The following is a 57,671-nucleotide window of genomic DNA, read 5'->3' as shown; positions in this document are numbered from 1 at the left end:
AAGGCGCGTAAAACTGCTTTATTATGGAATTATGATAATTTATGGAGCATGGGGCGTCAGGGGCAAACAAGTCAGTGGAATACCCAGCAATTTTTTCAAAAATATTTAGAAATAGTAAAATCGTTTGGAGCCCCTGTAAATATAACTTATGAGGAGGATGACTTAGACCAATATGCTGTTGTCATTGCCCCGGCTTTTGAATTGGTTGATAACAAACTTATTACGAAATGGACTAATTATGTAAAAAAAGGTGGAAATTTGGTGTTAACTGTGCGCACAGGGGTTAAAGATCGAAATGGTCATTTATTTGTTGGAGGCTGGGGACAATCTATTTATCCTTTAATTGATGCCAGTATTGATGACTTTGATCATTTATTGCCCTATGCCAAAGGAACTATAAAAGGTTTTAATAAAGATTATAATTGGAACAATTGGGCAGATTTGATTACTGCTAACAAGTCCGAAAATGTATTGGCAACCTATACCAATCAATTTTATGCGGGGAAAGCTGCAGTTGTTACTAATAAAATAGAAAAAGGAACCGTCACTTATATTGGTGTTGATACAGACGATACCCAACTTGAGAAAGATGTCCTGAGAAAAATATATGATCAGGCAAATATAACAACCGAAAATTATCCTGAAGGTGTGTATGTGAAATGGCATGATGGTTTTTGGGTGGCAGTAAATTATTCTTCTGATAATTACGAACTAAAAAACATATCTGCTAAAGCAAAAATATTAATAGGAACTAAAACTGTACAACCCGGAGGAGTAACAGTGTGGCAAGAATTGGATTAGAAATTAATAAAAAAGCTCTTTTTGCAGTTAAAATAAAAGTTGAATAACGAAAAAAAATTATTTTTAATCTAAAATTAAGAATATTGCGAAGCTAAAACGCCCCTTCATGCATATTATAAACTTATTATAAGATGAAAAAATATAAAATACAGTTATATATTCTTGTATTTATTTGGATTACTTCATTCCAAAATAGTATTGCGCAGTCAAATTATATTTTTCATCATTTAAACACGAATGAAGGGCTTCCCAGCACCAATGTAAAGGCAGTACTAAGAGACAACTACGGATTTCTTTGGATTGGAACTGAAGGGGGGTTAAACAGATACGACGGATATGGATTCAAAGTTTATACAATGAATCCAGGAAAGCCTAATACATTGGTATCAAACAATATTTATGGATTACAGGAAGATGGTCTGGGAAATATTTGGGTAGACCTCGGATATACTTACATGGTATATTGGAGAGATAAAGATTGTTTTATTTCAGACATAAGATTATTTTTAAAAAAATTACACATACAGACTGATCAAAAATATAAGATTTATGTTGACAAAAAACGAAATTTATGGGTTATAAACAATAAAAAAATATTTCTCTACAATGTTAAGAAACACCACACATCCGTTTTCAATGTAAAGGATCTCATAGAGGACCCCGCTTCAATTAATATTACCGATAATGGCGAATCTTTGTATTATATTCAACAGTCTGGTAAATGCTGGCAATTAAACAGTAAGTCTGGCAACTTTACTTTAATAAAATTACCCGATTTAATTAATAAAAATACAGCTTACTATCCAGGCAAAATTTTTATTGATAGTGACAACGAATTATGGGTTTATTCAAGTAATTCAGATCAGATTTCGTATAAGAATAAGCAAACTCAGCAATGGAAAACACTGGCGTTAAAATCTCAGGTAAACATTGAGAGCAATATTGTTACAAGTATTGTTGAAAATAGTCCCGGAGAGATTTGGATTGGTACAGACCATAACGGACTGTTCATTTATGACAAAACCAGAAATTTAATGACAAATGTTGTTTATGATTCATGGAAAGATAATTCGTTATTTTCCGATAACATAAACTGTTTGTATCGTGATAGCAATGAAACTATTTGGATTGGCCACAGTAAAAAAGGACTTTCATTTTATAATGAAAGTTTTAGGAATTTCATGAATTTTAAATATCCCGAATGTTCCGATATTAGTGCAATAATGGAAGATGACAGGGAAAATCTTTGGCTTGGAACTGATGGGAAAGGATTGTTTTTGAAAGAAAAGCAATCAGGAAACATCATAAAACTTCCAATTTCAAATACTTCAATAATGTCTATAATAGAAGACCGTAAAGGCCGTATTTGGATAGGAACCTTTAAGAAAGGTTTGTTTTGTTATCAAAAAGGCAAAATGATTCAATATACAAAAGAAAATAGTAAATTAAGCAATAACAATATTTGGAGCTTAGTAGATGACAGGTATGGGAATATATGGATTGGAACGCTAGGAGGGAAAATTCAATTATTACCTGCTGAAGCCACAAATTTTGATTTTTTACTATCCCCTTTTAAAGAAGATGTATATGTCCTGGATATGTTTTATGATGGAGGAGACGAAATCTTTGTCGGGACGGGCTATGGACTTTCTGTAATTGATATTACAAATAATAAAAATGTAATGCATTATGGAAATAAGAAGGGAAATCAAAAACTTAAGCAACTTCAAATATCAAGTGTATATAAAGATAAACACGATATATTATGGCTCGCACATGGTAACGGCCTGGACATATGGGACCAAAAGAAAGACACTATTTACTCCTTTAACAAGTCAAATGGCTTATGTGATAATTCTACCAAAGGCATTCTGGAAGATGATTGGAATAACATTTGGGTGACGACAAGTAATGGACTCTCCATATTAACTGTTAAACGTGATGTAAACGACAAACTTGCCATAACAAGTAAAAATTACTCTACTAAAGATGGTTTTATGGATAATTATTTTAATAGACATTCTATAATTAAGTTAAAAAATGGAGATATTTTACTTGGAAATATAGATGGATATACAATTCTTAATCCGAATAAATTAGTTAAAAAGAATCGACCAATAACAAAAATTGTTTTTGCCGGATTAAGCGTCGGTAATCAAAACATCGAAGTCGATTCAATTTATAATGGTCATAAAATTCTTGAACATTCAACGGAATTAACTTCGGGACTAACCTTCAGACATGATGATAAACTCATCACCTTAAAATTTACAACAGCCGATTTACTTAATGCTGATAAGGTGAAATACATTTATAAAATTGAAGGATTTAATACAGAATGGGTTCCAATTCAGGAAAATAAAATAATATTATCTGCCCTCCCTCCCGGCGATTACAAACTTTTAATAAAAGCATCTAATAGTGATGGTGTATGGAGAAATAATACCAAAGTACTGTCTATAAGTGTAACACCTCCTTTTTATTTATCTGTTTGGGCATTTAGTATTTATGGAATAATAAGTATTGTTATCCTCTTATATCTTAGCCATAAATCAAAAGTTCGTAATCTGCTAAAAATAGAAGAGCATCGAATAAAAATGGATCGTGAGAAAGAATGGCAAATAAATGAGATGAAACTGAAGTTCTTTACAAATATAAGTCATGATTTACGTACCCCATTAACACTAATTATTACACCGCTTCAGGTTTTGCTAAGTGGCGCAATAGAAGAAAACATGAGAAAAAAGCTGAGTATCATGTATAAAAATGCCAATCAATTGCTTTCATTAATAAATTCGGTGCTGGATTTTCGCAAATTGGATGTTGGGACAGATACATTAAATTTAAAACCAGGAAATTTTATAAATTTCATCAGGGATATTTATGCGTCTTTTAGTGTTTATGCAGATGAACGTAGTATTAACTTATCTTTAAGCAGTGAATTAGAAAACTTATTAATGCAGTTTGATAAAGATAAAATACAGAAAACACTTATCAACCTGCTTTCTAATGCGTTTAAATTTACACCTGATGGGGGAAATATTAGCATACACATAAGTAAAGAGGAAGGTGATATTTGTGTAAGTGTTTCAGATACAGGTTCAGGGATAAATGATGAAGATAAAGCACATGTTTTTGAACGATTTTATCAAGCTCCGCAAAGACAAGATGAAACCGGCAGCGGAATTGGCCTGCATATTGCAAATGAATATGTAAATCTGCATGGCGGGACTATTACAATAAAGGATAATATACCAAATGGATGCATATTTACTTTTAAAATTCCGATTAGGGAAACAGATAAAGCAGAGAGGAGTCTTACAGATATACAATCCAGTTACGAAAATGTAGAAAATAATAAAAGAAAAGAAATTATTCCTAGTAAGCCAGTATTACTATTTGTAGATGATAATAAAGATTTTTGTGATTTCATGGCTGATAACCTTGAGGATGAATATTCTGTACTAACAGCTAATAATGGACAGGAAGCAATAGAACAATTAAACGAGCATGATGTAACAATCATCGTAAGCGATGTAATGATGCCGGTTATGGACGGAATTGAGCTTTGCAAACAAGTAAAAACAAATATTCATTGGTCTCATATCCCGGTTATTTTATTAACTGCACGTACGGCAGAAGAACATCAGATAGAAGGATTAGAATTAGGTGCAGATGATTACATTACTAAACCATTTCACTTTAATCTTCTTAGGCTGCGCATTCAGAAATTTATTGAATGGACAAAAAAGAGCCATAGTGTATTTAGTCAAAAAATCGATGTTAATCCTAGTGAAATTACCATTACATCTTTAGATGAAAAGTTTATAAAAAAAGCAATAAAGATAGTAGAAGATAATATTAGCGACCTTCAATTTTCAGTTGAAATCCTAGGAGATGTTTTAGGTCTAAGCCGAGGACATTTATATAAAAAATTAATAATAATTACAGGTAAAGGACCGGCTGAATTTATTCGTACAATCCGATTAAAGCGAGCACGCCAGCTTCTTGAAAAAAGTCAATTACAGATTTCTCAAATATCACATCAAGTAGGTTTCAATTCTCCGAAAATATTTTCAAAACACTTTCGGGAAGAGTTTGGAATATCACCATCTGAATACTCAAAAGCTTACAAAAAACTCTAACTAAATCCTAAAAATTATAGATATCTATTACTGAAGAAGGGGCTTTTTGTACTATTCAAAATTAATTTGAGATACAAAAATCACCCCCTCTTTTTGGATGGCACTGAAAAAGTCCTTCAAATGAGTAAAATGAAAAAAAACAAAAAAGAGCAAAAACGCAGTGTTTTCGCTCTTTTTTAATTATTATCCGCCCCTTGCAGTCGCAGAAAATTAAATTTGACTAAAAAAGAATTTCAAAAAAATTAAAGCCTTATTTAATCGCTTTTTTAAGGTTTTTTCGAAAAGGGAGACTTTTTCAGTGCCCTCTCTTTTTGGGCTATTACTCTAAGCGTTTAAAGTACTATTACCTTTAAATCTAAAAAAGTTAAAATCATATTTCAGCTTTCTTATAGCATTTAGAAATATAAAACAGTTTTTTGTTTTCCTCACCCCAGCCCTCTCCAAAGGTTAGGGAGTTAAAAATCGGATTATTTTATATTTCTAAATGGTATTAATGACTATATAAATCATTTTTCTACCAAAATATTGAATACAAAGCGACTAACACTCCTATTATAATAAGGCTACCTGCTAAAAAGCCATTATCGACTTTAAACATTTTTGTATCGACCTCTAACCCCTTTACACTGACTTGTCTCTTAGCGTCAAATAAGCTAATTGCAATCATCAACAAAACACATATTACAAATACAAATCCCATTCGGTCTAAAAAAGGAATTTCATAAACCAATGTCATATCTTTTTGTTCTACCAATGTGGCAAATCCTGTACTGCTCAGGAATTCTAAATTCATAAAATTTGGAAGGAATTTGAATATTACTGATAAAACAAAACCTCCAATTGTAGCAAACATGGCTGCATTAGAACTTGTTTTTTTCCAGAAGAAACCTAAAATAAACATGGCAAAAATTCCAGGACTTACAAATCCGGTATACTCCTGAATAAATTCAAAACCTCCTTTTTTATCAATACCTAAGAAAGGGGCAATTATCACGGCAATAAACATAGAAACGACAACTGTCATTTTACCCACTTGCACCATTTTCTTTTCGGTGGCTTCTGGCTGAATTTTTTTCTTAAAAATATCAAGCGTAAAAATAGTAGAGATACTATTTACTTTCCCTGCCAATGATGCAACCACAGCGGCTGTCAAGGCTGCAAATGACAAACCTTTTAATCCCGTTGGCAGTAAGTTCAATAATACAGGATAGGCCCTATCAGGATTTAATACTCCGTCAGTTCCAAGCATTTCGGTTTGCAAACCACCTTTCATGTGAATGACAAAAGCAGCAATTCCTGGTAATACCACAATCACAGGCATCAATAGTTTTAAGAAAGCAGCAAACAAGATTCCGCTTCGGGCTGTTTTTAAATCAGCTCCTAAAGCTCTTTGAGTAATGTATTGGTTACACCCCCAATAATTTAGGTTTACAATCCACATTCCTCCCAATAAAACCGTTAATCCTGGTAAACTGGGAAAATTGGCATTATCCTTCTTGAAAATCATATGAAAATGATCCCCGGATTGATTCATCATATAGTTGAACCCCTGAACTATCCCATGCTGTCCATTTAAGTCAGCAACCTTATCTAAAGCTAAATAAGTAGTTACTAAACCACCAAATATTAAGAAAACAACCTGAATAACATCGGTGTATCCAATAACTTTCATTCCTCCTAAGGCAATGATAATAGCAAAAATAGCTAAAGCATACATACATAAATCGACATTGATTCCTGAAATTCCATTTATGGCCAATGCACCTAAATAAAGTATAGAAGTCAAATTAACAATTACATAAAGCAACAACCAAAATACAGCCATAATCATGGCAACATTTCCATTATAGCGCTCACTTAAAAATTGTGGCATCGTATAAATCTTGTTTTTTAAATAAACAGGAATAAAAAAGACAGCTACGATAATTAATGTCAAGGCAGCCATCCATTCATATGTGGCAATTGCTAATCCCATTTTGAAACCGTTTCCGGACATCGCTATAAACTGTTCCGAAGAAATGTTTGAAGCTATTAATGATGTTCCAATTGCCCACCATGTTAAAGAACCTTCTGCCAGAAAATAATCGTGAGAAGCCGAAATACTTGCTTTTTTCTTTCGATTATGAATATAAAATCCATAACCCGCAACCAGGAAAAAATAGAATAAAAAAACCAGGTAATCATATAATTGTAATGAATTCATGTTATTTGTTTTTTAGTTATTAGTTAGTTATTGGTGTGTATTTGAAATTTTTAAATTTGACTGAACCTTCTCCCATAGAACAAAGTCCGATACGAACCCCCAGAAAACCTCCAAAAGCATTGTGATGAAAGCCTGATATTTCTAATGAGTTTTCAATTTTGAGCCAGTCCTTACCATTTAGGCTATAATACAGGTCAACATTATTATTTATATTTTTCATCTTCAAAAATACATGTCCTTTTAGTACATTGCTTTGGGTTTGAAACTGCCATCCATGGATATTGGCTATAAGATTATTTTGATCGGCAAGAAATGCTGAAGAAGCTGATTTATTATAAAAAAGAGTAAACCCTCCTGTTGCATTTCCTTCAATAAATAGTTCTACTTCTGCTGTATAAGAATGATCAGTTAGTGTGTAAAGCAATGGAGAACAACTCCCTATTGAGTTTCCTTTAGCTTTTATCGTCACGCTATTATCTGCTACTTTAAATCTATCGGTGTCGTATTCGTCATAAAAACGCCATAGAAGATTTAGTTTATTGCCTTCAAAGTTATCTGCAAAAGTATTCTCTTTAGTAATATTGTTTAAACCAGGCATTTTAATGGGCTTGGTTTCAGATACTCCTTCTGGTATTTTATACCACCCGTTTTTTGTCCATTCCAGTGGCAGAAGCAAAATCTGACGCCCTAAATTGTAAAACCCTTTTTCGTAACTATGGAACATCATCCACCAATTCCCTTTGGCATCTTCAAAAGGGGTTCCATGTCCTTTAGACAACCATCTTTCGTTGCTGTCTTTTGTTCTGAGAATAGGATTGTAAGGGGAATTTTCCCATGGTCCTAAAGGCGATTTAGAACGAGCCGAAATAACCATATGTCCTGTGGCAGGCCCTGCAGTCCCTCCTTCGGCAACAGTCAAATAATAATATTCTCCTCTTTTCATCAATTTGGGTCCTTCCAGGCAAAAGCACTCAATAGACCATTCATTTGGAATTGGCCACCCGCTATAAGCATGTTTCATTTCACCAACAACAGAAAGCCCATCATCTGACATCGGTACATAACCTCCATTAGGAAAGTACAAAAAACGTTTTCCGTTTTCATCGACTACATGTCCCGGATCTATATTCCTTATTTTTAAATCTACAGGATCACTCCACGGACCCTCCATAGCATCGGCTACTACAACATAGATGCTATAATTTGCAGGAAAATAGATGTAATATTTGTTGTTACATTTTATTAAATCAGGAGCCCAAACGGAACCAATGTTTTTATTCAGGGCATGTGTCAATGGCTTCCAGTTTATTAAGTCTTTTGAGTGCCAAATCAATAATCCCGGATAATATTCAAATGAAGAATGTACTACATAATAATCATCTCCATCTCTTAATATACTTGGATCAGGATAATCCCCGCCAAAAATTGGATTGGTAAAATATCCTTTCCCTTTTGTGTTAGGGGTTGTTTGATATTGGGCATTTGCAAAAAAAGCAAATTGAAAAAACAATATGATTACTATAATTTTATTTTTTGGCATGATATATTTAAAATTAATGTGCTATACGGTTGGAGATAATTAGTTTTCTATACCTGAATATTATTTTTTCTTTGCCTCTTTGGCTCCATCCATCATCGCTTTTAAAACCCCTCTATCCAATACTTGTCCTGAATCACGGTTAAATAAGTTATTGGGAGTATCCCAATAATAAGGTATAATTCCGTTTTCAAGAGCCGATTTTACAACATATTTACCAAAGAATTCCACAGATCTTTCGTTAAGTGCCTGATCTGAAGGAGCGCTAAGTTTACGTTTATAAGCCCCAAATTCACCTAATATTACAGGTATTCCCTTGTCAACATATTTTGTTTTCAAGTCGCTAAAAAGTTTATCAACCATTGCTTCTTCTCCCCAGGTAGCATTATGTTCCACATCAGTTTCAGAATGATTGTCTTTACCCCAATAGTAAAATGGTTTGCCCCAGGCTGCCTCTTTTTCCATCAGACAAAATTGAAAAGGAGTATAATAATGCACTTCGACCATCATACGATCCTGAATTTTATCTTTAGGTAAACTGTTCATTAAATCGAGCGTTTTCTCGATATTTGTTTCCGGTCCCTGAACAATGATCGTTCTGGAAGCATTATTGCCTCCTGTTGCACGAACAGCATCTACAAAAGTCTGATAATAAGACATTAGGATATCAAGTTGTGCAGCATTAGCAGCATTAGGTTCATTTGCCCCTGCGAAAAGCAGGTGTTCGTCATAATTTTTAAAGTATTTTGCTATTTGGGTCCAATAAATATATTGTCTTTTGTTTACCTCTTCCTGATTGGCTGCATTAATTCTGTTTTCTAACCAACCCTTGTCCCAGTGCATATTAATAATTACATAGAGATCGTCTTTAATACAATAATCAACTACCTCTTTTACACGTGCTATCCACTTTTTATTTATTTTATTCGAAATTGTATCAGAATGGCAAAACCAGGATACCGGAATTCGCACTGTATTAAATCCGGCTGCCTTAACAGAATCTATTAATTTTTGTGATGTCTTTCCTGCCCCCCAGGCATTTTCATCGCAAATTGCTTCGAGTGTATTGCCTAAGTTCCACCCAACATGCATCCTTTTAGCTATTTCCTGTGCTTTTGGCAACTGAGACCAGACATTTGCAGATATTAAAAGTCCAGTAACAATGATGAACGATTTTATTGATTTTCTCATTTTTTAAATATTTAATTGACTAGTTTTTATAATATGATATTCCCCTTTTACGATGATGATTGTTTATCTAATTAAAACCTATTAAACTATATGTTTCTGTCTTTAATTCAGGTCGATTTATAAACTTATTATTATCAGTGAAACAATCATTTAAGGGAAGGTAAAACTAACTTTTATTAAATATTTAAAGGGCTTCAAAATGTATTACATATCAGGCTTAAATGTGTTATTTGTTCTTTTTTAGCTTTAGAATCGCAAGTTTATAGTGAACTGGTCTTAGTTCTACTGTTTTTTAATTCGTTTTATTTGTCTGCTGGCAAATACCTTTACTTTAACTTTTATAGAACATCTTAAAATACAGAAAGCCCTGACCGTTTTGCGGTCAAGGCTATTTTTGTCTAATAATTGTCTAATAAATTTGTTTAGAGTTTACCCCCATTAAATTTCCAAGACCCGTTTAAACTCTGATAATACGAGGATTCATTTTTTATTCTTTAATTCAATCCATTTCTTCTCTTCTTTCTGATTTCGAAAAAAAACTACTTCAGTTTTCAAATCAATATCTGACTTGTATGCTTCTAATAAATCGCTCAGTGAATTTACTTGTTTATTATTAAAAGTAAGAATTACGTCATTCACCTGTAAAAACTTAGCTGCTTCAGAAGTTTTTGCTACTTCCAATACAAGAACACCTCTGGTATCGTCCATTCCTGTTGCAGAACGTTCTCCCAGAGTTGTCAGGTTCTTTACCCTTGCCCCCATAAAATCGATAATTTCATTGGTCTCCTCGTTACTAGGATCTATAACAGCAGGTATGGTTACCTTTTTTGACAAAGCTTTTAATCTCGGCGAAACAACACCAAAACTATCCATCTCAAAATTTTTGAAACCAACAGTGAACGCAATGGAGCCTTCCTTTAATCGAAAATCGCCAACTTGAGGATTCACAAAATCAAAACCCCCATATACAGAATGTTGATCTGTTCCTCTATCTTGGGCTTCTTTTAATGAAGCCAAATCTGGAAAAACATTATAATCTGTTTCCTTGCCCCAAACATCAATGTGAATTGGTGCATATCCCGTAAAAACAATATTATTTCGAAATACGTCATTGCTGTTTTTAAACCAAACATGTGGATGAAAAGTATTATTTACCATAATGTTGTTTTCTACAATCCTATTAACTCCTTCGCGAAGCTTTATACCTCCATTGAGACACAGATTATTGCGAATAATATAATTACTGGATCCATCATCCAGATCAATATCCCACCCATGGTCGCATCGCATGCGGTTATTCTGGATGATAATTGGTTTCACTACATCAGCCAGAGCTAAATCATAATTATTTTTAACAATTGAATCCAATACTTTCTTGTCCGGATGCCAATACCTGTCACGTCCCCAAGAATTGAATGAACCATGATCTCCCGTCTCTTTTACGGTATTGAACACATCATTATATTCTATGATATGTCCGCCCCAGGTTCCTTCGTTTACATTTATTCCTGATCTGGGTATATCATAAATAGTATTGTGGCTCACTGTTATGTTTTGGCAAATAGACAGCTGTACTCCTGCCGACTGTTTTTCAACTGTTCCTAAATCAAACATCAGGTTATCATACACCTTACAATCTGCCGGATAATTGTTCGTTTTTGGCCCAGGAGTACGGTCCATCTTATCCATGCGTACATATTGATAATATTGAAAGCTTGGCGAACGCACTGCATTAGGATCACCCACAAAACAAAATGCACTGGCCCCTATTTCGAAAATCAAACATCCGGATACTTCACAATTGCGATTATAGTTATTAAAAAAGACTGCGTTGCTTCCCAGATTGTTGAGCGTACAATTTTTAAGCGAACAATTTTCCGATCCTTCGTATAACACTGCACCACCTCGATAAATAGTCCAGTCGCTTCGCAACAACGGCTCCTTATTTTCCATAAAGGTGCGCAGGGTTTGCGTAAGCGCAAGTCCTTCTATCGAAATATTTTTTACTGGAGTAGTTTCCGATCCCCTGAATTCAAATAGATGAGCTATTTGGGGTGTTTCAAATTTTGCCTTCTTAATATCTACACCTTTTTGTGGATAATAATACAGAATTTTAGTTTTTTTGTCGTAATACCATTCGTTGACCGTATCCAATTCTTCAAAAATATTTTCTACAAATCGGTATTCATTATGCATACCCATTTGTCGATTGTTTTGCCAGCCTCCTTCAAGAGTTAGTTCTCCATTTTTATCTTTTCCTGTAATGAGGTAATGATAATCTCCCCATAGTGAAGAATGTAAAGCATGTACATAACCTCCTCCAAGCGATTTCCAAAGTGCAGCCCTCTCTTTTGAAACGGCATCCGCAGCAAATCCTCCATAATATTGAGCTATGGGATTGAAATTCGGGTATCGGGCCATTCGTTGCAGTTGCCCGTTGACAAACAGTTGATCGAAAATGAGATCCTGTGTTACTTTTGCCTGCCAAATTCCATTTTTATAGGGTTTCCATTTTAAATTCAGAATCTCGCTTCCGCTGATAGTCACTTTCTGGTTATCAAAACTTTTGATGGTCAGCTTTTCATATTTTTTTCGGGAATCCTCTGATGTAAATACAATGGGCTGATCTAAATAATAAGTTCCTCCTGTTAGGTATATATCCACATTTCCGGGAATTTTACGCGCTTCGGTCAGAGCTTTACCTATAGAAGCAAAAGGCTTGTTTTTTGTTCCCTGACTGGCATCATTCCCTTTAGGAGCAACATACAGTCCTATCTGGGCAAACAAACTTGCCGAACACAAAAGAACTAATGTTATACTTATTTTTTGAGTTTTATTCATCTTATTTTGTATATGATTTTAAAAATCCCAAACGATTACTAACCTGCTTAATCCACTCACGAGCCATCAGTTCATGGCCAAATGCAGTTGGGTGCACACCGTCCCAAATCCAATAATCAATCGGAGCCCGTTGTTGTGCTTCTTCAAAAACTTTGGGATAATCTACCAAAACGGCATTAAAATCGGCAGCAATTTGTCTTACAATAGCGGCTCTTTCGACTGTTAACGGATGCCACTTCGGGTACTGATCTTTACGCCAGCCGGAAGCAAAAAAGAAAGGTAATCCCAGTACTATCAAAAGATCCGGATTTTGTTTGACACATGAAGTCAGCAGCTTACGGTAAGTGCTTTCAAACATTTTTGCATCCAATGCCTCTTTCTTCCTATCTATTAACGCATTCACATCGTTTATACCAACTAATAAACTTAATACATCGGGTTTCAAATCCAAGGTATCGGCTTGCCACCTTTTTTCAAGATCGCTAAGCGTGTTCCCACCTATACCCCGGTTAATAAATTTATAACCGTACTGTGGAAAATCGGCACCAATCCTGCTGGAAACAGCAAAACAATAACCGTGTCCCAAAATATGATTCGGGTCTTCACTTCTACCCCGGTTGCCATCGGTTATTGAATCGCCTTGAAACAAGAATATCAAGTTCTCTTTTTCTGGTTTTTCAATTGCTGCTTTTGCATTTGAACAGGCGGTTGACAATCCTGTCACAGCCAATCCGGCTACCGACATAAGTTTAATAAAGTATCTTCGGGAAGAATCTTCTGTTACCATTCTATTTTGTTTTTTGATGCTGATTTTTTTATTTCACTTGTAACAACCCCCTTGCTTCAAGCCATTTACGGCAGGCTTCCGGCCATGAAGACTCCGTATTTTTTGACCTTCCAAGTCCATATCCATGACCTCCTGTTTGATAAATATGAAGTTCACAGGGAACATGATGCTTTTGCATAGCCGTTGCATAGCCAATACTGTTTTGTACCGGAACAGCCCCGTCGTCAATCGAATGAACCAGAAAAGCTGGAGGTGTTTCTGCATTTACCTGTAACTCATTCGAAAAATATTTTATTTGCCCTAAAGATGGATTGCTTCCCAGTAAATTTACTTGTGATCCCTTGTGTGTAATACTTTCTTCCATCGATATTACAGGATATATCAACAACGAAAAATCAGGACGGGCACTCGTTGCATCAACGGATTCATAAACCTTTTCATTGAAATGAGTAGCTATTGTAGATGCAAGATGTCCTCCTGCTGAAAATCCCATTATCCCGATTTTATGCGGATCAATACCCCATTGCTTTGCGTTACGGCGTACAATACGAATTGCTTCTTGCCCATCCTGTAATGGCCCTATGGATTTGTCTTTCATAATTACATCATTAGGCAGACGATAATGTAAAACAACAGCCGAAATGCCTAAACTATTTAGCCATTTGGCGATTTCCTGACCTTCACCTACAAATGAAACCCCATAATAGCCACCTCCAGGACATACCACTACAGCCGTTCCTGAATTATTGTCGGCAGAAGCAGGATAAACTTCAATAATGGGCTTGGAAATATTCCTTAGTTTTATGTAATACGCAGAATCAATTACTTGCTTATAATTTGGATTTTGAATTGAACCGGGTACTTTTCCATTCCATACTTCAATCACTTTGCTTTGACCAAAAAGATTTCCAGCAACCACTACCAGACAGACAAAGGTCAATACGATTTGTTTTATACTTTTCACTTTTCTTTATAATATTCATTCATAATATACCAGGCCTTTTTCTTTTCTCCGTCTTCAGAGATCAATCCTTTTCTATTATATCCTTTTTGATAGAGTGGATGCATCCTGCCTAATGATCTGTAATCATACAATATCCATGGACAAACACCGCTCAAATTAGGAATGGCATTAAACATTTCTATCTGATCCTTATAAATCTGTTCCTGATATTCTTCAGACCAGGAAGAAGCTTCGTCAGTTGGAACATTTTTATTTCCATATAATGCCTCTCCTCCAAATTCAGAAATAAACACCGGTTTATCAGGGAAGTTAACTTGCCATGTCGCCTCCGAAGGTTTTCCTTGCCAGGGAACATACCAACCTATGTATTCGTTAATAGCAATTAAATCGGAATAGTTATACAGTGTGTCCCAAACATTAAATGAGTTGTTTGTATAGCCTTGAGTATTTATAACATGTGTCACTAATCTTGTAGAATCTATTGCTTTACACTTTTCAGTCAAAGCAATAAGTGCTTTATCTCTATTTGGAGTACTCGAATAAGTTTCGTTGGAAAGACTCCAGACAACAACCCCACAACGGTTTTTATCCCTGCTAATCATTTCTTGCAACATGGTCTCCATTTTTTTAGGAACAAGACTATCCGAAAATTGAATATTCTGATATACCGGAAGTTCGCTCCATACCATTAATCCCATTTTTTCGGCTTCTCTAACCATATTTTCGCTATGTGGATAGTGTGCCAGCCTAACAAGGTTACATCCTAATTCTTTTGCGGAATTCAACAATAACCTGGCGTCTTCCAATGAAAATGCCCTTGCTTTTTTCAATGGATTTTCTTCATGAATATTTACAGCCTTAATAAAAATTGGTTTTTTATTAAGCAAGACTTTACTTCCCTGCACTTCAATACTCCTGAAACCAATTTCATCAACGACAGAATCGGTTTCACTTTCAACAATTACTTTATAAAGTTTAGGAGTTTCAGGTGTCCATAATTTGAAACGAGAAGAAAATTCAATCTTTGCATAACCGTTGTCATCAGTTTTAGTTTTATAAACGATATTTAGTTCGGGTATTTTTACTTGAATTTTTTGGTTCGGTTTCTCTCCTTTTAGTTGAATCCAGCCAAGCACGTCTTTCAGACTACCTTTTTTTAACTGAACAGAATAGTCGTCAATGTAAGTTTTTCGGGTTTCAATAATATTTACATCGCGTGTAATCCCTCCATAATTCAACCAGTCGTAGCCATAACCAGGAATTCCATTTCCCAGGCGGTGGTTATCAACTTTTACAATCAAGATGTTATCGCCTTCTTTTATTTTATCTGTGATTTCAAATTGAAACGGAGTGAAACCTCCTTCATGGCTCCCCAATTTTTCTTCATTCAGATATACATCGGCAATATAATTGACTGCTCCAAAATGCAGAAATCGCCTTGAATCTTTCTTTTGTGAAATATTAAATATTTTTTTGTACCAAACAGCACCTTCATAAAAAATGAGTTCGCACAGCTGCGAATTAAAGTCACCCGGAACATTCAATTCTGGAGCACCATTAAAAGAATATTCAAAGAAATCAGTCTTTTTCTGAGGCTTTGGTTCTATCCAAAATTTTTTCCAATCGCCAATATTCCCTGGATCCAACAATACAATCCATTTCCCATTCAAACTAATGGCATTCCTTGATTGGGAATTAATCATGGCAGTTTGGGCATTTGCTATATCAACTAAAAGGACTATTGATAAAATAATCAATATCCTTACTTTCAATACTATTTTTTGTAATTGATTCATACTATTTACACGGTTTATATTCATTTGGTGGAGTAACATTGAACACATTTTGCTTATTTCATAGTTACACATTTTATTTTAATTGCCCAATTTCATTTTGGCAACATCGCCCATATCTCCCATATTCCCAATATAGGGACGGATAGAAAAACTGAAACTTGCCTTTTCTGTTTTCAACAAGTATTTATCCATCGGGCCGGGACCGCAACTTCCGCCACCTAAGCCGTTATGTTGCATATCAACCGTCAATATTGTTTGTTTTCTACGGGTCAATTCGTAGGGATGGTTTGCTTTTTCTAAATCAAATGGCGTGTAATGCAACGCACTAAAATCCATTTTATGGTCAGCAACAACCATCATTCCCACACCTTCATGATTGCTGACGGCAAACCAATTAATATTCGAGCGGTTACCGCAGTCCTGAGTACGCAAATAAGGTTCAAACATAGCATCAACTGTAGTTTTATAACAACCAATGGCAGCTGAACGCAATCTATCACGATAATTTTCGTGTGGCCCTGCTCCGTAGAAAGTCACGTCTTCAAAACCTTCTGGCATTTGTAACAGGAATCCGAGTTTAGCTAATGGATAATCCAATTTGTCCGGATCAAAATCAGTAGTCACATCGACAAAACCGTTTCCATAAATTTTCCAAATAGTATGCTGACCCACAGCATAGCCTTTGGACGATTTTGAATTAAGGGTCACATCAATTACAAGTACGTCTCCCTTTTTGCTTACCGAAATATTTTTTACTGTCGGTTTCATGTTGTATAAAGCTGCCTCTCGCCATTTAGTACCATAACCTCCTCCAAAAAAATAATCATTATCCACCTGTGCGCGGAAAACATTCAGCATTGGCCCGGCAATAGAAGCACTGCTTAAGGTATCTTTATAAATCGATTTTGCTTCAATACGAACTCCATTAATGGCTTCTGGGTCAGTATGCAATACAGTTGTACCAAAATAATCCAAATCTGTAATGGTGCCCACTTTTTTATTGAATTTTAAGTTGAATGCTTTGCCGGAAACCTGTATCCAATCTCCATTTTCATAATAAGAAAGTGACGACAAACTTTGTGGTCGAACGGGTTCAACAGCAGGCACGTTAAACGGTACAGCCAACTGTTCCCAAGCAACAACATGTCCTTTTGAGGCCCATTTTTCGTCGGTGTGCAGTTTGAAAATTACCTTTAGGAAATACTCACCTCCCGCTTTTAATTGCGGTTTTGTAAACGGAATGCTTAGTTCTGCTGATTTTCCTGGTTTAAGATTAAGTGGGTTCATTATTCCCGCTTCAATCATGCTGCCATCGCAACTCAATTCCCAAACCAGATCAAACTGATCAAGGTTGATAAACTGGTATTTATTTTTAATGCTTACTTTGCCATTCAGTATATCCTGGGGTGTAATGGCAATATACTGGTACACTTTTTTTACTTCTTCCAATTTGGGGGTAATGGAACGATCGGGTGTAGTTAATCCGTTAGCACAGAAGTTCCAGTCGGTTGGTCGGTCGCCATAGTCCCCGCCATAAGCAAAAAAGTATTCTCCTGGTTTTCCAGGTACTTCTTTTTTTAATCCCTGGTCAACCCAATCCCAGATGCAACCCCCAATAAGTCGTTTGTGTTTTTCAATCACATCCCAGTATTCCTGGAGATTTCCCACTGCATTTCCCATTGCATGTGCATATTCGCACATTAAAAATGGTTTAGGGTCGTTTCGTGAACCAATTTCATCGATATACTCCACACTTGGGTACATATTCGATTCAATATCTGCCACTTCGTTGTAACCTTGATAATGAATTGGGCGCGTTTTATCTAAATTTAAAACTGTTTTACGGCAGGCTTCAAAATTGGCTCCTGTTCCCGCCTCATTACCTAGCGACCAAATAATGATTGAAGGATGGTTTTTAAATGCTTCAACCATCGACACCTGTCTGCTGACATGTGCTTTCTCCCAACGAACATCATGTCCGAGTCCTTCTTTTTCAAAGCCCATACCATGCGACTCCAAATCAGCTTCACTTATCATATAAATGCCGTAACGATCGCACAATTTGTAAAAATCAGGATGATTGGGATAATGACTGGTGCGAACGGTATTGATATTAAATTGTTTGAATAACTTTACATCCTGCTCCATTATACCGTACGAAACTGTACGTCCGTTTACCGGATCAAGGTCGTGGCGGTTAACCCCTTTGAGCAATACACTTTTACCATTTACCCAAAGCTGTGAATCCCTAATTTCAATTTTACGGAAACCAAATGGAGTTGCTACAACTTCGAGGATTTCGCCGGATGCGCCTTTCAGGACAAATACGGTCTGGTACAAGTTAGGTGTCTCTGCCGACCATAAATCAGGATGATCAATTTTGGTGTTGATAGATAGTTCAGATGTTTTTTTACTTACCTCTGAAGCGGTTAGCTGTTTTACAAAAACAGGTTTTTCTCCTTTGTAACTCTGCCCGTCTTTCAACAAATATCCTTCAACAGAAACAGCTCCTTTGAATGTTTTATTTGCAAACGACAATTTCGTTTTGAGTGTTGCAGAGGTAAAATCATCATTGAGTTCTGGCTGCACAAAAAAATCCCGGATATAAAACTTTGGGGTTGAATATAAAGCTACATCACGAAAAATACCAGCCAAACGCCAAAAATCCTGATCTTCCAGATAACTGCCATCGCTCCATTGATACACTTCAACTGCCAACGTATTATTTCCTTTCTGGATATAAGGCGTGATATCAAATTCAGCAGGAGTCATACCTTCCTGACTGTACCCTACTTTTTTGCCATTTACCCAAACATACATCGCCGATTGCACCCCGGCAAAATTTAAAAAAATCTCGCGTCCGGACCAATTATCCGGAATCACAAAATTACGACGGTAGGAACCCACAGGGTTTGGCGTTTCACTATTAGTCCAACCAGCATAAGCCGGGCTCATAATATAAGGTGGATTTTTGACAAAAGGATAAGTTATGTTTGTATAAATTGGTTTGCCGTATCCTTTCATTTGCCAATTTGACGGCACTTCAATATTGTCCCAGTAATTGACATTAAAATCTGGTTTGTAGAAATCAACGGGACGCATATCCGGCGATTTTACCCAGTTAAATTTCCAGGATCCGTTTAAACTCTGATAATACGGGGATTCATTGGCATAATCGGTCAGCGCCTGATCTATGGTTGCATACGGAATGTAAACACTATGGGCTGCTTCCTTGTTAATACCTATTACCTGCTCGTTTTCCCAGTCGTGCCGCTGCGCAACCAACGAGGAAATTGATAAGCATAGGATAAAAATTGAAATAAAAAATTGTTTTGTGGTCATAACAGTGTTAGTTTATGGTTGCTGTTGTTTAAATCTTATTTTAAAAATTTTATTTGTCTTCAAAAAACCCATCTCTTTTAAATATTAAAAAAAACTGATTTAATGGATGACTCTGTCATTATTTTATTAATTACATCTAAGTCCAACCCCTTAAACCCACATTAATCTAAACTGTCTGGTTTGTAAATAAACGTATCAAAATCAGCATACGCTTTTGTATTTTTACTTTGGGATGCACTATATAATCCTATATAAGTTCCGGTAAAACCTCCATTGGTTTCAGGACTTAAATACCATACGTTTATCTTGTTTAAGAAATTAAATTTCTTACCATCCACAGAATAATAAAATGAGTAAAAATCTTTATCCCCTTTTACTTTCAAATAAATTTTATCACCTGGAACTTCCATCTCATAAGCGGTGTGATCCAGTGCTCCCATGTGATAATTTACCATTAGTTTTTGTTTCCCTTTTTCTGATTTCTTTAGAAAAATATCATAATGTGCCTGACTGGTATAGAAAACGGACATTCCTGCCTGGTCATCTTCCTTTGCATCATTTAACGACAGCACAGTAGTTGCTGAAAAATCAATATGTTCCTGTCTGCGTCCCACAAAAGTAGGGGAATCATTATCATCCAAAGAAACCGGGGTTGCTTTGAGCCTCAATGAACCTTTCTTTTCAGTCAGGGAATAATTATTCATATATGGGTTTCGAAGATAGTTCCACTCAACACCCAACTTCGCTTCATCAAAATCGGTAGAAAGGTCATGTTGCTTTACAGGTTTTAGCGGTAAAGTAGGTACATTCATATTTATATCAACTGTACCGTTGCCATTGATCACAGGCCAGGCATTAGTATCCCATCTTACCGGAGCTAAAAATGTTTCACGTCCCAATACGTGGTGCAGCAAACTTTGTGGACGAAAGCCCAGGAACACCATCCACCACGAACCATCATGTGCCTGAACAAAATCGCCATGCCCTGTACCCTGAATTGGGTTGCTTTGCGCATTTTCATTCATATGGGTAAAAATTGGATTTGAAGGATTCGACTCATAAGGACCATAAATAGCTTTGCTGCGCGCAATCGTCATTTTATGTCCATATTCGGTACCACCCTCTGAAATAAGCAGATAATACCATCCGTCTTTTTTATAAATATGAGGTGCTTCCGGATAACGTCCGCCTGTACCATTCCATACAATCCTGCTTTCAGTAAGCCTTTTTCCTGTTTTAATATCTATTTCAGAAATGGTGATGCCTTTGCCGTTTGACATAAAGTAGCATTTGCTGTCTTCAAAATATAAAGTAGGGTCAATACCTCCCTGCTCCACAAAAACAGGTTCAGACCATTCGCCGGCAGGATTATCCGTATGTACATAAAAATTTCCGCCACCGGATACATTTGTGGTAACCATATAAAAACGGCCTTCATGATAACGGATTGTTGGTGCATAGATCCCAGAAGAAGGAGCGCATTTGTCTAATTTGAGCTGGGAAGGACGGGTCAGGCAATGCCCTATTTTTGTCCAGTTAATCAAGTCTTTGCTATGAAAGACCGGAACACCAGGAAAATATTCGAAACTACTGGTTACCAAATAATAATCATCACCAACCCTGCACACACTTGGATCTGGATGAAAACCAGAAATGACAGGGTTTTTATATCCCTGAGCGTTAGAATAATGATAAAAACCTAAAATGTAAACTAAAAGAATAATTATTTTTTTCATATTTAAAATTTATTTATATGACTATCCGTTACTAGTACCAATTTTGAGAATGGCACACGGATGACGCGGATTTAAACCGATAAAAACGGATTTTTATATCAATAGCAGCGACCCGAGCCCAAAAGGCGAACTGGCGAAGCAAAATCCGTGTAATCCCGTGTAATCTGCGACCTTTTTTGGGCTATTAGTCCGCTTAGCGGACAGCCATACTTTATTTATAACCATTTATTAAACCTTATTTCAAAATAAAGTCGGCTGTACCTTTGATGTCGGTAGCCGAAGCTCCAATCATAATTTTGAATTTACCCGGTTCAGCAATCCATTCCTTTTTTTTGTCATCATAATAAGAAAGAGCCTCTTTTGTCAAGGTGAAACTTACCGTTTTTTCTTCTCCAGGCTCTAAGGAAATTTTCTCAAACCCTTTTAGTTCTTTAAACGGACGGGGCATACTTGATTTTTCATCATTGACATACAATTGTACCACTTCTTTGCCCGCAACTTTGCCTGTATTTTTTACCGGAATTGTCACAACCAATGAATCGGCTGTTGTTATTGATTTTGAAGAAACTGTGGGTTTTCCGTATTGGAATGTGGTATAACTCAATCCATATCCAAATGGGAAAAGAACAGGAATTTTTTTAGTATCAAACCAACGGTATCCTACCAAAATATCCTCTTTGTAATACACGTTGACACCGTCGCCCGGATAACAGGATTTGTCAAAAGCATGTGCCCCGACATCTTCCAGTTTTTTAGGAAATGAGACAGGGAGTTTCCCTGAAGGGTTTACTTCACCGGAAATGATATCGGCCAAAGCATTTCCCGCCTCAGAGCCAAGATACCACCCTTGCACAACTGCTGGTGTTTTATCCAACCAGGGCATCAAAACCGCATTTCCGCTTAATAAAATCACCGCAGTATTTTTATTGACTTTCTGTATCGCTTCAATCAGTTTATCTTGTCCGAATGGCAAACTAAGCGATTTGCGGTCACCACTTTCACAATCCTGGAAATAATTCTTATTCAAGCCGCCAACAAACAGCACCACATCGGCATGACGGGCAACTTCAATAGCCGCAGTTTGCAAGGAGTCTATATTTAATTTAGAGGGCTCTTCCGATCCATATAGTGGGCGGCCTGAAGCATATCCCATGCTGTAAACAATATGGTTTTCTCCGTATTTATTCTTTAATCCCTCCAATGGTGTAATTTCATAAGCCGCTTTCAGCGACGTGGAACCTCCCCCAACAATCAGGCTGCGTGTGGCATTTTCGCCTATCACAGCAATCTTTGTGTATTTTCCTTGTGGGATAGGCAAAAACTGTTTGTCATTTTTAAGAAGGACAATACCTTCATCTGCTATTTGTCTGGCTGCCAAGCTATGCTCGGGCGATACAAAACGACCGAAAGGGCGATTGGCACTCATGGTAGTGCGAAAAATCATCCGCAGGATTCGGCTCGCTTTATCATCAAGCTTCGACATTTCGTATTCTCCCGATTTAATTCCTTTCAGGAACGGATCGGCCAAATAATAGCTGGAAAAAGGAAAATGCCCTTGTGTTGTCAATCCGTTGGTATAGGTTCCCATCTCAATATCAAGTCCGCCATTGACAGCTTCATCGGTATTGTGTACACCGCCCCAGTCACTGATCACCACGCCATCGAACTTCCAGTCAGTTTTCAGGATCTTATTCAACAAAATGTCGTTGTGACAGCTATGCATACCCCATATTTTGTTGTACGCACCCATGATGGACCATACTTCCCCTTCTTTTACGGCTGCTTTAAAGGCAGGAAGGTAAATCTCGTGCAGCGCCCGGTCGCTTACATTCACATTGATTTCGCCACGGGAAATTTCCTGGTTGTTCAATGCAAAATGCTTTACGCAGGCAGCAACCCCATTGGACTGTACACCCTGGATGTAGGGAACCAACATGCGTGAAGCCAGAAAAGGATCTTCGCCCATATATTCAAAATTCCTACCGTTAAGTGGTGTGCGATAAATATTGACTCCCGGTCCCAGCAACATGGTTTTGTTTCGGTATCGGGCTTCTTCTCCAATAGATTTACCGTACAGCAGCGATATGTCTCGATTGAATGTTGCCGCAAGACAAGTCAATGCTGGAAAAGCGGTGCAGGAGTCATTTGTCCATTGCGCCCCACTCCATTCATCCCACAATTTCTCATCGCTCACGCCATGCGACCCATCAGAAGACCATACATCCGGAATCCCCAGACGGGGAACTCCTTTTGAACTGAATTTTGACTGGGCATGGCAAAGTGCCACTTTTTCTTCTAATGTCATTCGTGACAAGGCATCTTTTATACGAACTTCTATAGGCTTGCTTGTATCTAAATAAACAGGCTCTTGTGCCCATCCGTTAACAAACGACAGCGTAAATAATACTACTAAAACGCTAATTTTTCTTTTTTTCATGATATTCTTTTATTTTATTTTATTTCTAAAATGACCACTATGTTAATTATTCATGACAACTGTCATTCAATTAACTTTATATGCAGACTATTTTTATTTCATTTCGTAAGTAGTCACTTTATAAACCGCAGGAGTTTGAACTTCTGTAGCCTTAGCAGACTCCTGCACAGGCTGGTCTGGCCCTGGCTGAGGAGGAACAATTTGCCCGTCAACAGTTTGAGAAATCATTGCTTTACGTCCTGTAACAAGCACGCAATCATGTTGCCAAGTTTCATCACCATTCAACATTCGGAAGGGCACCCATTTTTCTCCTTCAAACTTTCCATCAAACACCTGAGCTAAACGAATTTTTTTTGATGGATCTTTCTTTCCAAATGTTATTCTTGCCGTAATACCTGCTATTATATATTCATCCGGAGCAGTTTGAATAACCAAACCATATCCGGTATTGTTCCATTTATCATATTCGACATACACTCTATCGTTGCCAAATGTTAGCGTATCTCTGGTACTGTCTTTTGTGCGCATAAAACCCCGCATTTTACCAGTACCTTGATATTTTTTAATGTAGGGCATTAATTCATTTATTACAGAAATTGCCTGACGATAAGGTAAATTGGTATAAGCATCTTCAATTCCAAATGGAGAAAAACATATAGCATCATGTTCTGCGTAGGCATAAAAGGCACGAGCTTGGTCTATGGTGCTTTCGGGAATAAAAAGCGGATTATCGGGACGGTGATACATCGCCAATATTTCTTTATAGTTGGGTGCATAAATATCCGGTGCACAAAAATCAATATCAGGTGCAATGGCTTTGTAAATATCCATTGCTCTGGATACAGGCCCTCCGTTTGGATATGTACCAGGCAAATCGGTTGAATTTTGAACCAACCAGGCATTCACAAACATTGGAAGATTTAGCTCTTTTTTACCTAAGCGAACTATTTCATTTATATACGAAGCATATTGCCATGTCATGAAGAAGTTTTGTGCACTTTTCATGTCATCAGCAAATATTTCTGACCAAGTACCTTTAGTTTTACTTCCATTTTTTTGCCAGACAGATTTCATTTCAGGGCTTAAATTATTCGTGTTTTTTTGTAAATATCGAATTAAGGTTTCCGGAACGGGAGACTTGAATAAGTCAAGTGCTTGTTTATTGTAATCTATATCCTGGAATGCTCCCACTTCGTTTTCGGGCTGTATCATTACAACAGTATGCTCTTTGTCTACTTCTTTTATTCGTTTCATTAATTGCACATAAGCCTTAGCATCTGCCATCTGCGCTTCCTTGCAAAAAGCCGAAATCACTTCGCCAGTGCTCCCATCACTTTGCTTCAATTTAAAAAATCGTTTTGAATCTTTTTTTACCCAAAGTGGCGTATAAGTGGAAAGTCCGTTTTTCCAGCTGGCAAACCATAAGATACAAAGTTTTAGTTTGTTTTGGCGAGCCTGGGCTATGATCCCATCAATAAGCGAATAATCAAATTTCCCTTCCTGAGGTTCGAACTGTTCCCATGCAATAGATGCGATAGCAGTATTCAATCCCATTTCTTTTAATTTTGGAAAAATGGGTGTCAAATAGGTCAAATTTGAAGATGAAGAATTATGTAACTCTCCTGCAACCATGACAAAGGGTTTGCCATCAACATACAATCTGGTCATATTACCTTCTTTTCTTAATTGCGGTAATTCCTGAGCTTTTAAACACTGAAATTGTATAACTGTAAAAAACAAAAAAGTAATTGGAATTATTCTTTTCATAAGATAGATCTTTCTGATAATTTCAACAAAATATAATACTTGTTGAATGTTTAATTTATAATGTAATTTGTTTACTATCATTGCTTTCGATTCTTTAAAAAAACAGTTATTCGCAACTCATTAGGGAATAACTGCTTTTTATGATTATTTTGTAATGACATCCACTTCGGCATAGCCAGCTACATTATCTCCAAAGGTGTTTTTCAATGCACGCAACTTAATATAACGCCCCATTACCGGTGTAAAATTTTTGATTTGCATTAAAGGGTTATTTTTTATATTCGAAAACTCACCTTTATCAACTAATTTCCAACTCACATTGTCTTCTGATGTATAGAACTCGTAGGTAGTAATAATACCAGAACTCCATTTATTTTGATCAGGCGTGTATTTAAAACCAACAATGTTTTTACTATTTCCAAGATCAATCACTAAATCTATCGGCATTTTATTGTCTTTATAATGCCATACAGTAGCTGGATTTTCGTCAAATATTGCAGTAGCGTTATTATCCTTTATCCCTACTAGTTTCCAGTCTTTTTTAGAAATATCAAATTTTTCTACACTTACCGGACTGCTCTTGTCTGCAGTAGGATCATAAGAAATTGCTTTTATCTCCATTTTACCGTCTGCTACAAATGGCCCTGTATATTTTTTTGAATTTGAAGTCGGTTCACTACCATCTAGTGTATAGTAAAAAATGGGTCCAATATCATTAGTAGATATCATTACTTCACCTGATTGATTTCGGATAATAGCAGGGGCATACAAGAATACCGGAGCATCATAAATCCCGATATTGGAAATAACAGGATTGCATTTTGAGTCAGTAACATTGAATCGTAGCTGAGTTGCTTTTACAGCGGGAAAACGAAGGATTCTTTTGTAACCAATGGTAGTTCCTCTTGCTACTTCTTTCCAGTTTCCATCCACAAGGGCTTCAACTGTAAAGGCTTTCACACGTTGACCCAAACGGATGTATTCCTGCGCCATAAAACGGTTGAACAGTGTTGGTTTACCCAAATCTATTGTTAGTGATCCCGTTTTTGTATTATCATCCGTAGTCCAATAGGTGTTTTTCTTTCCATCGACCGCCAAATCAGCTCCAAACTTTTTTGATTTTTGACGTACATTTGAAGCACTTGCTTTTTTGTTTTTGGCAATATTTATTGCAAAAGATTCTTTTACAGCTTTACCAAATTCGATGGCATTCTTTTCGTCGGTTGGGTGAATCAAACCGTTTGGCATAATTGGAAAATTAAGCAACATGGTTCCATTGCGTCCGATAGAATTGTAGTAAAGATCCATCAATTGAGGAACGGTTTTTACTTTGTTATCTTCGTCTGGATGGTAAAACCACTCGGGACGAATAGAGGTATTTACTTCGGCCATAACCCATTTATTTCCATTTTCCACTCCAAAATGCAAATTGTTCCACGGAACATCACCTGTTGCGTTCAAAAGACTCCAGTTGGTTTCGCCTACAAATCCTTCTTCAGTACCTACCCAACGAAGATCTCCCCTTTCACCACCATCGTTCCAAATCACACATTTAGGCTGCAATTTATGAATCAATGCGTAGGTGGTTTTCCAGTCATAATAGGTAGTCGCATCAATCTTACGAACTTCGTTAGCACCACCATAATATCCATCTCCACCATTGGCACCGTCAAACCACACTTCAAAAATTTCACCATAATTGGTAAGAAGCTCTGTCAATTGGTTTCTGAAATAAGTAATATATTCCGGTTTTCCGTAATCTGGATGATTTCTGTCCCACGGCGAAAGATAGATACCGAATTTCAGCCCGTATTCTTTACAGGCATCGGCCATTTCGCGAACCATATCTCCTTTACCATTTTTCCATGGAGCATTTTTTACCGAATACTCCGTGTATTTAGAAGGCCAAAGCGAAAATCCACAATGGTGCTTGGCAGTAAGAATAACTCCCTTCAACCCAGTTTCCTTGCAAATACGTGCCCACTGGCGACAATCCGATTTTTCTGGATTGAATAGTTTGACATCTTCATTTCCAAATCCCCAAGACTGATCCGTATAGGTATTTAACGAAAAATGTACAAAAGCATACGATTCCATTTCCTGTACCCTCATTTGGTTCTCCGATGGAGTCGGACCACAAGCTTGTGGTAACTTGGTCTGTGCGAATGAAGCACTAACTAAAAGGGAAGAAAGTAAAATTCCCCAGAAAAATTTATTTATCATGTTTTTTAATTTATTTGTATTATTTGGAGACTACTTGAACCGCAAATAACACATTTCATTATTATTTATCTTACAACACCAACAAATCCTCCTCTTGGAAGACATTCAATTTTTAATGTATCTCCTTTTTTGACTTTTATTGTTTCTGAAAAAAAAGATTTATCGTCTTTTCCGTCTTTGATAAGCTGAAAGCTATGGCTTCCTTTGCCAAGAAAATCAAATTTTACCAGTAAGGTCTGAGCTGTATCTTTACCGTTCAGCCCGGCGATATACCACTGATTTCCTTTCTTACGGGCCATAATGACTTTTTCTCCCGGATAACCGTCGATTAATTTTGTATCGTCCCAGGCAGTCGGAACCTGTTTCAAAAAGTTTTTTGGTTCTGTCGGCAAAGATTCATACGCTGATGGCCTGTCGGCAAAATGCTGCAACCCTGATTCAAACACAACTGACAAAGCCAGCTCGTGCCCATAAGATGTGATATGCGGATGTTGTGAATTTGAAAAGGTAACAGGAGTGTAATCCATCGAACCAATTACATTTCGTGTAAACGGAAGTGTGGCATTATGATCTGCTGCTTTATCAGTCAATACCCCATTATTGTTATACCATTCTGCGCCGTATACTGCCTCTGTTGTCATCAGGTTGGGATAAGTACGCGCCCAGCCGCGGGGAACTGTTGCCCCATGAAAATTTACTAACAAATGGTATTTAGCCGCATCTTTCAAAATGTCGATATAATACTTCATCATATCCTGCTGGTCGCCGGCAAAAAAATCGACCTTGATTCCATAGACACCTATTTTATTGAGCCACGAAAATTCCTTTGCTCTTTTTTCTGCTGTAAGCAAACGGTCATTCGGTGTGGGGTCAAGCCAGATTGTGCCGGAATTATACCACATCAATGGTTTTATACCTTTGCTTTTTGCATAGTTCACTGCATCGGTTATATTCCCGCCATTGGTCATTACATCCCATTCCCAGTCGATCAGCACATAAGGCCAATTCATTTCTACGGCTAAATCAACATATTCAACTACTTTTTTGTAGTCTTTTGAACCGTGATTGTTTGCCCAATAGATCCACGAAACCGCACCGGGCTTAATCCAATCTGTGTCTTTCAATTGATTCGATTCGCTAACATCTGTAACCAAAGTTGACTCAACAATATCTGACAATTTTCCAATGATAAGTGTGTGCCACTGGGAATTCCATGGCAATGTAGCCTCAACTCCTATCTGCTTAAAATTATCACGGGCAGAAGGGTATGCAACCTGATATTGGTTAGGATTTTTTAGGTTGGATAATTTTGCGGCACAATTGTTTTCGCTGATATCCGCTTCAGAAATTAGCCCCCAAACTGGTTGATTATTCACTTTATATAAAGCTGGAAAGCCCCATTCCTGCTCTTTGTTAGTCGATGAACCAGTTTTACTGAATGGAAAAAACTTTTCATACGAAACATCATAAACCTGCATCCAACGCTCTGTATTTTCGGGCAATACATAAGTGGTAGCTTCGCTAATGATATTAACCCTTGCATCTGATTGGTTTGGAAATACATAACGAAATGCAACGCCATCATTATAAACCCTGAAGACAATATCCAATGGCTGATGATTGGAATTTTGAAAACTGAATGTTATTTCAGTACCTAAATTTTCGCACAGTTGGCGTTTGCCACACACCATTTCATACTTATCGTGTATTGAAACAGGCTTTGACTCATTAACAAAACGAAGGTTGTCTGCAAACTGCTCATCGGCACGATTAATGCCTAGTTTTGAATCTGGCAATACTTCTGTAAACTTATTTTCAATTTTATACAATACCTTAAAAAAAAGATGGTGTGCAGCATTTTTTTCAAGCAAATTCAAAACAACTTTTATTTTACCGTCAGGCGAAATTATTTCCTGTGCATTTGCAATAAATGAACTTAAAATAAAAACCAGAAAACAGATCGTATGTTTCATTACTATTCTCATGTATTAATTGTTTTGCGTTGATGTAATAATTATACTTTTCCCTTCCAATCCATCTGATGATACCGATAATTTAATTTCACCTGCCTGATGATTGCTTTTTATCACAACCAGTGCTCGTCCTTTCCATGCTTTGCGTGTATTACCCACGTATTGTTCGAAGTCTTTCAAATCAGCATTATCTACTCCGGCAATGATACTTGGTCCTTCGATTTTAAAATGCAAACGGTTCGTTGCATTCGGCTGGAATATCCCATCCTTATCTGTTATTTCAATAGTTATGAATGATAAATCCTGTCCGTTGGCCAGTATTTCTTTTCGGTCGGCTGTCAATTTTATTTTTACAGCATCGCTTGCAGTTTGCAGAATGGTTGATTCCATTTCCTTATCATTTTCTACTCCAACAGCTTTAAGCAAACCTGCAGCATATGGAATAGGAAAAGTAGCCTTGAATTGCTCTTCTTTACTCGTTTTTTGTTCACCAATAAGTTTGTCGTTCAGGTATAACCTTACTTTGGGGTATTTGGAATATACCTCAACTTCAATATTTTTTCCTTCAAAACCCGGCCATGTCCAGCTCTCCCATGTTGGATATACCGACCACCAGGTTTCTTTGATTTCCAGCGGTTCCGGGGCTGGTTCACGAACTGCCATATAGAGTTTCTCGTTCGTATTATACAACAGGCTTCTGTAATGTGAAATGGGTTTTCTCCATCCAATCAAATCTATATCACCACAATAAGCGCCATGATAAGGGAAGAAATCATTTTCCCAATGCTGGCCGGGAACTTCTCCAGAATAATAATAACGTCCGATACCTGACTCACCCAAATAATCCATGGCTGTCCAAACGAAATCCCCGATCACATAATTGTTTTCCTGTACCAGTTTCCAGTTATTAAAAGCATCTTTTGGATAGGACTCGGTTTGGACTATGATTCGCGAAGGCACTCTTTTATGATCGTCCGCAGCAGTATGCAGGTTGTAATTGTAACCGGCAACATCGTGTACTGCCATCAGTGGATCAAATATTTCCCAATTCTTGCCGCTGTTTACAATTGCTGATGTAACAGGACGGGTATTATCTATTTTCTTTAATGCATCGGATAGCATTTGGGCCGTTTTCACAGCCTCAGGATCTGCTCTCTCAGGTATTTCGTTGCCTATGCTCCACATAAAAACTGAAGGATGATTGCGGTCACGCAATACCATTGCTTCTAAATCACGTTGCCACCACTGGTTGAAATACTTCGAATAGTCGTTACTGTTTTTTCCAATTTTCCAGCAATCGAATGATTCGTCCATTACCAGCAAACCCAATCTATCGCAGGCATCCAAAAATGCTTCAGAAGGCGGGTTGTGGGATGTCCTCACGGCATTGAACCCACCGGCTTTGAGCAATTCTACTTTGCGCTGCTCGGCACGGTCAAAAGCGGCAGCACCAAGGCAGCCGTTATCGTGGTGTACGCAACCACCATTTATTTTTACTGTTTTTCCATTAAGCTGGAACCCATTTTCGGCAGTAAATTTTAGGGAGCGGATACCAAAATTGGTTTTTGTATCGTCCAGCACTTTTTTATCCTTTACTACCTGAACTTGGGCCTGATATAAATGCGGCGTTTCTGGTGTCCAAAGCATCGGATTTGACACTTGTATGGTTTGGGTTATTTCTTTCTCGCTATTGGCAGGAACCTCAACCTTTACCTGACCATTTCCCGCACTTTTAGAATTCTTGTTCCAAAGAAGGGTTTTTACAATAACGCTCTGGGCGGATGCGGTTTCATTTTTGATTTTGGTTTTTACCTGTACTGTTGCCTTTTTTGAAGATACCCCGGGAGTCGAAATAGCAACACCCCAATGTGCAACATGTACAGGATTTGAAGTCATCATCCAAACATGTCGGTAGATTCCCGAACCACTGTACCAGCGGCTGTTCATCTGTTGTGAATTGTCGACACGCACAGCAATAACATTCTCTTTTCCGAAATTCAGATAAGGTGTAAGGTCATAACTGAATGAGGAGTAGCCATAAGGATAAACACCCAGCGATTTTCCGTTGATAAAAACTTCCGAATTCATATAAACACCTTCAAAATAAATAGCTGTTTTTTTTGCTTTCCATTCATTAGGTACCTCAAAGGTTTTGCGGTACCAGCCAATTCCTGACGGAAAGTACCCGCCGCCTCCACTGGTAGCATTTTTGGGGTGAATTTTTCCTTCGATACTCCAATCGTGGGGCAAATCAAGTTTACGCCAGCCTGCATCATTGAAATCGTTTGTTTTGGCTTCAGTGACTTCGCCTAAAAAGAATTTCCAGTCATAGTCAAATAATTGTTTTCTTTCTGTACCGTTTTGGGCATTGCCTGAAAAAGAACTAATAAATAGTATAAATGCGAATACTATTTGTTTTGCAAAATATTGTTTTTTGTATGAATTTAAGCTCTTCATTTTGTTGTGTTTATATTTCTAATTTTATTATCCAATTATGATTCTTTTCGAAAACCTATTTATTTCCCAATGTATTCCATTTTTTTAGCCTATTATTTGACTCTTGAAATAACATCCTTTATTATTGTAAGTTCCCTACAGAAAAATTGATGTTATTTTTACCCTCTTTTAGTTGCCTTTGAACGCCATTCCAAATAAAAACCCCGTCCAAATGAATTGGTAAAGTAATTTCGCCACGAAGGTTATTTTTATCTTTTTGTAATTTAACATGAATATCACCCAGCGTATGTGGCATGGTTGCATCAATATTTTTCAAACTTCCAAAATTAGGTTCTATCCTTACGGATTTAAAGCCTGGCGAAGCGGGTTTAATACCACTTACTAAAGATAAAAAGTAATAAACCGGAGAGGCGCTCCATGCATGACAATCAGAACGTGAGGGGTCAGGAGTTTCCGCAAAAGTGGTCAAACCAATATCTACCATTTTTCTCCAAGGAGTTAATGCCGGAATAAATTGGTCAGCCTGTCCAGCTTTCTCAAGTGCTTCAAATAGGTAAAATTTGAAATATAAGGTGCATTGTGCCAAATCTTTGTCGTTGAGAAGAGCACTAACTATTTTAGTTTTATCAGTTGTTTCTGGAAATGTATTCGTCAAAATCGCTAAAACATTAGCATGTTGACTAAAAGTATTCTTTTCAGGAGAATCGGCAATCAATCCTTTATTCGAATCGAAACATTTATCAAAAACAGCTTTTTTAATTTTATCCGCTAAATTTCTATATTCAACAGCCATGTCATGCATTTTGTATGCCTCGAAAATAGCCGCTCCTTTTTCCAACGTATAAACATATTGTAAACTGAGTATAGACGAATTACCATTGTGCGCTGCAGGTGGATTGCCATTTTCCCATTCTTTTGAATTAACCCAATCAACAAAATCCCACCATTCAACAGGACCTAACATACCAGTTGAGTCAATGCGGCTTCTAAACCAATTGAGAGTTTCCTGCATTCCTGGAATCATTGATTTAACAAAAGCAGGATCATCATTTAGCATCCAATAATCATAAACCATTGTAACCCAAACCAACGAAAAGGTTGGAATAATCTGGATTTGATTACTTGGAAATCGGCTTTGTGTTATGCCAATTGGTAATCGCGAATCGTGTAAAGCAGCTATTGCTTTTTTAGTTAATCTGGAATCGCCTGAAACGTATGTTGAAACCAATGCCTGAATTCGGGCATCGCCAATATATTGAAGCTGCTCGTAGTATGGGCAATCAAAAAAAGTCTCATTTGCACATAAACGTTGTGTTCGCCAGCCAACATTCCAAATATCCTTTATCTGGGGATTATCACAATTAAACAATGCCTTTTCTTCTAATGGATATGCTGAAAAAATACTGTAGAAATCGTTTAAAACAAGTGGTTCGTCCTTGGTTTCTATTTCCAATTCAACATATCTGAAGGTCCGCCACCACAATGTCTGGAATACACGATTGTTTTTTCCATCACAAATTATAATATCAGAGTTGCCTGTTATCTGTTTATTTTCAATGTCATTACGGTTGCCTTTATTTCCGTTATGATCCAATAAACTTTCGGCATAAGTCAGTTTTATGGTGGTTTTCCCTCCTTTCGAGAAATTCAGCACAGGATATGCCGTTGTTAATACCTGTTGGTCTATAAGTAATTTTACTTTCGAATTTGCTGCAATAGTGATGGGTGTTTTCCCTTTCAGGAATCCTTCCGGAATGTTGGCAATATCAGAACGGCGGACTTTAAAAAATCGCTGTTCTTTTTCTTCCATTAAAGGTATTTCCCTTTGTGAAAGCAAATGGATTGATGGCCCTCCCCATTCTCCCATACAACCAACAGGTTTTCCTGTTTCCACCTCCTGGGCTTGTTTCCACTCTGTTGCATTAAAATCAGTATCCATCCAATTCCAGGAATGTTTTTCGCAATTAAACTCCTCACCCTCTCCCGCAACATAATATTGATTAATGCTTACCGAAACAGGTTTATGTGCCGTACTTTTTAGAACAACCCACCTGGTATCTGAGTTAATGATCTTTTCCTGATCCGTATTTCCCTGAATTATAAATCCTGTTTGCCCCGAAATCTGGGCTAAAGGACGATGCCATCCGAAATTCCAAACTATTGAAGAAATGATATTTTTTCCAGAATGAAGATAAGACGAAATATCTATACTCTCGAAATTCCATTTGAACAAATGGCTTCTGGAAGGGCCATTACAGACAGATACACCATTGACATACAGCTTATAGCGATTATCTGCCGAGACATGAACAATAAATTTATCAGGCTTTGCATTTATTGAAATTTCTTTTCTGAATAGATAAACTCCATAATCCGTATTTGAATTATCAGGATAAGAAATCCATTTTGCAGCCCAAGGCTTGCGAAGCAATTCAGGATTGATTTCTGTTACCTGTTTTGCCGTAAACCTAGTGTCTGCATATGATATAACACCCTTTTTCTGTGCACTACCATTTAGTGACAGAAAAAAGAGAAGTATCATTGTACTCATTAAATGAAGACGAATTGGATTTTCCTTTCTCATGGATATTTCAGGGAGATTGATTCCCTATTTATTTACTTACTTAACAGTCTTAATAACTACTTCGGTTCCTTTTAGATTATCTGATAATGCTTTTATCTTGATTTTGCCAACTTGTTTATCCGATTGAACCAGCACCATACAATACCCATTGAAAGCCATACGTTGACTGCCTTTGTCCGGTTCATGACTATTCGGATTTCCGTTAGCTACACCAATTATCTTTCCTGAACCTTCAATGCTAAATTTTACCAAATTATCGGCTGTTGGCACAACCCTCCCTTTGGCGTCTTTTATTGCAACTTTTATTACAGCCACATCACATCCGTCCGCTTTTAATGTATTTACATCGCTGTCTAAAGCTACTTGAGCAGGAGCTGTGGTCGTTTCCACTATATCTTTGGTAACTAATTTTCCGCTTTTATAACCTTTAGCTTCTAATTTCCCTGGTTTATATACCAAATCCCAAATTAGTTTTTTATAAGGTTCAGCCTTTTTCTTTGCTATGCTTTTCCCATTAAGGAATAATTCCACTTCGTCACAATTGGTATAGCAGTGCACCTGAATGGAATCACCTTCTTTACCTGTCCAATTCCAGTGTGGAAAAATATGTACCGTAGGAATAGTTGTCCAAGCTGCCTTATAGGCATAATAACCGTCTTTTGGAAAACCACAAACATCCATAAAGCCAAATTGAGAAGCGACACTAGGCCATGAAAATGGTGTTGGTTCACCGCGATAGTCGAACCCTGTCCAAACAAATAAACCACCTAAATAGGGATAATTAACTATATCAGCCCAATCTTCTCCTGGATAAGGTCCCCAACCTGGTTGCCATAAAGTTGAATTAGAACAAATGTGTTTCCACCAACTATTTTCATATTCCCCACGGGTAGAAACGAAGCTTGTTCCTTCGGTACAAAACATGACACGATCAGGGTGATTCTCTTTATCTTTTATATACGCCAATTCCTTGTCTCCATAATTATATCCTACAACATCCAGTACATCTGCGTAGCCGCCATCATTTCGGGCATGGTTCATAGCCGCTGTAACTTTGCGGGAAGGATCAATCTTATGGGCAGTTTGAACCATTGTTTCCATAATTCGGGTTCCCATTACCGTTCCCTGCATCGCTTCTTCATTTTCTAAGCTCCACATAAATATTGATGGATGGTTTCTGTCTCTGTACAACATCGTGGACAAATCCTCTAATCCATCTTTAGAACTTGACAAATGACGGTTTTCATCCAATACCAACATTCCTATACTATCGCACATATCAAGTACTTCGGGTGTTGGCATATGGTGCGTACAACGATAAGCATTGCTTCCCATTTCTTTAAGCACTTTCAATTTGTACCAATTTATTTTATCGGGAAGTGCAATTCCTATACCTGCAAAATCCTGATGGTTACAAGTCCCTTTTACAGGATATAATTTACCATTGAGGAAAACACCATTTTTGTTAATTTCTACTGTGCGCACACCAAAGGTAGTTTCGTAAGTATCTATAATATTTCCCCCTTCAGATACTTCTGTTAGCACTTTATACAGATTTGGCACTTCTGGCGACCAAAGTTTAGGCGTTTTAATTGTCCCCATTTGGGAAATTTCAAGTTGTTCAAAAGGAGCAATCGAGTGACTGGAAGTTTGAGTATCAAGCACCATCCCTTTTTTGTCAACTATTTTCGAAACAACTGTACTATTCTTGACTGTTTTATATTCATTTTTCAATGTGGTTTTTATGCTTACAGTTGCTTCTTTATCAGAAATTGCGGGAGTGGTAACATATGTACCAAATCTTGCAACATGCAGCCTATTGGTTTTAACTAACCAAACGTGTCTGTAAATACCACCACCTTCATACCACCAACCTTCGGGTTGAGTAGCATCTACTTTCACTAAAATCACGTTTTCACCTTCATTACCATAACGCAACACATCGCTAAGATTATAGTTTGATGGTGTATACCCACTGAGATGGGTTCCTAAAAGATGACCATTGACCCAAACGGTGCTACTCCTGAATATCCCGTCAAATTCAATGGATATTTTCTTTCCTTTGTCGGATTCGGGTATTTCAAATTCTTTGCGATAGACCCCTATCCCGGTTGGTAAATATCCATTCCCACCAGGCTGACTACCCAGCGTATTATCATTCACAAAAGTTCCTTCTATTACCCAATCGTGAGGTAGATTTACATTTTGCCAATCGGCAGGAAAAAAAGACATACTACTTTTAACATTGGTATAATCAATAACGGTATCTTTCTTCTGAATTATTGAAACATTAATATCAGTTATTCCTCCCTGACCAACTCTAACAACCTGTTTCATGGCAATATCTCCTTTGTGGAACTGCCAGTTGAAATCAAAATTTTCTTTAACCCTTTTAACTGTAGAGTTCTTTTCATTCTGTGACAAACCTTTTACTGAAAACAGAAATGCTAAAAAAGCAAGTCCATTAAAAAAAAAACACCGTTTAAACACCTTATTCATATATAGTTAATTTTTTATTATCAGTCCAGTTTATAAATTTGCTCCATTAATTGCCATTTCTGGTCGGCAGTTGCATTGGCTGAGCTATCCTGAAATTGCGACATCTGTGCTTCCCATTCGTTTTGACGTGGTTTAAGAGCCAAATTTGTCATTAATTGTATATTTTAACTTTTAAGATTATAATTGTAAATTTATTTCCTTGAATTTTTCCAAAAATTGAGCAATTATTTTTAATAGCTGACAACTACAGGATGTTTGTTTTCAAGTTGTATTTATAATTCACGTATCGTTCCGCTTAAAGGGATTACTTCTTTATCCATTTTTAAAAAGCAAGTTATCGTATGATTTTTAAAATTAATTACCTGGCTCACTCCTAATCCGTCTTGTTCAACCCAAGAAACAAACAATGAATCATTATTCAAATGCTGTGTATAATAGGTTTCAACAGCTTCTCTTCCTTTTTCCGTTCCCTTGACACATTTCCAGTGAAGTTGTCTGTCCGATTTAAAATTCACTACATAAACATACTCCCCATAATTGTACTCAAGTGTTTTTCCTGACAAGTTGATAAGTTTTTCAGTTGAAATTTTATCAATCTCATTGGATTTTGAAACTTTGTCCTTTCCTTGCTCTTTACAAGAAAGAATAAAGCTCATCATTAGAATTGCGAGAATTGTTTTTTTCATATCTAGATATTTATTGATTTTTAACTATCATTGTTTGGTCTGTATTTTTAGTTTTTCTACAAGTTCACGAATACTTCCCGACTTTTCGTTTCTAAATGCTAAATCAATGTACAAAGTCGCACATTGTTTACTTGAGTTTTTTAGACTTCTCCACTCATTCCACAAATCATCATAACGTTTAATTGAGGTTTTAACAATCTCATTCTTTAGTTGCCCGGAAATGTTATATTTTGAATCTTCAATCATCAAAATCCACATTTGTTCTATTAATTCATATTTAATTCTGCCATAAGAACATGAAACACGAATGGCTTCCTGAAGCACAGAGTCATCTATGCTCATTTGATTCGATAATGCTTCAATTTGTCTCCAAATTGCAGCTGCCTCTGCTTTCTCAGCTAACACTTTTCTTTCTAAGCTATTTTTAAGAATTTCGTTTAATACATTTTGGTTTGCCCTAACCGAAAAGAATTCATCCCGTGACCACCATTTATCATTTATTGTATAGCTATTACATTGTCCTTTTCTTACTCCTTCAATACTTAATAATGCTATTTGACGAAACAGGTCTGCTTGAAAGCCCGATATATTGTGTTTTCGGGCAAACTCATAAAACAAATTTTCTTCTGAACGACTAGTGTCCTGAGCCCAATGTGAAACGATATAGGTATTTAAATCAGTCCAGATTTCATTATTAATATAGGGTCCTTGCCAACCTCCACCATGCGACCATGTATTTACGCCACACAGTATATTTTTATTTAAAATATCCTTAATTCCCTGTGGATTAGAAGGCTGGTTCAGTTTTCCGGTAAAACTTCCAGTATTTAAATCAATTTCATATTTTGTCTCTGGCCAGCCGTTTATTACACCATACGCTGAATAATAAGGATGTGCCCCTTTACCATAAGCCTCCATTCTGGATTGTGCTTCAACAACCTGTTTATGTTTTCCAATACCCAAACAAGGATTAAACGGCGTCATCCGTAAAAAATCGCCTTGCGGATATTTGATAGAAAAAATCAAATTGGGATGCGGTTCAATTTTATTAGTTATTGCAAGATAATATTCGGGATTATCATGAAATTTATACCCCCAATCCCATGTGCGATAAAATAATTTCTTGTTTCGCTTAACACATATTTCTTCGCGAAGCAGATTTATAAAAATAATATGGTCTGTAATTCCATCGTCACCTCCACTGATTGGACTTCCTCCTTTATGATATGGAGTATCGAACAAATAGGTTTCACCAAATCGCAACACCAATCCGTCAAGCTGTGGAAACCTGTCAAAAATACCCTTTATTTGAGCTTTTATTAAATCTTGAGTTGTTTTCCGTTGTATATCAGGAATCATGACTTCGCCATGTCCTCCCATGGTATTGCCGATACCATTACTGTTCCTTTTTATTGAATCTCCATATTTTTCCCAAATCGCTGTTGGGAAAACAACAAAATCGGTAAATGGATAAACATTTATACCCGCTTTTTTACATTCGGCCAATTTTTTATCAACTTCAGCAGCTTTTGTTTCAATCCAAACCCTGGTTTCGCTTTTTTTGGGGATTACATTCTTTTTATAATTGTCATAAGTTATCAAACAATTGATATACCAATGAGGAGTAGTGGCTGTGAATCCTTCTGATTTCAAAAAAGCAGGATCATTATATTTAGTTTCATAAGTTGCCTCGCCCGGATTGTTATGAACCATATCCATAACATATTCCAATGACTGACTATATGTCATTTTATTTAAAAAAAAGATAATAATAAGTAAATAGAATTTCATCTGTTTGCTTTATTGTTTTTAATGGTCAGATCTTACCCAACAATCCTTATTTTGCGTGCTAAAAACTTTTAGCATGGGTGTTTTATCCTATTTGTTCCAATGCCTTTTAGTTAATAATTCATTTAAGCAAAGTTTATTGGTTCGATGATTTAGTCAATTATTTATAGGATAGTTATTTTAATCATTCTCAAATCCTGAGTGGCAGAACTATTCCCGTAATAAACCTCATATTCACCAGGAGTTACCATCATTTTACGTTGGCTCCAATCAAAAAATTCAAAAGACGAAGGAGCTAACTCAATAACAACTTGTTGTGTTTTTCCAGCTGGAATTTCTATACGTTGGTATCCCCTTAATGTTTTTAATGGACCTTCAATATCGTTTACTTTTCGCACATAAACCTGTATCACTTCTGCTCCATCTCGTTTACCTGCATTGGTAACCGGCACAGTCAATTGAGTCGTTTCATTGGCTTTGAGTTTGGTTTTGCTTAATTTGGCATTGCCTATTTTGAACGATGTATAACTTAATCCGTAACCAAAAGGAAACAGCGCATCATCCATAAAGCGATACGTTCTTCCTTTCATTGAATAATCTTCAATATCGCCAAGCTTTTCTGAATTCCTGTAGAAAGTAACTGGCAATTTCCCCGAAGGATTGTAATCTCCAAAAATCACATCGGCTACAGCCTGACCTCCTGATTGTCCTCCATACCAAGCCTGAAGAATGGCATCACAGCTTTCTGTTTCAGGAGTCAATGCCATTGCAGCCCCTGAACAGTTTACAAACACGACTTTCTTTCCAGCTTTTTTCAACGCTTGCAAACATTTACGTTGTGATTCCGGAAGTTCAATATGGGTTCTGTCCCCACCTTTGAACCCGTGGAATTCTACTGGCATTTCTTCTCCTTCTAATTGTGGTGAAATTCCACCAACAAAAATCACTTCATTTATTCCTTTCAGTTTGCTTATCAATTCATCATAATTAACTGGAATCTCCCTGCCTATATTTAACTTAAGACTTGCTTCTACGCCATCGTTAACGGCTGCATATTTAACCTCAATCTTGTAGTCTTTCCCTTTTTCAACCTTATACGGAAGTCGGATTGGTGCTAATTGCCATAATTCTTTTGAAAACAAGGTCTCGTTGTTTATAATCACATCGCATTTTCCTGCAAATTCCAGTCTTAAAACTATTTCTTCCGATTTAGCAGCCTGATAAACTGTTTCGTATTTTCCGGAAAAACCTTTAAGATTTACGCCACGACTAAATTGGTTTTGACCTGCAGTAGTTAATTGTACAGGATTTACAATTTGTTCTCTTGTCACTTCAACTCCCTTAAATTCTTTGTTATTCCAATACGTAGCCTTCATTCCGGATTGTCCATCAAAAGAACAGTTTTCAAAAAGACTTTGGGTAATTTTGTCTTCAATTAAGTCACAACCTTTATCATAAACTATTTTATTTTCGGGAAGTTTAGTTTTAACCCCTTCCAAAATAGTAGTTACACTTGATGGAAAACCATTGTAATTACCTAATAACATAGGTTCATCATTGGCATTAGGTCCTATTACAGCAATTCTTTTTGCTGTTTTTGACAATGGAAGGATATTATTTTTATTTTGAAGCAATGTCATCGATTGTTGGGCCATTTTAAGAGCCAATTCCTGATGTTCTTTTGAATCAACTACTGACATAGGAATTTGTGACCAAGGTATCAATGCGTCATCGTCCATTTCGCCTAAATCAAAACGCCCCACCAAAACTCTTTCTAAACTAATATCAATTTCCTTTTCGTCAATCAATCCTTTTTCAACAGCCTCAGGTAATTTATCATACGCATAACCCCAGCCGCACTCTACATCAGTACCAGACAAAACAGCTTTAGCAGCTGCATGAGTATCATCAGACGAAACCTTATGGGTACTATGAAAATCTGCAATAGCACCACAGTCTGAAACAACAAGGTATTTAAAACCCCAATCGTCACGCAGAATTTTTTGCAACAAGCGTGTACTGCCGCAACAAGGCTCGTCATCAAAACGCTGATAGGCACACATTACTTCGCGTACATCTGCCTGTTGAACCAGAGCTTTAAAAGCAGGCAAATAGGTTTCCCACAAATCACGCTGATTAACGTTGTTCAGGTTTAATGTATGTCTGCTCCACTCAGGGCCGGAATGCACGGCAAAATGTTTAGCACATGCCAGTAGTTTTTTGTACTTCGAATCGACAGGGCCCTGAAGTCCATTTACTACAGAAATCCCGATACGGGTGGTCAGGTAGGGATCTTCTCCATAGGTTTCCTGTCCGCGTCCCCAGCGAGGGTCACGAAATATATTTATATTTGGTGTCCAAACGGATAAGCTAACAAACTTGCTATTTTCTTTCCCGGCTCTTTGAGCTTCATGATATTTGGCTCTGAATTCATCAGAAATAGCGGTGAAGGCATTGTAAACCAAATTTTCATTAAACGTAGCAGCTATTCCTATTGATTGCGGAAGTACCGTTACGTTGCTACCATATCGAATACCGTGTAATGCCTCACTCCACCAATTGAATTTTTTAATTCCCAAATGCGGAATAGCTCCTGATTCATCGAGCATCAGAGTTGCTTTTTCTTTTATCGTTAAACGAGAAATTAAATCCTTAGCTCTCACCTCTGAGCTTAATTCTGGATTTTGATAAGGGTATTGCTGTCCCCATAAGTTTATTGTAACGAACAAACTTAAAGAAAACCAAAATTTTAATTTTAATAACATTATAAATCTTTAAATTATATATTTAGACCTCACTACTTCAGTATTAACAAACTTCAATCGCTTTTTTCAAAACATTCCTTAGGAATAATTCTTTGAAAAGTACATTCCAATCCTTCTAAAAAAAATAACCTGATAAAAATCAACAGCGCCCTAAAAAACTACAACTTATAGTTAAATACTAAAACTAAAAAAAATTAGGACGCTGGTTGATATTTCAATTATTTTAATTCTATAAATTCAGGCTCATAAGGAGCAATAGTAAAATTGTCTGAATACTCTTTATCCAAAAGAATGCTCCTTAATTTTCCTTTCATTTCTATCTTTTTTGGTTCGCCAGTCGTATTAAAATACAAGAAATGATTTTTATCAACTTGTCTTGCCATTACTCCCACCGGCACGACTGGTCCTTTTTTAATTCCCAGTTCATCAATTAGCTCGTCAATCAATGGGTTAAGCACGCTTCCATCAACTGGAAGCCCTACATAAATAGCCCTCCCTTTACCATATTTATTAGAAAACAATATTGGATAATCCTTATCTAAACTGGTTATATTAGCCATAACCTTAGCTCCTTTAGACTCTATTATCTCAAAACGCTCTGACTCTGTATCTACTGCTTTACCTTTATAAGTTACCTCTAACTTTTTGCCTTTGTATGCCTTTCGGGCTATTTCATTAAATGCTTCAGTTTCTTCAAAACTTGCCACGCGAACACCAAACACGTCACTCAGCATTCCCGGACGGGTTGTTTTGAATATTTGCCCTGTTTCATCAACAAGTGCCGAACTGCTGCTCATTATTACTGTACCACCATTCTTAACAAATTCTCGTATTTTATTTGCTGTTGCTTCATCCATTACAGTAACACCCGGAATTATCAATAATTTATAATTTAAAGTACTTCTGCTAATGTCAAGAATTCGAGTATCCATATTTCTATAATAAAAGATACCAAAAGCAGCCTGTAGTTGTTCATCATGTTTTTTTGGAAAATCATTACTTGCTATCTGACTTGGAAACGAAAAAGCCAAACCTATTTCTGCCTGCAAATTATAGGGGAAATATTTTTCTATTTTTTTAAATTCAGTTGCAATTTGCTTGTATTCATCGTATTTCCTATTAGGTATCCCGTCCCAATCAAGCATACCCTGAAGATATTGTTCTTCACCAGCCCACATGCTTTGCCATGTCCAGCCGCACACCATTTGGTTTCCATACATTAGCGTTGCATAAGCCGATTTTCTAATCGAATTTGGGACAGCAGTCATCGTTGTAAACTCACTGCACCAAAATGGATTTGTACTTTCAAATTGAATACGTGCTATTCCAAACAACGAATTCATAACTCCCCAATTTGTAGTCAGGGAATTTCCGGGATAAAAACCAGCACCATGTCGTGTCATTTTACCCGAATAAGCCATAGGTGCATAATCAAAATATTTAAGTGCGCTATAATACCAGGCATTAGTATTGGTTAATGCGTTTGGAGCATTGGTATTCACTTTATCAATGACTTTAAACAGGAACTGATTGATTTCATCTGAAATGAAGCGTCTGAAATCAAGCATTTTCTCAGGTGTATCATGGGCATAAATTTCAACTGGAAGACCAATTTCTTCAAATTCATTATGCCTTTTAGACCAACGTTGTGTAGCCCATTCCTTGTTTACTTTGTCAATAGTGGTATATTTATTTTTTAACCAAACTATAAATCTTTGTTTTACTGTTTCTGAATAAGAAATAGGACCGTCTCCTGACTCATTATCGATGCCAAAAGCAGCCAATGCAGGATGATTAGCATATCTTTTGGTAATTACATCTGTGTATCTTAATGCGTATTTTTGATAATTCAAATCACCAATATCTTCCATATAACGGTGGTTTGGAAATATTGTATTCCCTTTTTGATCCACAATATCAATAGATGGAAATTTTTTGTGTAACCACATAGGAGCAGGACGCACAGCAATATCCAATATAACTTTAATTCCGGCCTGATTCATCATATCCATAACTTTATCAAACCATTCGAAATCAAAATTACCTTCAGATGGCTCGTAACTGTCCCAGGCCAAATGCCCCATACGGACTGCAGTGAATCCACCAGCTTTCATTAATTGAATATCCTTTTTTATTTTCTCCATATTCTTATCATCATGCGGATGATAATTAGCACCTACATATAATTTCTGTGCACTTAAAGTGAAATTAAAAATAACTGAGAATAGAATTAATACAGTTAATTTGCCCTTTGTAATCTTCATTTTTTCTATTTTATATTTATTATTCTGCTTATTATTTGTTAGTTAGGCATTCATTAAACTAAAAAACAAATAAGAAACATTCGATACTGCTTAATCATTATCATTATCACCTCCAGGCTTATTTTACTTTTCTAACAATAAATAGTGCTTAAACTAATCTCTTTCTTTTTTAATACCAATTATAAATTGTAGATGATCCAATATTGCTCTCTTATCCAGAAGAGGTTAGGGAACAGATAAATTAACATACCATCTACTATTTATAATTGGTATAAAATATTATTATTTTACAAGACAAAACTTGTTATTATTAGGTGTTATTTTTTCAAAACCTTAAAGGATTTAGACCAATCTGTTCCATTTACTCTTACTATATACAGACCTGATTTTAGAGAAGCTCCTATAGATATTGTACCGGACTCATTATCAACTTTTATACTTTCCAATACTCTTCCTAACATATCTGTAACGTCTATTTGAAGTTCTCCTTTATAATGGGTTACCTCTAATTTTAAATCATTGGCAAATGGATTTGGATACAATAACACTTGGCTTTCTGCCTGGTCTTCAGTTACAATTTTAGTAGTTGCTGATGCTGGTTTTTGAGTTCCACTGCCAAACGTAGTTACTGTCCATTGCTGCGGATCTCCTGTGCTTGCAGTATATTGTCCTAAATTTGAATTGGAACCTCTCCACATTCCATCAAGGTACAATCCGGTATTACGATTTTTAAATTTGGTATATGCTCCGGCTGTTTCCTTTGACCACTGTAAATTCCAATCGGTACTGTTGTTGGCCTGATAAACTGCTGATCCGGGAGTGGTCTGTCCATTACCATTAAGATATAAACCTGAAGCCACATTCTTAAATTTGAAATAATTTCCTTCTGCTACTTGTTCCCACTGCTGTGCGGTGTTTCCACTGTAAGTCCACTGTCCTGCAATGGCGCCGTTATTGTATCTATATAGTCCATCAATTGCCAGCCCCGTAGCCTTATTCCTTATCGTGATAACTACTGAGGCCTTCTTAAGTAGAATAGCTGTAGTAGAAAGCTTTGGCACAGATATGGTTAACGAATTTGAGTTGACTGAGACCTGACTTTTTTTAAGTGCATTTTGTGTCTCCGATACAAAAGTTTCGGTAGCAGGCAGGGACGATAATTGTAAAGTCGTATAATTTCCATTAGGTATCGAAAATCCGTTAAGATTTACTGTCACATTTTGTGAAGAATTCATGTCTTTGTTCACAATTATTACAGTCATCTCGTCTGAGGCTTCATTTACCGAGGAGTAAGCCGAAACTGTATTTTCTGCTGAAGAAACACTTGAAACACTATACTCTTTAGCATTTTTACTAAACAGGTGCAAGGTTTCCCATAAACCGATAGACCAGTTCCATGGAGCAAAAAGTGTAACGCCATTGTTTGCAAATGTACCCAGATGCGAAGCATATATAACAGATTCAAGGCTTGGGTTGCTGCTTGTCATGGTACCCCATTCGCTTAAACCAACTGTTATACCACTGTTTGCCCCAAACTCTTGGGTTACCCAATCATTGATACGCTTAAAAATATATTGTTTTTTAAGTGAGGTGTCCCATCCGCCAGTACTTTTTCGAATACCGTTTGAACCCGGATATTCATAGTTTTGGTCAAAATAAATTCGGTGGCCCTGCAGTGCCGCAGCAGCATCACCATTATAATAAGGGTAGTTGTGTATATCTATTACATCTACCAGTTTGATACCAGTTGCTTTGTACTCATCGCCAAGGCGTTTGATAAAATACTCAAGCCATGGATAATACTTGCCGTTTATCCATATACTTTCGTTTGCCCAATTATACCAGAACCATTCAGAAGTGTTAACAGGTCCACAAAGCTTAATGTTTGGATCTATAGCTTTCGCTTTCTTTGCCAATTCGATGTAACGATCCATAAAGGCAGCGGCTGATAGCTGAACAGGCATAGCCCAATCATGAGTGCCACTCCATATATCTACCTCGTTGTCCATACTCCAGTATACAAACTTGTTTTTGTCAAACCCTAAACTATTGGGACCAAACCAATGATTAAGAATTCCTACAGAAGAATCGGCCGGCCATGGCTTACTGAATAAATTAATGTTTCCATCAACCAGGGCTTTATCTCCCCCGTTTGGATCGGGTGTTCCTCCACCGGCTAAATTTTGTTTAGGATGTCTCCAATTAGGATGCCCCTGATTCCGGTAACCATCTTCATTGAAGTTATTATTTCCGCTGGACGCAACTCTGCCCAGTAACTGAAAGGCAAACATGCCCTGCATATTGGAATAGTCATTATTAACTTTTCGTGCCTGTACATCCCAGTTAAAACCATAAACATTATTGTACCAGTCGGGATGAACAGCAAGATTTTCTTGCCAGTTATGAGCTGATGCGTTATTGCCTCGATTCATCCGCGAAAAGCGCAACCCAACATCTTTATAAAATTGCGAAGGCTTCTCCAAGTCGTCATTTTTCCCATATATGTTTGGGGAAATCTTTTTTTTGTTTACAGCAGCATTTACCGTAATCTGAACAGCCTGGGCAAATGTTGCAGTACTGGTAAGATAACAAAAGCTAAACAATAAAAATTTAAGAAAAAATAATTTGTTTGTTTTCATTTTTATAAAATTTGGTTAAATAGTTAAATAGCTAAATAATGTAAATAATGTGTTAAAAAAATGATGCTGATGCTTTGAAAAAACGGCAGAGCAACAAACATTTCTATAAACAAAATGTGGTTCCTACATTATTTTAGATTCATTCTTTTCATACAACAGCTAGTGGTTTAATTGTTGTATTACTATAAAAAATGCGAATCAGGCGGATAAATACTTTATATTATTCCGGAACCAAACGGATTGATTAAAACCAATTTGATTTTATATGGACAGTAAGTGTTTTATCTCCGCCTGATGCGCATAAATAATTAATTCTATTACGTATTCCTTATTATTCTTTAATCAGCTTAATACCCGATTGCGCACGAACTGACAATATGACCAATTATACATTTAATCGATATAATTTTAACTATATCACAATTTTAAACTCATAACCTAAACATTTTTTTTTGGTAATATTTAAGTTATGAGTTTATTAAAAATGGCAGTATTTATTCCAAAATAAATTATTGCCAAAAAAATCAATTCCTTATTTTTTAATAACCTTGAATGATTTTGAGTCCTTTGCATTTGCTCCTTCAACTTTCACGATATACACTCCAGACTTCAATGAAGATCCCATTGATAACTGGCTTGAAGATGATTTTGCTGTTGCTACTTTTCTTCCCAAAACATCAAAAACGCTAACTTGAAATGATCCTTCTGAATTTGCTACGTTAAATTCGCTAGCAAATGGATTTGGATAAACCTGAACAGAATCAGAATTAGCCGTAAAATCTTTAGTGGATAATGAAGTAGTAGCAGATAGTTTCATATCATCAAAATAATAAACATCGTTTGCCACAGTACCGCCAGCTAAATCCTTGTCAAAAGATACTCCTACTATATTATAATATCCCCAAAAATTACCAGGAGCACCGTATTGAATGTCGCTACAATCAAACTCGACTGTTACCCATTGGTTAATAGTGGTCACGCTTTTAGTTTTCGTTGCAAATGATGGATAATAACCGTTATTTTTAAATTCAACACTTACAACTACCGGCTTATTTACCCATACTTTCATAGTAAAATATGGATTAGTAACAAAATCAAAGTTAGCAACTGTTGCACTTCCTACATTGTCTGAACTAAGTTGTGCATTCGTACCACCATTAGCTGTGTATGCGCCTACGTTTGCAGATGTATTAATCCCCGAAATATGTGGATTACTTACTTTTGCAAATGCCGTATTTGGATAGGTACCATTCCATCCACTTTGAAAAACCTGATTTGCATTTACAGTGTCAAAATCAAAAAGCATTTGTGCATTGGCTACATTTACCATAGCTGTTAGAGCCAAAAATAGTAGGGTAATTTTTTTCATGTTATTTTAGTTTTTAAATTAATAATGGTTGTTTAATTAATATGATGATTCTTTTATTTGTTGAATTCAAGGTTAACAAAACCCATTGGATGGAAAATTCCATCCAATGGGTTAATAACTATCAGGTTTTAATTACCGGCTGCCATAATAGCATTTAATGAACGTTGATCGTTTACCGTATTAGTATTTCTATTAAAAATCCCACCTGTATCCCAAACAAATGGAGCACCGCCAATAGCATGGCATTGTTTGGTATTAAAGGTGTACCAATCATCAATAGATTTATTGTGTTTGTCCATTTCTTTAGGTATAAATTTGTTTGAGTTATTCCATCTGTTAGAGCTATACTCTCCCATAAGACATGGAATCCCTTTATCAATGAATTTTGTTTTGATTTTATTATATTCCACCAATAGTTCAGCTTCTTCTCCATATTGACAATTCCTACCTGGTTCAAGAGTAGAATGATTGGCTGCACTCCAATAAAAACGCACATTATCCCAACCTCCGTCTACTTTATCGTCAGCTAAAATTGTCATACTACTTGGTGTATAATTATGCCATTCAAACGCCAAGCGATTTGGAGTTGGGTCATTTAATGCTGTAAAATCCTCTGCATAAATATGTTCTGGATGTCCTTGTAATACTAAAGTACGGTAGGTATTTTGACCTCCGGTTGAACGAACAGCATTAATGAAAGTCTTATGGTAGCCAAGTAATATTTTCGTTTGAGCTGCATCTTCTGCATTAGGTTCGTTAGCACTGGCAAATAGTAAATGTTCATCAAAATCACGCAAAGCTGTAGCCATTTGTTCCCATAATGCCTTTTGTCTGGCATTTACCTCTTCTTGTTTAATTGCTGTAACATTATTTTCTAGCCAGCCACCATCCCAGTGAATGTTAACCAGTACATACAAACCATTATCCACACACCATTCTACTACTTTTTTTATTTTTAATAAATAGTCAGCGTCTATTTTTGCAAGACTAGATTTATCCGCATTACCAACATAATTAGGCCCACATGGGAGGCGAACAGCTTTAAAACCTAATTGTTTTATAAACTTGATATTTTCTAGTGTAGGATCAGCATTTACCCCTCTCAATTCGAATGTATTGCCAATATTTATTCCATATTTCATAGCCGCAATAATTTCAGCTGCTGTGTGAGTCATTCCAGTAGCATCAGCTTCCTTTGGAGTCATATTATAAGTTGGGTACTTATTACCTGTTTGAGTAACAGTAATTCTTCGGGCCTGACCATTAGCTGCTTTAACAGTTAGTATAACAGATCGGGTATATGCAGTTACATTAGTTGCGGCCGTCAATGTAATTGTAGTATTTCCGCTACTACCCGATTCTTTACTTAATTGCAACCACGTTGCTGCCGAATTACTAACGCTCCATATGCTGTTTGCAGCGATCGTGATTTCTTCTGATGTACCACCATCTGGTACAAAAGAAACTGATTTTACTGAAACTGTCAATTCTGGTGTTTCCTCATCATTATTTACACAAGAGGCGATAGAAAACACCGCAACTAGTAGTAATAAAATTTTGTGAAAATGTTTAAACTTCATAATGCTTTTTTTTAGGTGAATAAATTTTTATTGTTAAGAACTGCGGGAAGGCTGAATACCCGCAGACCTTATTTTTTTTAATTAATAATTAGATTAATAAACAGTTTTTTTTATTTAATTTTCACGACCCTGATGTTATCAAATGCTGCTTTAAAGCCAGTTTTTGTTGGTGCAGCGTCATAATTATGCAGATGCAGATAGAATCCACTCTTTCCTGAAGCTCCCAATAAACTAGTAAAGTGTGTCATTGAAGCACCTCTGCCATCTCCAAGGTTGGTATCTTTTTTACGGAAGTCAGTAAAAGGAATGGTTACAGTTGTCCAGCCTTTTGTTTTGTACGCTGCTGTGGTAGTTGGAGATTTTCGCCATGGTTCCCCACGGTAAATATAGGTAGTGATGTCGCTCTGTATAACCATTGAACCGCCATTCCAATCATTAGGAACATTCATTTCAAATTTAAGGGCATAATTTTCAACAGGATCTATCATATTAGCTTCTGGAACCCATTGTACTGGATTCAATAATATGGCGCTACCTCCCCAAGGATAACCATCTCCAGCAGCAAGGGGACCTTTTTCCATTACAAGGAATCGGGTTTTATTTCCTGGAAAACCAGAATTATAGGAAGGCCAACCAGAACCTGGATCCCCACTATACAAACTTGCTGCCCACCATTGCCAATTGTCAGGACCTTCACAAGTTTCTAAAGAACCTATACCTTTTGTATCATTTACATCATAAAACGTAGTAACTGAGCCAAAAGATGTTGTAATAGATACTGGTCCCTTTACTGGTGGTGATGGCAAAACAAAACCAATCGAATTTCCGTTACTGTCTATTTTGTAAGAAGTAATTGCTGTACCACCGAAAGAAAACGATTCGATTCCTTTAATATATTGACCATAAACAAAAACAGAATCGTTTACTATAGCATTCTCATTAGAAATAGCAAAAATAAGTGGGTCTGCAGCAATTTTAAAAGTAGCCATACCAGCATACCCATCTATTACTACATCTCCAGAGACAGGTGCTGGTGATGGCATTACAAAACCAACAGAACTCCCGCTAACATTTGATTTAAACGAGGTGATTGGTGTTCCTCCGTAAGACAAATTTTTAATTAAAACGAGATTACTACCATAAATATAAACCGAATCAGCAGGTTGTGCAAATACATCAGAAATAGCTGTAATAACCGGTGCTGCCGGACCAAGATGAAACTCAAACGTTGTTGAACCTTCAGTTGTTACATACTCAATAGTATAGAGTTTGTTTATATCTACTGTTGAAAAAACCATGGGAGGTATCTTCAATACAGCACTAGTGGAACGAAAGGAACTGCTATTGAAATCAGCTGCTACTCCATTAAAAGATATTTTGGTTGCACCTTGCAGATTCTGACCTTCAATAACCACCCACTGCTCACTTGCCACAACACTATGTAAAATAGTATCGTTAGGGGAGGCCGCATAATTTTTTACACCTGTAATAACAGGCGAACCCATACTCTCATCATTACAAGCTGCAAACAGGATGCAAAACACAACCGAGCAGAACATTAGTAAAAATCGAATCTCTTTATTTAAAATTTTTTTCATAATTATAGATTTTATTTATTAATAATAAGGCACTGATGGCTGATTCAATTTAGGATTAACAATTACCTCTGATGTTGGTAATTGCAAAGTAAAAGTCGCAAAGGTGGCTGGAGAAATACCTGCAATAGGATTTTTAGGTGTAGCTACCTTTGTATCTTTATTATAATCAAATTCTACTCTTTCTTGATTACCCAAGAAATCTACCGCTTTTACAGGATCATAATAGGATAGTCTTACCAAATCAAACCACAGTTGTCCTTCACAAGAAAATTCAGCTCTTCTTTCCTTAAAAATTACATTGGCATCAAGCACTGTTACTGGATCAACACCTGCACGCACTCTTACCTTATTAAAATACAATAATGCAGCAGCATCAGTTGTTGTAGCATTATTACCAAGTACAGCCTCAGCATATACTAAATAAACATCTGCTAATCTTAATAATGCATTATGCTGTATAGAACCTAAATGTGTCATTGCAGGCATATTGTTATCTACCTCATTACCAATAATATGTTTCTTTAAAGCTGATCCGCCAGCAGTATACCCACCGCCAGCGGCATTGAGCTCAGCATAATGGTCTCCAGACAACATAAAAGTTGCTTTTCGTCTTATGGAATCCTTTACGGTAAATTGCTTAAATAAGTCATAGGTAATTGATGGAGATCCCCATGCACCATCTCTTTGGGGAGCAATAGCATTACTTGGCGAGTATGTCTGTAACTGATTACCCCACATCCATTCATTAGTAGGAGACCATTGTAGTGCAAACAGTGATTCCTGGCTATCATTATATTGTGATTTAAAAATATCAGCATAATTAGGAAGCAAAGTTAAACCACTGTTTTCAATCACATCCTTTGCATAGGTTTTTGCCAGATCTAAATATTCCTGATTACGCACACCTCCTGATTGTCCTAATCCAGCCATCGTTAAATATACTTTGCTTAGCATCCCTTTTGCTGACCATTTAGTAACCCTACCTTTATCATCTTTTAGAGGAAGATGTTCGGACGCAAAAATTAAATCTTCAGAAATAAATCGAAAAACATCTTCTCTTCTATGTTTATTTATCAAAGGCGATGCTATTAGCTTACTGTTATCTTCAATAATAGGTACTTCTCCCCATAACATGCCTAGATGATAGTATGCCATAGCACGAATGAACCTTGCTTCGGCTATTGCAGCATTTTTATCTGCTGCAGAAACTGTTGCCGGTGCATTATCCTTAATACCATTAATTGTAGTATTACAGTGTGCAACTATAACATACAACCCATTCCAACCTGATATCAAAACACCGTTAGAACCTGAAAGTGTAAAAGTGTTAAGCTGTACTAAATCAGCACCTCGGTATTGAAAGAGTAAGTTTCCACTTAATATATCTCCTATTGGAAGGTATGCAGAATTATTCCAGCCTGACCATACTTTACCTCCATAAAGAGCAGCCGTGGCAAACCTCATCTGTTCTTTTGTCTTATAAAAATTTTCGCTACTATTTTCTGATTGAGAAGGTCGGTCAAGAAAATCATCCTGACAGCTTACTGCAAAAAACACAGTAAACAACACACAAATCATTTTTAAATTCATATATTTCATAATACGTTATTTTTTTAGTTAAAGTCCCAGGTTAAGTCCGAAAGTAAATGTTCTGGATTGTGGATAAAAACCACTATCAATTCCAGCCTGTAATGGATTATATGAACCCACCTCAGGATCCATTCCTTTATATTTTGTAATAAGAAAGGAATTGGTAATAGTAAAATACATACGCAAAGAATTCATGTGTATTTTTTGAATTAACTTTTCAGGGAATCTATAACCCATAGTAACATTTCTACATCTGATAAAAGATCCATCTTCCACATATCTGTCAGAGAAACGGTTGTTCCTATTACTGTCATTATTTTTAAGCCCTACAATTGTAGTATTTGGGTTCGTAACATACACATTATTAATGTCTGAAGCCGAACCATTTGGATCAATTAAAGCCAATTGAGCATAATCATTTAATGATGTTAGGAAACCATTATTTGTCAAGGGATTATCTCCATTAACCCTCATTCCATTGATTACTTCATTACCAATATTAGCACTAAAGAATATATTCAAATCAAAGCCTTTATAACTAAATGAATTACCAAAACCCAATTGAAAATCAGGAATAGGAGAGCCTAATTTTTTTTGATCGTCTTCAGTAATTACACCATCCCCATTTAGGTCTTTAAATTTAAGGTCTCCATACCATACTCCTCCGGAATTTGGTGTAATTGGTAAAACAGTACCATCTGTATTAGTAGGTAAACCATGATCGTGACCAAGCGCATTATCATTGCTAAAATCAAAATCACTTGCAGTTGCATATACCCCATCTGTTACGTAACCGTAAAAGTCACCTATTGAACCCCCAACCATAGTTCTAGACACTACCTCAGATCCAAGATACCCTGGCAATGAAGCGCCATCAGTATTTAATTTCATAACTTTATTTTTGTTATGAGATAACGTAAAATCTGAGCTCCAGGAAAAATCTTTATTCGTTATATTTGTAGAATTGACATGAAAATCTAACCCCCTATTTCTAACATCCCCTATATTTACCCAAGGAGACTGAATTGCTCCTGGAGCATATCCAATAGCTGTTCCGGAATACCTTGGTAATTGAATTTGCATTAACAATCCGGTTGTAGAACGATCATAGACATCAACTGAAAAGTTAAGTTTCCATCCAAAAAGTCTTGCATCAAGTCCAATATTAGAATATTCTGTTTTTTCCCATTCCACATCAGGATTTCCAAATTCAGATGTAAGTTGTGCAGTACCTGATAAAGCTGTAGAAACTGTTTGCAGCATTGTTAAATAAGCATTGTTTCGAACATTTTGATTATTAGTTAAACCATAACCTGCTCTTAACTTTAATTCATTAACAATTTTTGAACCCTTTAAAAATGCCTCATTATTCAATTTCCAGGCTACTCCTCCTGAATAAGTATTTACCCATTTGCTACCTGGTGCAAATTTTGAAGAACCATCTGCACGAAAATTAGTCGTAACGATATATTTATCATCATAAATAAAATTAAGACGTCCAAAATAAGATTCCTGCGCACCATCTCCTTTGAATCCACCATTGGTTGCTGTAGCCATATCACCACTACTTATATTAGTAATGTTGTTTGAAACGAAATTTTTTCTTGCTGCAGAAACACTTTCATTCTGAGATAGCTGTGCCTCATGTCCTGCCATTACATTGACATTGTATTTACTTTTAAATACTTTAGCATAAGTAAAGAAACTTCTAAAAGTAGTAAAATAGTCTTGGCTGTAAGAATAAGATGCCGAATTCTGTAGTTTCTCAGCCAACCCAAACTTATAAGTAGGAAAAAATTGGTCCTCTGTTCTAAATCCGAAACTTCCTGATACTTCATTTCTAAATGATAAATCTTTTGTAAATGCTATATCTGCATAAAAATTACCAAATAACTGATTTCTTTTAGCATTATTTTTATTAACAAGAGCCAAAGCAACAGGGTTTGGACGTTTATCTAACCATCCCTGATTATTTTCCTCTCCCGCATAACTGCCATCAGGATTTGTTACCGGTATATCTACTGTTTGCCTTAAAGCCTCTGCAATAACATTTGAACCTGATGAATTTACATTCTCATCAATATGGGTTAACTGTAAACTGGTTCCTATTTTTAACCAGTTTGTAGTTTTGTTATCTAAATTTAACCTTACCGAAACTCTATTAAATTCAGATCCAAGAGCAATCCCTTCCTGATTAAAATAAGAACCTGATAATAAATATTGCGTTTTATCATTACCACCACTCATAGTAAGTACATGGTTTGATGTTGGAGCTCTTCTAAACAATTCATCTTGCCAGTCTGTACCCTTACCTAAATACAGGGGATTAGCAAACTCAGGTCGGGCATCAAAACCCCAAACAGCAGCTCTGTCATTAATAAATTTAGCATATTCCCTTAAATTCATAGTTGGGTACTTCTTAATCAGCTCTTGTACCCCGGTTGTAAATTCATAAGAAACTTTTGGAGCTCCTTCTTTACCTCTTTTAGTGGTAATAACAATAACCCCATTAGTTGCCTGCGATCCATAAATAGCTGTAGCTGATGCGTCTTTTAAAACGTCTACCGATTCAATATCTGAAGGGTTAATAGTTGCTAATGGATTAGTACCATTAGCACCGCCAAAGCTTTGACCAATTATAACTCCATCAATTACATATAATGGAGAACCACCACCAAAAGAAGACAGACCACGTATTTGTATATTAACACCTCCTCCTGGCTGACCAGAGGTTTGCTGCACCACTACACCAGCTACTTTCCCTTGTAGTGCCTGGTCAAAAGTAGTAGGATTTGTTTTTCGAAGTTCGGCACCCGATATAGAAGATATGGATCCCGTAAGATCTTTTCTTTTTGCCCTACCGTATCCAATTACTACCACTTCATTTAATGCATTTAGATCTTCTTTCAGCCGGATAGTTATTTTACTGCCGGTAATCTTTACTTCCTGTTTTATAAAGCCCATATAACTTAAGGAAAGTGTTTCCCCAATTTTAGCTTTAATAGAAAAAGAACCGTCAACGTCCGTAGACACAAAATTGTTAGTTCCTTTAGCAAGGACAGTGACTCCAAAAAGTGGCTGGCCATTTGAATCTTCTAATACGACACCTGTAATTTTTGAATCAGAATTTTGAGCCGATGCCAAGCTAAACGAACAAAGCATAATCAGTAAGGTATACTTACTCAAAAGCTTTTTTACTTTTACAAAGCGTTGAATTACATGTTTTTCATTCATAATTAATTTAGTTTTTTTAGTTAGTTAAAGTGGTTAATAGTTAAATAGTTATTGCTTCATTATTTTATTTGGATAATATTTTACAAATTCACAGTTTTACACCTATAAAATTGCGTTATTAAAAAAAAATAATGAGCGTGTGTAAAAGTAATTTAAGTTTAGTTTTGTTATGGGAGACTTATGTATCGAAAACAACCCTTAAATGTTGCATTGCAAGAGAATACAGTGAATACAATCAGAATTTCGTCCAAATAAGCTCCCTATTTCACTGTATTTCTAAATTTTATTTTGAAGGAATCATTATTAAAAACATAACATAATTCGACTATAATTTGAATCAAAAATGGTATGCCATAAGGCAACAAAGGCGCTTTTTGTAACAAGCGAAACTAAAAAATTAAGAGTCATCATATTATTGACCTGTAAGGCATCCTTTTCAAAATTCATTATTTTAAGACTCATTAGGGATTGCCCCGGAATTTTATATAATTATCACAGGAGTCGTTTCTACATTCACAGCGTCACTGGCGTTTCCAAATTCATCGTAAACAATTGCTTTAAAAGTATTTTTTTTCTCCGCTGAGTTTTTTCGCTATAAAAAAGGCCGAGGTCATTTCCCGGACACTTCTCTAAAAATTTCCAGAGAGTTTTGTTATTTTCTTATTTAATTTTACATATTAAAAAAGAATGAGTTATGCTTAAAATTTATTTTTTGAGCTAGTCATTTAGTTTCTGTATATTTATATCTTTAAAATCAGTCATTATGGAAGTATTTGAAGGTCAAAGTATACTAAACTTTATAAAAGAATTGCCCGATGATGAAGCTTGCAAAGCTTATTTAGCACAAATAAAATGGAAAGATGGCTTTGTTTGTA

At 36.4% G+C, this 57,671-nt stretch carries 30 protein-coding genes (1 of these 30 running past the window's edge); 3 read left to right on the top strand and 27 right to left on the bottom strand.

Going from position 1 to position 57,671, the window contains the following annotated elements; all coding sequences use genetic code 11:
* A protein-coding gene (locus tag J2W48_RS08905; protein WP_310280436.1) for a beta-galactosidase crosses the window boundary here: on the top strand, window positions 1–801 show its end. The gene continues 1,293 nt to the left of window position 1, outside the view; 801 of the gene's 2,094 nt are visible here — the last part of the coding sequence; the start codon falls outside the window, past its left edge; its stop codon occupies window positions 799–801.
* 131 nt (window positions 802–932) lie between these two features.
* Window positions 933–4,946: a two-component regulator propeller domain-containing protein gene (locus tag J2W48_RS08900; protein ID WP_310280434.1), complete on the top strand. Its 4,014-nt coding sequence runs from the start codon at window positions 933–935 to the stop codon at window positions 4,944–4,946.
* A 514-nt stretch (window positions 4,947–5,460) separates the two neighbouring features.
* On the opposite strand, the gene J2W48_RS08895 is transcribed toward J2W48_RS08900, so the two are convergent.
* From J2W48_RS08895 to J2W48_RS08765, 27 genes are all read right to left on the bottom strand, one after another.
* Complete coding sequence (locus J2W48_RS08895; protein WP_310280432.1) at window positions 5,461–7,149, bottom strand: sodium:solute symporter family transporter; 1,689 nt, start codon at window positions 7,147–7,149, stop codon at window positions 5,461–5,463.
* A 19-nt stretch (window positions 7,150–7,168) separates the two neighbouring features.
* Window positions 7,169–8,689: a family 43 glycosylhydrolase gene (locus J2W48_RS08890; RefSeq protein WP_310280430.1), complete on the bottom strand. Its 1,521-nt coding sequence runs from the start codon at window positions 8,687–8,689 to the stop codon at window positions 7,169–7,171.
* Between the two features lie 60 nt (window positions 8,690–8,749).
* Window positions 8,750–9,877: a glycoside hydrolase family 5 protein gene (locus J2W48_RS08885; protein ID WP_310280427.1), complete on the bottom strand. Its 1,128-nt coding sequence runs from the start codon at window positions 9,875–9,877 to the stop codon at window positions 8,750–8,752.
* A 480-nt stretch (window positions 9,878–10,357) separates the two neighbouring features.
* Window positions 10,358–12,718, bottom strand: a complete 2,361-nt coding sequence (locus tag J2W48_RS08880; protein WP_310280425.1) for a PDZ domain-containing protein — start codon at window positions 12,716–12,718, stop codon at window positions 10,358–10,360.
* Window position 12,719: 1 nt separating this feature from the next.
* On the bottom strand, window positions 12,720–13,505 hold the full coding sequence (locus J2W48_RS08875) for an SGNH/GDSL hydrolase family protein (RefSeq protein ID WP_310280424.1): 786 nt from the start codon (window positions 13,503–13,505) through the stop codon (window positions 12,720–12,722).
* A gap of 28 nt (window positions 13,506–13,533) precedes the next feature.
* Entirely contained in the window at window positions 13,534–14,469 is a 936-nt protein-coding gene (locus tag J2W48_RS08870; protein ID WP_310280422.1) for an alpha/beta hydrolase, read from the bottom strand.
* Window positions 14,466–16,265, bottom strand: a complete 1,800-nt coding sequence (locus tag J2W48_RS08865) for a glycoside hydrolase family 2 protein (protein WP_310280420.1) — start codon at window positions 16,263–16,265, stop codon at window positions 14,466–14,468. The genes J2W48_RS08870 and J2W48_RS08865 overlap by 4 nt, the downstream gene beginning before the upstream one ends.
* A 78-nt stretch (window positions 16,266–16,343) precedes the next feature.
* Window positions 16,344–19,607: a beta-galactosidase, LacZ type gene (gene lacZ / locus J2W48_RS08860; protein ID WP_310280418.1), complete on the bottom strand. Its 3,264-nt coding sequence runs from the start codon at window positions 19,605–19,607 to the stop codon at window positions 16,344–16,346.
* Between the two features lie 161 nt (window positions 19,608–19,768).
* Window positions 19,769–21,343: a glycoside hydrolase family 43 protein gene (locus tag J2W48_RS08855; protein WP_310280417.1), complete on the bottom strand. Its 1,575-nt coding sequence runs from the start codon at window positions 21,341–21,343 to the stop codon at window positions 19,769–19,771.
* 235 nt (window positions 21,344–21,578) lie between these two features.
* A complete protein-coding gene (locus J2W48_RS08850) occupies window positions 21,579–23,780 on the bottom strand; it encodes a glycoside hydrolase family 3 C-terminal domain-containing protein (RefSeq protein ID WP_310280415.1) in 2,202 nt (733 codons plus the stop codon).
* Window positions 23,781–23,873: 93 nt separating this feature from the next.
* Window positions 23,874–25,547 (bottom strand): GH35 family beta-galactosidase, encoded by a 1,674-nt coding sequence (locus J2W48_RS08845; RefSeq protein WP_310280413.1) that lies wholly within the window; start codon window positions 25,545–25,547, stop codon window positions 23,874–23,876.
* Between the two features lie 144 nt (window positions 25,548–25,691).
* Window positions 25,692–27,770, bottom strand: coding sequence for an alpha-L-fucosidase (locus tag J2W48_RS08840; protein WP_310280411.1), 2,079 nt, complete (start codon window positions 27,768–27,770; stop codon window positions 25,692–25,694).
* Between the two features lie 65 nt (window positions 27,771–27,835).
* Window positions 27,836–29,755: a glycoside hydrolase family 97 protein gene (locus tag J2W48_RS08835; RefSeq protein ID WP_310280409.1), complete on the bottom strand. Its 1,920-nt coding sequence runs from the start codon at window positions 29,753–29,755 to the stop codon at window positions 27,836–27,838.
* A 3-nt stretch (window positions 29,756–29,758) separates the two neighbouring features.
* Window positions 29,759–32,200, bottom strand: a complete 2,442-nt coding sequence (locus J2W48_RS08830) for a glycoside hydrolase family 2 TIM barrel-domain containing protein (RefSeq protein WP_310280408.1) — start codon at window positions 32,198–32,200, stop codon at window positions 29,759–29,761.
* Window positions 32,201–32,321: 121 nt separating this feature from the next.
* A complete protein-coding gene (locus J2W48_RS08825) occupies window positions 32,322–34,784 on the bottom strand; it encodes an alpha-L-rhamnosidase-related protein (RefSeq protein ID WP_310280406.1) in 2,463 nt (820 codons plus the stop codon).
* A 36-nt stretch (window positions 34,785–34,820) separates the two neighbouring features.
* Window positions 34,821–37,283, bottom strand: coding sequence for a beta-galactosidase GalA (gene galA / locus J2W48_RS08820; RefSeq protein WP_310280405.1), 2,463 nt, complete (start codon window positions 37,281–37,283; stop codon window positions 34,821–34,823).
* A 20-nt stretch (window positions 37,284–37,303) separates the two neighbouring features.
* On the bottom strand, window positions 37,304–37,435 hold the full coding sequence (locus tag J2W48_RS08815; RefSeq protein WP_310280404.1) for an L-rhamnose mutarotase: 132 nt from the start codon (window positions 37,433–37,435) through the stop codon (window positions 37,304–37,306).
* A gap of 120 nt (window positions 37,436–37,555) precedes the next feature.
* Window positions 37,556–37,969, bottom strand: coding sequence for a MoaF-related domain-containing protein (locus J2W48_RS08810; protein ID WP_310280402.1), 414 nt, complete (start codon window positions 37,967–37,969; stop codon window positions 37,556–37,558).
* Between the two features lie 27 nt (window positions 37,970–37,996).
* A complete protein-coding gene (locus J2W48_RS08805) occupies window positions 37,997–39,718 on the bottom strand; it encodes a hypothetical protein (protein ID WP_310280400.1) in 1,722 nt (573 codons plus the stop codon).
* 203 nt (window positions 39,719–39,921) lie between these two features.
* Window positions 39,922–42,522: a xylan 1,4-beta-xylosidase gene (gene xyl3A / locus J2W48_RS08800; protein ID WP_310280398.1), complete on the bottom strand. Its 2,601-nt coding sequence runs from the start codon at window positions 42,520–42,522 to the stop codon at window positions 39,922–39,924.
* Window positions 42,523–42,740: 218 nt separating this feature from the next.
* Window positions 42,741–44,786: a beta-galactosidase gene (locus J2W48_RS08795; protein WP_310280396.1), complete on the bottom strand. Its 2,046-nt coding sequence runs from the start codon at window positions 44,784–44,786 to the stop codon at window positions 42,741–42,743.
* Between the two features lie 317 nt (window positions 44,787–45,103).
* Window positions 45,104–47,425, bottom strand: coding sequence for a glycoside hydrolase family 44 protein (locus J2W48_RS08790; RefSeq protein WP_310280394.1), 2,322 nt, complete (start codon window positions 47,423–47,425; stop codon window positions 45,104–45,106).
* A 532-nt stretch (window positions 47,426–47,957) separates the two neighbouring features.
* Window positions 47,958–48,794: a T9SS type A sorting domain-containing protein gene (locus J2W48_RS08785; RefSeq protein ID WP_310280391.1), complete on the bottom strand. Its 837-nt coding sequence runs from the start codon at window positions 48,792–48,794 to the stop codon at window positions 47,958–47,960.
* A 128-nt stretch (window positions 48,795–48,922) separates the two neighbouring features.
* The gene (locus J2W48_RS08780) at window positions 48,923–50,374 is read right to left on the bottom strand and encodes a cellulase family glycosylhydrolase (protein WP_310280389.1); all 1,452 of its coding nucleotides are present in this window, start codon (window positions 50,372–50,374) and stop codon (window positions 48,923–48,925) included.
* A 110-nt stretch (window positions 50,375–50,484) separates the two neighbouring features.
* Complete coding sequence (locus J2W48_RS08775; RefSeq protein WP_310280387.1) at window positions 50,485–51,972, bottom strand: glycan-binding surface protein; 1,488 nt, start codon at window positions 51,970–51,972, stop codon at window positions 50,485–50,487.
* 18 nt (window positions 51,973–51,990) lie between these two features.
* Window positions 51,991–53,571 (bottom strand): RagB/SusD family nutrient uptake outer membrane protein, encoded by a 1,581-nt coding sequence (locus J2W48_RS08770; protein ID WP_310280385.1) that lies wholly within the window; start codon window positions 53,569–53,571, stop codon window positions 51,991–51,993.
* An 18-nt stretch (window positions 53,572–53,589) separates the two neighbouring features.
* A complete protein-coding gene (locus J2W48_RS08765) occupies window positions 53,590–56,796 on the bottom strand; it encodes a SusC/RagA family TonB-linked outer membrane protein (protein WP_310280383.1) in 3,207 nt (1,068 codons plus the stop codon).
* 763 nt (window positions 56,797–57,559) lie between these two features.
* On the opposite strand from J2W48_RS08765, the gene J2W48_RS08760 reads away from it, so the two are divergent.
* A partial coding sequence (locus tag J2W48_RS08760; RefSeq protein ID WP_310280844.1) for a transposase occupies window positions 57,560–57,671 on the top strand: 112 nt, incomplete at its 3' end.

The organism is Flavobacterium piscis, assembly GCF_031457575.1.
Taxonomy (GTDB): Bacteria; Bacteroidota; Bacteroidia; order Flavobacteriales; family Flavobacteriaceae; genus Flavobacterium; species Flavobacterium piscis_A.
Note: the sequence above shows the minus strand (reverse complement) of the source record. Positions and strands in the feature narration are given on the sequence as shown.

Excerpts from the sequence above, each read along its gene's own strand:
- J2W48_RS08900 (WP_310280434.1), top strand. The coding sequence starts at position 933 with ATGAAAAAATATAAAATACAGTTATATATTCTTGTATTTATTTGGATT.
- J2W48_RS08895 (WP_310280432.1), bottom strand. The coding sequence starts at position 7,149 with ATGAATTCATTACAATTATATGATTACCTGGTTTTTTTATTCTATTTT.
- J2W48_RS08890 (WP_310280430.1), bottom strand. The coding sequence starts at position 8,689 with ATGCCAAAAAATAAAATTATAGTAATCATATTGTTTTTTCAATTTGCT.
- J2W48_RS08885 (WP_310280427.1), bottom strand. The coding sequence starts at position 9,877 with ATGAGAAAATCAATAAAATCGTTCATCATTGTTACTGGACTTTTAATA.
- J2W48_RS08880 (WP_310280425.1), bottom strand. The coding sequence starts at position 12,718 with ATGAATAAAACTCAAAAAATAAGTATAACATTAGTTCTTTTGTGTTCG.
- J2W48_RS08875 (WP_310280424.1), bottom strand. The coding sequence starts at position 13,505 with ATGGTAACAGAAGATTCTTCCCGAAGATACTTTATTAAACTTATGTCG.
- J2W48_RS08865 (WP_310280420.1), bottom strand. The coding sequence starts at position 16,265 with ATGAATCAATTACAAAAAATAGTATTGAAAGTAAGGATATTGATTATT.
- lacZ (WP_310280418.1), bottom strand. The coding sequence starts at position 19,607 with ATGACCACAAAACAATTTTTTATTTCAATTTTTATCCTATGCTTATCA.
- J2W48_RS08855 (WP_310280417.1), bottom strand. The coding sequence starts at position 21,343 with ATGAAAAAAATAATTATTCTTTTAGTTTACATTTTAGGTTTTTATCAT.
- J2W48_RS08850 (WP_310280415.1), bottom strand. The coding sequence starts at position 23,780 with ATGAAAAAAAGAAAAATTAGCGTTTTAGTAGTATTATTTACGCTGTCG.
- J2W48_RS08845 (WP_310280413.1), bottom strand. The coding sequence starts at position 25,547 with ATGAAAAGAATAATTCCAATTACTTTTTTGTTTTTTACAGTTATACAA.
- J2W48_RS08840 (WP_310280411.1), bottom strand. The coding sequence starts at position 27,770 with ATGATAAATAAATTTTTCTGGGGAATTTTACTTTCTTCCCTTTTAGTT.
- J2W48_RS08835 (WP_310280409.1), bottom strand. The coding sequence starts at position 29,755 with ATGAGAATAGTAATGAAACATACGATCTGTTTTCTGGTTTTTATTTTA.
- J2W48_RS08830 (WP_310280408.1), bottom strand. The coding sequence starts at position 32,200 with ATGAAGAGCTTAAATTCATACAAAAAACAATATTTTGCAAAACAAATA.
- J2W48_RS08825 (WP_310280406.1), bottom strand. The coding sequence starts at position 34,784 with ATGAGAAAGGAAAATCCAATTCGTCTTCATTTAATGAGTACAATGATA.
- galA (WP_310280405.1), bottom strand. The coding sequence starts at position 37,283 with ATGAATAAGGTGTTTAAACGGTGTTTTTTTTTTAATGGACTTGCTTTT.
- J2W48_RS08815 (WP_310280404.1), bottom strand. The coding sequence starts at position 37,435 with ATGACAAATTTGGCTCTTAAACCACGTCAAAACGAATGGGAAGCACAG.
- J2W48_RS08810 (WP_310280402.1), bottom strand. The coding sequence starts at position 37,969 with ATGAAAAAAACAATTCTCGCAATTCTAATGATGAGCTTTATTCTTTCT.
- J2W48_RS08805 (WP_310280400.1), bottom strand. The coding sequence starts at position 39,718 with ATGACATATAGTCAGTCATTGGAATATGTTATGGATATGGTTCATAAC.
- xyl3A (WP_310280398.1), bottom strand. The coding sequence starts at position 42,522 with ATGTTATTAAAATTAAAATTTTGGTTTTCTTTAAGTTTGTTCGTTACA.
- J2W48_RS08795 (WP_310280396.1), bottom strand. The coding sequence starts at position 44,786 with ATGAAGATTACAAAGGGCAAATTAACTGTATTAATTCTATTCTCAGTT.
- J2W48_RS08790 (WP_310280394.1), bottom strand. The coding sequence starts at position 47,425 with ATGAAAACAAACAAATTATTTTTTCTTAAATTTTTATTGTTTAGCTTT.
- J2W48_RS08785 (WP_310280391.1), bottom strand. The coding sequence starts at position 48,794 with ATGAAAAAAATTACCCTACTATTTTTGGCTCTAACAGCTATGGTAAAT.
- J2W48_RS08780 (WP_310280389.1), bottom strand. The coding sequence starts at position 50,374 with ATGAAGTTTAAACATTTTCACAAAATTTTATTACTACTAGTTGCGGTG.
- J2W48_RS08775 (WP_310280387.1), bottom strand. The coding sequence starts at position 51,972 with ATGAAAAAAATTTTAAATAAAGAGATTCGATTTTTACTAATGTTCTGC.
- J2W48_RS08770 (WP_310280385.1), bottom strand. The coding sequence starts at position 53,571 with ATGAAATATATGAATTTAAAAATGATTTGTGTGTTGTTTACTGTGTTT.
- J2W48_RS08765 (WP_310280383.1), bottom strand. The coding sequence starts at position 56,796 with ATGAATGAAAAACATGTAATTCAACGCTTTGTAAAAGTAAAAAAGCTT.